The following is a 56,362-nucleotide window of genomic DNA, read 5'->3' on the forward strand; positions in this document are numbered from 1 at the left end:
GCCGAGCCGGAACATGGCGGCTACTACCAGGCGATCGCCGACGGAACCTACGCCGCCTGCGGCCTCGACGTCACCATCATGCAGGGCGGCCCGCAGGTCAGCGGCCGGCCGATGCTGCTGGCCGGCAAGATCGATTTCTACATGGGCGGCAACCTGCTCTCGGCCTTCGACGCCGTGCAGCAGGGGATTCCGATGCGCGTCGTCGCCGCCGACTTCCAGAAGGACCCGCAGGTCATCATGTCCCATCCGGGCGAAGGGCTGGACAAGTGGGAGGACCTGAAGAACGCCGACCAGTATATCCTCGGCGACGAGGGCGCACAGACCTTCTTCCAGTGGATGGTGACCGATCTCGGCTTCGATGCCGCCAAGCGCGTGCCATACACCTTCAATCCGGCGCCCTTCATCGCCAACAAGAAGTCGATCCAGCAGGGCTATGTCACGTCGGAGCCCTACGCGGTGCAGAAACAGGGCGGCTTCGTGCCGAACCAGTTCCTGCTCGCCGACAATGGCTGGGATACTTATGCCACGACCATCGAAGTGATGCAGGACACCATCGACAAGCGGCCGGAGGTGGTGCAGTGCTTCGTCGATGGCTCGGCCAAGGGCTGGTACAACTACCTCTACGGCGACAACAAGGCCGCCAACGAGATGATCAAGAAGGACAATCCGGACATGACGGATGAGCAGATCGCCTTCTCGATCGAACAGCTGAAGAAGTTCGGCATTGTCGATTCCGGCGATACGGAAAAGCTCGGTATCGGCGGCATGACCGAAGCGCGCATCCAGAGCTTCTACGACAAGATGGTCAAGGCCAAGGTCGCGCAGCCGGGCATCGACATCAAGAAGGCCTATACGCTCGCCTTCATCAACAAGGGGGTCGGGCGGGAGCTGAAGAAGTAAGGCGGCCTGCCTGAGATGATCCAGGAGAAAGTGGCGCAGGCAACGGCATCGGGTGAGAGCCCGATGCTGCTTTCCTTACGCAATGTCGGCAAGGTCTTTTCCAACGGCGTCACGGCGCTGAGCAAGGTCGACCTGGCGATCCGCGAAGGCGATTTCCTAAGCCTGCTCGGGCCCTCGGGCTGCGGCAAGTCGACGGCGCTCAGGTTGATCGCCGGTCTGTCGACGCCGACCTCCGGCCAGCTCGACTGGCGCGGCTCGATCGACCGCTCGAATATCGGCTTCGTCTTCCAGGAACCGACGCTGCTGCCATGGGCCAGCGTCTTCGACAATGTCTGGCTGCCGCTCAGGCTGCAAGGCGTGTCGCGCGCGGAGGCCAAGCCCGCGGTGATGGAAATGCTGTCGCGCGTGCACCTCACCGGTTTCGAGAATGCCGTGCCGCGTGAGCTTTCCGGCGGCATGAAGATGCGTGTCTCGATCGCGCGGGCTATGGTGACCAAGCCGCGCATTCTTCTGATGGACGAGCCCTTCGCGGCGCTTGACGAGATTACCCGCTTCAAGCTCAACAACGATCTTCTCGAGCTTTGGCAGGACGAGCGGTTTACCGTCGTCTTCGTCACCCATAGCGTCTTCGAAAGCGTGTTCCTGTCCAGTCGTGTCGTCGTCATGGCGGCACGACCGGGCCGCGTTCACGGCGAGCTTGCAATCGAAGCGCCTTATCCGCGCGACGAGGCATTCCGGACTTCGCCCGATTATGCGGCGCTCTGCCGGCAGGCCTCGGACGTGCTGGTCAATGCCATCAACTCAACCGCCGGACCTCATCATGACGGCCATTGAAGATAATGCCCTGAAGCTCGACGCGGAAGAGGCGCGCCGCGTCCGCCAGGAGCGGCTGGAGCGGATCGGCAAATGGGTTCTGCCTCTGGCGATCATGGTGCTTGCGATCTGGCTGTGGGATCGCATCTGCGTCTGGAACGAGATCCCGCAATACATCCTGCCGCGCCCGGGCGTGGTGCTGCAGACGCTGCATGACGATGCCTGGCTGTTGTTCTCTTCGCTGCTGGTGACGCTCAGGATCACCTTCCTCAGCCTGCTGCTTGCCGTCATCGGCGGCGTCGGGCTGGCGGTGCTGTTCGCGCAGTCTAAATGGGTCGAAATGTCGTTCTTCCCCTTCGCCATCGTGCTGCAGGTGACGCCGATCGTGGCGATCTTCCCCCTGATCAACATCTATATTAACAACCAGACGACCAAGCTCCTGCTCTGTGCCTGGATCGTCGCCTTCTTCCCGATCCTCTCCAACACCACGCTCGGGCTGAACTCGGTCGACCGCAACCTGCGCGATTTGTTCAAGCTCAACGGCGCGACCCGCTGGCAGCAATTGCGCTATCTGCGCCTGCCGGCGGCGATGCCCTATTTCCTCGGTGGGCTGAAGATCGCCGGCGGCCTGTCGCTGATCGGCGCCGTGGTGGCCGAGTTCGTCGCCGGCGCGCAGGGGCAATCGTCCGGGCTTGCCTCGCGCATCATCGAGGCGGGCTACCGGCTCAATGCTCCCAGGCTGTTCGCGGCGCTGATCCTGATCTCGCTCACCGGCATCCTGATCTTCCTCGTGCTGTCGCTGGTGTCGCATCTCATCCTGCGCCGCTGGCACGAGAGCGCGCTGAAGCAGGAGCGCTAGGGTGCCTGAATGTTGATCCCAGCCTCTGGTCGTTACCAGCTCGCCAACGTCCGCGTTCATCAATCGCTGACGCCGGGCCTTGCCGCAAGCTTCGATGCCGATGGTTTTGCGCTTGCCGACATTGCCGTCGCCGACGGCAAGATTGCTAGCATCATTGCGCACGGCAAAGCCGAGCAGCCATTCGACGCAATCGACCTTGGCGGCCGCATCGTGCTGCCCTGCTTCGTCGACTGCCATACGCATATCGACAAGGGCCATATCTGGCCGCGCAAGCCAAATCCCGACGGCACCTTCATACGCGCGCTCAACGCAACTGCCGCCGACCGCACCGCTCGCTGGAGCGCGGAGGACGTGGCGAGGCGCATGGATTTCTCGCTGCGCTCAGCTTACGCGCACGGTACCAGGGCCTTGCGCACGCATCTCGACAGCGTGGCGCCGCAGGAGGAAATTTCCTGGCCGGTGTTCGAGACGATGCGGGAAAAATGGCGAGGCCGGATCGAGCTGCAGGCCGCCTGTCTGCTTGGCATCGAAGGCGTGCGCGACAAGGCCTGGTTCGAGCGTTTGGCAAAACGCGTCGCCGCGGCCAAGGGCGTGCTCGGCGTTGTCACTTACATGGTGCCCGACCTCGAGGAACTGCTCGACAAGGTGTTCGCTGAAGCCATAAAGCATGGGCTCGACCTCGATTTCCATGCCGACGAGACCGACGATGTCGCGGCCGTCTCGCTGAAGAAGATCGCCGAGGCTTCGCTGTGGAACGGTTTTGAGGGCAATATCCTGATCGGGCATTGCTGCTCGCTGGCGCGCCAGCCCGACCTCGAAGTTCTCGACACGCTGGACAAGGTGGCGAAGGCCGGATTGGCCGTAGTGTCGCTGCCGATGTGCAACCTCTATCTGCAGGACCGTCGCAACAACCACACCACGCCGCGCTGGCGCGGCGTGACGCTGCTGCACGAGATGAAGGCACGCGGCATCAAGGTGGCTGTCGCTTCCGACAACACGCGCGACCCGTTCTACGCCTATGGCGACCTCGATATGCTGGAGGTCTACCGCATGGCGACACGCATCCTGCATTTCGATCACCCTGTCGGTGACTGGCCGAAAGCGATAGCGGCGACGCCGGCCGAGGTGATGCGGCTGGAAGGTGTCGGCACTCTCGCCGCCGGCGGTAGCGCCGACTTCATCGTCTTCAAGGGACGCAGCTGGACCGAATTGCTGTCGCGGCCCGAATCGGATCGCATCGTGGTGCGCGAGGGCAGGGCGATCGAGCGCCGGCTGCCCGACTATGCTGAACTCGACGAATTGATGGTGTGATGATGGATATCGCAGCGCTGAAGCGCGATCTCGAAGGCCTCAAGATCGACGACCATCCGGCCATCGTCCAGCAGAAGAGCCGCGACTTCTACTGGTACAGCCCCGTCCTCAAACAACAGCTCGACCACGTCACCGGCGACCTGATCGTTACGCCAAAGAACGAGGACGAGGTGATCCGCATTTTGGCCGCCTGCCACCGGCACGGCGTTCCAGTCACACCCCGCGGCAGCGGCACCGGCAATTACGGACAGGCGATGCCGCTGTCGGGCGGCGTGGTGCTCAACCTCGCCGAGATGAACGAAGTCAAGGCGATCGCGCCGGGCCGCGTGGTGACCGGGCCCGGAGCGGTTCTGGCCGACATCGATCGCGCCGCGCGGGCGCATTCCGCGCAGGAACTGCGCATGTCGCCCTCCACCTACAACACCGCCTCCATCGGCGGCTTCGTCGCAGGCGGCTCGGGCGGCGTCGGCTCGATCCGCTGGGGCGGATTGCGCGATCTCGGCAATGTCATCCGGCTGCGGACCGTGACGATGGAGGCGGAGCCGCGCGTCATGGACCTCTCGGGCGAGGACGTGCTCAAGGTGATGCATGCCTATGGCACCAACGGCATCATCACCGAGGTTGAGATGCCGCTGACGGCGTCCTACGATTGGGTCGATGTCATCGTCGGCTTCGACGATTTCATGGGTGCAGCGGGCTTCGGCAACGACCTCGCCGAGCAGGACGGCATATTGGCGAAGCTGATCACGCCGATCGCGGCACCCATTCCTTACGATTATTTCAAGCGACACCAGAAGTTCTTCCGGCGCGAGCAGAGCATCGTGGTGTGCATGATCGCGCCGCACGCGATGGATGGGTTCCTCGCGTTCGTCCGGGCCAGCAAAGGCGAAATCGTCTTCCGGGCCGACCAGGAGACCGACCTCAAGGGATTGCCGCCGGCCTACGAGCTGACCTGGAATCACACGACGCTGCGCGCCATAAGAGTCGATCCGACGATCACCTATCTGCAGGCGCGCTATCCGTCGCCGGACCATCTCGCGCACGTCAAGGCGATGGTCGACCGCTTCGGCGACGAGGTGCCGGCGCATCTCGAATTCATCCGCTTCGACGGCGCGATCGGCGCCGCCGGGCTGCCGCTGGTCCGTTTCACCACGGAAGAAAGGCTCGACGAGATCATCCGTATCCACGAGGACAATGGCTGCTGGATCTTCAACCCCCATCGCTACACGCTGGAAGAGGGCGGCATGAAGCAGACTGACGAGGTTCAGCTTGCCTTCAAGCGCGAGACCGACCCGCAAGGATTGCTCAACCCCGGCAAGATGATTGCCTGGGAGAATCCGGGCTATGACTATCGCTCCGGCAAGCCGTTCCTGTTCAAGGGGCTGCAAAGGGCGAGGTGATCGCGATGAGCGCCCGGCGCTGCACCCTCCTCTGGCCTGTCGCCTTTGGCGACATCTCCCGCACAAGGGAGGAGATGTGGCATGGGACAACAGGGGTTTGTCGAGCTGACCTGCGGGATCCACTCCCGTGAACATCCTCGTGCTCTACGCACATCCGGTGGAGACCAGCTTCAACGCCGGACTGCATCGGACGATCGTCGAGCGGCTCGGCGCGGCGGGCCACACGATCGACGACTGCGACCTCTATGCCGAGGATTTCGATCCGCGGATGACGCGCGCAGAGCGGCTCGGCTACCACGATCAGCGCGGGCCGAACGAGGCGGTCGCCGGTTACATCGCAAGGCTTCAGAAGGCGGAAGCGTTGGTGCTGTCGTTTCCGGTCTGGAATTACGGCTATCCAGCTATCCTGAAGGGCTTCTTCGACCGCGTCTTCCTGCCCGGCGTATCGTTCAAGCTGGTCGACGGCAAGGTTCGGCCGACGCTGCACAACATCCGCAAGCTCGCGGCCATCACCACCTACGGCGGCAGTCGTTTTCGCGCCATGCTGATGGGCGATCCGCCGCGCAAAATGGTGAAGCGCACGCTGCGGGCCACCATCAAGCCAGGCGCCTCCGTCTCTTACCTCGCACACTATTCGATGAACCTTTCGACGGATCAGACGCGCAAGGCCTTCATGGCGAAGGTAGCCGCCAGCATGGATCAATTCTGATGCGCGTGCTGGTGGTCTATTGCCATCCGGTGCCGGAGAGCTATTGCGCCGCGATCCGCGACATGGCGATAGAGGTGCTGACGCGACGAGGCTGGGACGTGCGGCTGCTCGATCTCTATGCCGAGAAGTTCAATCCGGTGATGAGCTGCGAAGAGCGGCGCTCCTACAACGAGCGCGCGCCTGAGGATCCCGAGCTCAGGCCGCATTTCGAGCATCTGCAATGGGCCGAGGCGATCCTCTTCATCTACCCCACCTGGTGGTACGGATTGCCGGCGATGCTGAAGGGCTGGTTCGATCGCGTGTGGGCGACCGACATCGCCTTCAAGCTGCCGCGCGGCAGAGGCCGGATCCAATCGCTGATGACCCATGTGACCAAGGTCGGCGTCATCACCACCTGTGGCGCGCCGACGTGGTGGAGCGTCGTTGTCGGCCAGCCCGGCCGCAAGACGATCCTGCGCGGCATGCGCGCCATCTGCGCCCCCCGCTGCAAGACATTCTTCCTGGCGCACTACCTGATGGATTCCTCAACGCCGAAGAGCCGGACGGCGTTTCTGGCGAAGGTAAGGGCGAGGCTGGAAAGCTTTTGAGGATAGCTCTCTTCTCCCTGTTAAATGAGGAGAAGACGGCGGCAGCAGATGAGGGGCGGCGTCGCAAAGGTGTGGCGCTGCCCCTCATCCGCCCTTCGGGCACCTTCTCCCCGTTGAACGGGGAGAAGGGAACACTGCGCTACATCCGCACCCGTTCAGCCTTCGGGTCGTACATTGGCCTCAACGATGCTTCCGCGGCGAAACGCTCGCCTGCGATCTCGACCTCGTAGGATGAGCCCAGCACATCAGCCTCGCTCTCGCCCTCGCAGGGCACATAGCCGAGCCCGATCGCGCCGCCGAGATGGTGGCCGTAATTGCCCGAGGTGATCGGACCGACGATCATGCCGTCGCGCAGGATTGCTTCGTTGTGGAATAACAGGGGCTGCGGGTCCTTGAGGCGGAACTGCACCAGCCTGCGGCTCAACCCGGCTTCCTTCTTCCTGAGCACCGCGTCACGACCGATGAAGTCGCTCTTGGCCGTCTTCACCGCGAAGCCAAGACCTGCCTCCAGCACATGGTCCTCGTCGGTGATGTCGTGGCCGAAATGGCGGAAGGCCTTTTCGATGCGGCAGGAATCCAGAGTATGCAGGCCGCAGAGCTTCAGCCCGACATCGGCGCCGGCTTCAATGATCGCCTCGAAGACATGGGCGGCCTGATCGGTCGAGACATAGAGTTCCCAGCCGAGCTCGCCGACATAGGTAACGCGATGGGCACGGGCCAACCCCATGCCGATCTCGATCTCCTGGAAGGTGCCGAACGGATTGGCCTGGTTGGAAAAATCGTTGGGGCTCACCTTCTGGATCAGCTTTCGCGAATCGGGGCCCATCAGGCAGATGACGGCTTCGGCAGCGGTTACGTCGGTAATGACGACGAATTCGTCGGCGACGTGCCGCCTCAGCCAGGCGAGGTCACGCTGCAAGGTGGCGCCCGGCACGACGAGGAAATAGGCGGTCTCGGACAGCCGCGTCACGGTGAGGTCGCTCTCGATGCCGCCTTTGGCGTTGAGCATCTGCGTGTAGACGATCTTGCCCGGTTCCACGTCCATGTCGTTGGCGCAGAGCCGCTGCAGGAAGGCACAAGCGTCGCGGCCTTCAACGCGGATCTTGCCGAACGAGGTCATGTCGAACAGGCCGACGCCGTTGCGCACGGCGAGGTGTTCCTCGCGCTGGTTGTCGAACCAGTTCTGCCGCTTCCAGGAATAGCGGTATTCGCGCTCCTGTCCTTCGCGGGCAAACCAGTTGGCGCGCTCCCAGCCGGCCACCTCGCCGAAGACGGCGCCACGAGCCTTCAGATGCTCGTGCAGAGGCGAGCGGCGCACGCCGCGCGAGGTAGCCATCTGGCGATAGGGGAAATGATCGGCGTAGAGCAGGCCGAGCGTTTCGGAGACGCGTTCCTTGAGGTAGCGACGGTTCTTCTGGAAGGGCTGGGCGCGGCGGATGTCGACCTCCCAGAGGTCGAAAGGCGCCTCGCCGTCATTGATCCACTGCGCCAGGGCCATGCCGGCGCCGCCGGAGGAAACGATGCCGATCGAATTGTAGCCGGTCGCCATCCAGTAGCCGGAGAGTTCCGGCGCCTCGCCGAGATAGTAGCGGTCGTCGGGAGTAAAACTCTCGGGGCCGTTGAAGAAGGTGTGGATGCCGGCCGTGCCCAGCATCGGCATACGGTTGACGCCCATTTCGAGGATCGGCTCGAAATGGTCCATGTCCTCGGGCAACTGGTCGAAGCAGAAATCCTCGCGGATGCCGTCCATGCCCCAGGGTTTCGCCACCGGCTCGAAGGCGCCGAGCATCATCTTGCCGGCGTCTTCCTTGTAGTAGGCGCACTCGTCCGGCACGCGCAGCACCGGCAGGCGGGTGAGGCCGGGGATGGGCTCGGTGACGAGGTAGAAATGCTCGCAGGCGTGCAGCGGGATGGTGACGCCGTTCTGCCGGCCGAGCTCGCGCGCCCACATACCGGCGCAGTTGACGACGATGTCGGTCTCGATCGTGCCCTGGTCCTCGCCCTGAGCCCAGGAGACACCGGAGACGCGGCCGTTCCTGGTGTGGACCTTGATGACCTTCACGTTTTCGATAACCGTCGCTCCGCGTTGCCGCGCGCCCTTGGCCAGCGCCATGGCGATATTGGCGGGGTCGCACTGGCCGTCGAGAGGCAAATGCACCGCGCCGACCACATCGGAGACGTTGAGATGCGGGTACATCTCCTTGACTTCGGTTGGCGAAATCTCGCGCACGTCGACATCGAAGGCGCGGGCTAGCGAGGCCTGCCTATAAATTTCATGCTTGCGTTCCTCGGTCAGCGCCACGGTGATCGAGCCGACCTGGCGCATGCCGGTGCCGACGTCGGTCTCCGCCTCGAGCTTGACGTAGAGGTCGGCCGAGTATTTCGCCAGCCGGGTCATGTTCTGCGAGGCGCGCAACTGGCCGATCAGGCCGGCGGCGTGCCAGGTCGTGCCGCAGGTGAGCTGCTTGCGCTCAAGCAGCACGATGTCGGTCCAGCCGAGCTTGGCCAGATGATAGGCGACCGAGCAGCCGGAGACGCCGCCGCCGATAATGACCGCGCGAGCTTTGGTTGGAATGGTTTTGGTCATGCGGCCTCGCGGCGGTAGTCGGAAGCGAAGCGGCGCACGCGAAGCGCTGCTTCCTGAAGGACAGGTTCAGGCTGGCAGAGGCTGATGCGGATGTGGCCGGCGGCGGCCTCGCCGAAGCTCGAGCCAGGCATGACGCCGATCTTCTCCTTGTCGAGCAGCGCCCAGGCGAATTTCTCGTCGTCGGGCTCGATGGCCGATATGTCGAGCATGACATACATGCCGCCTTCGGAGCCGCGCACGGTGACTTCATTTGCGCCGCGAATGGCGTCGAGGAACACGGCGCGGCGCCCGGCGTAACGCTCGGCTATTTCGTCCACGCCGTAGTGGTTTTCAAGCGCCTCGGCGCAAGCGATCGAGATGAAGGCCGGCAGGCCGTAGGTGGTCACCAGGTTGAGATCGGTCATCAGCGCGATCATCGCCTTCGGGCCGGTGAGCCAGCCCATGCGCCAGCCGGTCATGCCGTGGCTTTTCGACATGGAATTGATGACCAGCGTGCGCTCGGACATGCCGGGCAGCGAGCGCGGCGAGATGTGCTCGCCGCCGCCGAGCGTCCAGTAGACCTCGTCGGATAGCAGCCAGAGATCGTGCTCCTTGCAGATTTCGGCCAATTGCTCGAGCCGTTCGCGCGAATAGACTGCGCCTGTCGGGTTGTTCGGGGTGTTGATCAGGATGGCGCGCGTGTTGGGCCTGAGCGCCGCGCGGATCCTATCGGCGCGCGGCTGGAAGCCGTCCTCGGCCGGCGTCTCGACCACGGTGAAGCTGGCGCCGGCGGCGCTGAAGGTGTTGGGGTAGGTGGCATAATAAGGCGCGACGACGATCGCGTGATCGCCGGGGTCGAGCACGCCCTGCACGGCGGCGTAAAGTGCGCCCTGACCGCCGGCCGTGGCGATGACCTCGTCGGGATCCGTCAGGACGCCGGTGCAGGCGGTGGAGGCAGCTGCCATGGCCTTGCGCAGGCGCGGCAGCCCGGAAAGCGGCGTGTAGTGGTGGTTGCTGCCGCGGACGGCGTTGACGCAGGCCTCGATCGTTTGCGGCGGCGTGTCGAAATCATGGTCGCCGACCGAGAGCACGATGATGTCCTCGCCGGCTGCCCTGCGGGTCCAGGCGGCGAAGTGGACTTCCCAGCCATCCTTGCCCGATGGCACGATGCCGGTAATGCGCTTTGATGGTTTTGGCATCAGGCTACTCCCGAGATGTGATGGCCGGCCTCAATGAGCCGGTCGCGTAGCGCAGCGATGTGAGCCGGCCCGACTTCGCAACAGCCGCCTACAATGCTGGCGCCAGTCTCGACCCAGCCCATCGCCTGGTCGGCATAGGCGTGCGGATCGAGATCATGGCGCGCGTGCAGCACGTCGACCGTGCCGCCATGCTTGAGCGCCTCGACCGAGGTGAAGCCATTGGCATAGGCGCCAACCGGACCGCCGAGGGCCAGCAGTTCCGGCAATGCGGCGGCAATGGCTTCGGGCCGGCAGCAGTTGAGCAGCCGTGCCGCCACCGGCAGATCGCCGAGGGCGCTAGCCGCGGCGGCAATGCTCTCGCCGCTGCGCAGGCGGGGCGTGCCGTGGTCGGCGAGAGTCCAGGATACCCAGACCGGCTTGCCGCTCTCGCATGCCGCGGTGACCGCCGCGCGAGCCTCGTCGGCGGAAGCCATGGTCTCGCACAGGAACAAATCGACGCCTTCTGCCTGTTCGGCGACGATGCGGCGGTAAATGCCGAGCGTGTCCTCGAAGGAGATGGTCAGCGCCGGCGCGTAGCTGCCGAACAGAGGCGAGAGGCAGCCGGCGATGGCGGCTTCACCCGCTTCTTCGCGCGCCTGCCGGGCGAGCTCGATGCCGCGCTTCTGCAGAGGCTTAAACAGCTCTTCCGCGCCCTCGCGCGCCAGGCGCTCGGGCGTGGCCGAATAGGTGTTGATGGTGATGACGCGGGCGCCGGCACGGATGAATGCCGCATGCAGGTCGCGCACCAGTTCCGGTTCGTCGATCAGCACTCTGGCCGACCACAAAGGCGTCGGTTCGGACTGACTGCGACGGACCAGCTCCTGGCCCATGCCGCCATCGGTAAGAATGACGGATGTCATGCTCTCAACCTTTCGTTCTTCGGATCCCACAACGGCTCGTCCTTCTGCACCACCGCCTTGAAACGGTCGCCGAAGATTTCGACCTCGACCGCCGTGCCGGGCTCGGTCAGGTCGGAACGCAGCATGCCGAGCGCGATCGACTTATCGACGCGATGGCCCCAGCCGCCCGACGTCGTCTCGCCGACAATCTTGCCGTCATGCCAGAGCGTCGACATATAGGGCGCGTCGCAATCGCTGGGGTTTTCTAGGACCAGCGTGACGAAGCGCTTCTTCACGCCCTGCTGCCTTTCGTTGAGCAGCGCCGCCTTGCCGCGGAAGTCGGGCTTGTCCCATTTGACGAAGCGTTGGAGCCCGCCCTGCAGGATGGAATAGTCGGTCGAGAGGTCGCCTTTCCAGGTGCGGTAGCCTTTTTCCAGCCGAAGCGAATCCAGCGCGTACATGCCGAAGGGCTTTAGGCCATGCCTCTGGCCGGCGGCCCAAACGGCGTCGAAGACAGTGGCCGTGTCCGCGACCTTGGTGTGGATCTCCCAACCGAGCTCGCCGGCGAAGGAGACGCGCACCAGCTTCGCCCAGCGGCCGGCGATGGCCGTCTCCTGATGCGTCAGCCAAGGCAGGGAGAGATCGGCGTCGCAGACGTCAGCAAGGATAGCGCGCGAGTTCGGGCCGGCGAGAATCTGGGTTGAGTATTCCTCCGTGCGATCGGTCAGCCTGAAGGCCGCATCGGCCGGCATGCGCGACTTCAACCATTCGAAGTCGTGCCACTGCGCGACGGCCGCGGTGATTAGCGTCATCTGGTCCTCGCCATGGCGCACGACCGACATTTCGGTAACGATGCGGCCCTTATCGTCCGCGAAATAAACCAGGCCGATGCGGCCGGGCTTCGGCACGAGGCCGGTGACCTGCAGGGCCAGCCATTCGGCGGCGCCCGGACCTTCGAGGTTGAAACGCGAGAAGCCGGGCAGGTCGAGGATGCCGGCTGCATCGCGCACAGCCAGGCATTCCTCGCGAACGCGCTGCTGCCATGGCCCGTCGCGGCGGAAAGTCAGCGTTGATTCTTCCGAAATGTCGTCGCCCGGTTGCGCGTACCAGGTGGCGCGCTCCCAGCCGTTATAAGCGTCGAACTGGCCACCCCGCGCTTTGACGCGCTCATGCAGCGGCGAGTGCTTGCGGTCGCGGCCGGCCGGCCAGGCGTGGCGCGGGAACTGGATGGCGTATTCGTTGCCGTAGATCTCCATGCCCTTGGCAACGCAATAGTCGGGTGCCGAAGCAAAGGCGGTGAAGCGGCGCGGATCGCAGGACCACATGTCCCATTCGGTCTGGCCCTCGGTCACCCATTCGGCCAGCACCTTGCCGGCGCCGCCACCTTGCGCAATGCCGAAGGTGAAGACGCAGGCCTCGAAAGCATTCGGCACGCCGGGCATCGGACCGATCAGCGGATTGCCATCCGGCGCGTAAGGTATCGGCCCGTTGATCACCTTGGAAAGGCCTGCGGTGCCGAGGATCGGCACACGGGCAACGGCGTCGGCAAGGTAATGCTCGAGACGGTCGAGATCGTCCGGGAAAAGCTGGAAGGAAAAATCCTCCGGCATCGGATCGTTGTGGCCGACCCAATGCGCGCGGCAATTGCGCTCATAGGGACCGAGATTCATGCCGGTCTTTTCCTGGCGCAGGTAGTAGGAGGTGTCGACGTCGCGCAGCAACGGCAGTTTCTTGCCCTGTTCCTTGGTCCATGCGGCCAGCTCGGGGATTTCCTCGAACAGGATATATTGATGGCTCATCACCATCATCGGCACTTCGCGGCCGAACATTTTTCCAACTTCGGCGGCGCGATAGCCGGCGGCATTGATCACGATCTCGCAGCGGATCTCGCCCTGCGGCGTCGCCACCACCCATTCGCCGTTTTCGCGGCGAACGCCGGTGACCGGGCAGAAGCGGATGATTTTCGCGCCCATGTCGCGCGCACCCTTGGCAAGCGCCTGCGTCAATTGCGCGGGATCGATGTCGCCGTCGCTCGGGTCGTAGAGCGCGCCTTTCAGCTCATGCGTCTCGATGAAGGGGTAACGGCGCTTGATCTCGTCGAGGCCGACGAGGTCGATGTCCATGCCTTGATAGCGGCCCATGCCTTTGGCGCGCTGGAACTCCTGCATGCGCTCCTTGGTGTGGGCGAGCCGCAACGAGCCGGTGACATGGTAGTTCATCGGATAGTCGACCGCGTCGGCGAGGCCCCGGTAGAGCTCGGTAGAATAGCGCTGCATGTTCATCAGCGACCAGGACGACGAGAAGGTCGGCACGTTGCCGGCCGCGTGCCAAGTCGAGCCGGAGGTCAGCTCGTTCTTTTCCAAGAGCACGCAGTCGGTCCAGCCCGCCTTGCAAAGGTGGTAAAGTGAGGAGGCGCCAACGACACCGCCTCCGATGATCACCACGCGTGCCGTGGTCGGCAAACCGGCCATGTTCTCCTCCAACGTCCAAAGCGCGTCAGGACGCGCTTTTGATTCTTTGTTTCATGCAGGCCTTGTCCCAAAAACCGCGGCACAGTTTTGGGCGGCATGCATTGGTTCAGTACACCGGTGGCGAAACCACCCAGATGACGACCGCCGGGTCGGCGCCAGGATTGCGCCAGCGGAACGGCATGCCTTCGAAGCGGAACGAGTCGCCTTCGCTGAGCCGATGCCAGACGCCGCCGATCTCGAGCTCGAAAGTGCCCGACGCGACGTAGCCCGCTTCCTCGGTCGGGCGGCGCGCTTCGGTCTTCAATTCCGCGCCCGGCGCGAAGACCGAGCGCAGCATCTCGAAGCTACCGCCAAGATCGGGCGACAGAAGCTCCTCCACGAGGCCCGATTCGCTTGTGCCAAGCGAGCGGCGGCTGCCGGCGCGCACAACCACGCCGCGCTCCTCTTCGGCAGGCACGTCATGGCTGAAGAACAGGCTGAGCGGCACGCCGAAGAGTTCGGCGAAGGCCCGCAGGTCACCAAGCGAAGGGATCGACAAGCCGCGCTCGACCTGGCTGACCCAGCCTACCGAGCGGTCGAGCTTCAGAGCGATCTCGGCAAGCGTCAACCCGCGGGCCTTGCGCAGTGCACGGATGTCGCCGGCCAGCAGCCGCTCGCCATTGTCCTGCTCCGATCTGATGGCGGTCGAGGTCACCCGCTCCTCGTGAAAAAATCTGCTCAAATTTCATGAGAAAGCAAGTGCATGAAAAAATCAAGTGAATTTTCATGCTATGCAAGATTTGCTTGCGCCATTTTGGCGGTTGATGCAAAGCCTCGCCATCGAATGGCGAGTGGGGCGTCCGGTCGAGGACCAGTTAGTTATTTGTGTCTGCCTATGGTCGTTGCGGGAATCGGGTTGCCGGGTCCAGCCATGCGTGAAGGGACGGCCCATGCTGGAGAAGAATAACCGGAGCGCGCTCGACGCAGCGATCGTCGACGAGGCGATCATGTCGCGCCGGTCGGTACGCGCCTTTCTGCCCGACATGGTCGACGACAGCACAATTCGCGCCATCCTGACGGTCGCGGCAAGGGCACCGTCGGGGACCAACATGCAGCCCTGGCGCGTCTATGTGACCAAAGGCGAGGTGAAGCAGCGCATCAGCGACGCCATCCTCAATTCGGGCATCCGCGCCGAAAAGGCCGAATGGGACGAGTACCGTTACTATCCCGACCAGTTCTTCGAGCCCTATCTCAGCCGGCGTCGCGCCAACGGTTTCGGCCTCTACGGCGCGATCGGCATCGGCCGGCGCGAAGTCGACAGGATGCGGGCGCAGCACGACCGCAACTTCGTCTTCTTCGACGCGCCCGTCGGCCTGATCTTCACGGTCGACCGGCGGCTCAACAAGGGCTCGTGGATCGACTACGGCATGTTTCTGCAGAACATCATGGTCGCGGCACGGGGCAGGGGCCTGCATACCTGCCCGCAGGCGGCTTTCGCGCCCTATCACCGGCAGATCCGCCCGGTGCTCGACATACCAGACGAGGAGATCGTGGTCTGCGGTATGGCGCTTGGCTATGAGGACACGTCCAAGCCCGAGAACGAATTCCGCACCGACCGCGCGCCGCTCGAAGACTGGGTGACGTTCGCGAAGTAGCTCCGGCGCGGATCGCAGCCCGATGTGCTAATCCGTGCCGATATGCCCGCCATGGCCGCTGACATGGGCACCGTCCTGCGGGGTGAGCCTGAAATAGGCGAGCAGCGCGCAAAGCGTGATCAAGCCTTCGACAACGAACAGGAGCCGGTAGTCGTTGACGCTCGCCTGGCCGCCGCCGGCGAGCAGCGAGAGCATGGCAGCGGCCAGACCGACGCTGATTGCCACCGCCAGCTGCCAAAGGATGTAGTACAGGGCGCTGAAGCGCGAGAGCTGCTCGGGCGCGATGTCCGAGTAGGCGAGGTTGCCGGTCGAGGCCCACTGCACCGAACGGAAAAGGCCGAAGGCGAAGATGTAGGCAAGCACGATCCAGGTAGGCGTGCTTTCCTGCATCAAGGCAAAACCGGCGACCAGCAGGGCGGCGATCGGCGTGTTGACGATCAGAACCCGCTTGAAGCCGAAGCGGTTCAAGATGCGCGGCATGAAGAAGCGCATCAGCAGCGAGCCGATCGCCGCGACGAAGGTCAGCGATCCGGCCTGCACCGCGCTCATGCCGAAGCCGAGCTGGAACATCAGCGGCAGCAGGAAGACAACGGAGCTTAGCCCTATCGTGTCGAGCCCGCCGCCGGTCAGAAAGCTGATGCGGAAGGTGCGGATGCGCAGCAGATTGAGGTCGAGCAACGGATTGCGGGCCCCCAGACAATAGAAGGCCGCGACAGTGAGGATGGCGATTGCCAGGCCGAGCTCGACGCCGATGATGCTGGCGGCGACGTCCTTCGCGGCAAGCGAATCCATGCCGAAGACGAGCAGCGCCATGCCGCCGCCGACTAGCAGGAAGCCGGGAAAATCGAAGGGCGTGCGGACCGGCTTGGTGGTCGTGGGGAACAGCGAGGCCGCGAGCAACGCGGCCGTCAGCGCGATCGGTATGTTGATGTAGAAGATCCACCGCCACGAGACGTAAGTGGTCAGCGCGCCACCGACGAGGGGCCCGACCAGCGGGCCGGACTGGCCGGCGAGCGAAATATACATGTTGATCCTGAGCGTGCGGTCGCGCGGAAAGCTCGACAGGATTACGACCTGACCGAGGGTGCCCATCAGCGCACCGCCGAAGCCCTGCAGCGCGCGCGAGCCGACCAGCATCCAGATGTTTTCCGACAGGCCGCACAGGGCCGAGGCGCTGGCGAAGACCAGCAGCGCAAAGCAATAGACGTTGCGCAGGCCGAAGCGGTCGGCCAGCCAGCCGCCGAGCGGCATCGTGACGATGAGGCTCGCGACATAGACGGTGATCAAAAGCCCGAGCTGGCTCGGCGGGCGGCCCAGGCTTTCGCCGATGCCGGGCAGCGCGGTCACAATGACATTCTGGTCGAGGCTGGTCATGAACACACCGCAGGCGACGGTCGCCGGCAACAGCAGCGACGGGTCACCCGCCGGAGCAAAGCGGGTCGTGGCTGTCGCCGTAGTCTCTGCGGTCATGGAAGGATGTTGTCGAACCGGTTGCCTGAGGGCTCCGAGAGCCGCGTTCCTTATCTATCGTCTTCGCTGGCCCAAGGCTCAAGCGGCAGTTGTGGCCGTCGATAGTGCCACGCGCCGGCTGAACCAATCCCCGAGTGCTGCCTGCTTAGAGGCAAATTCGGCACGGAAAACCGCCGCGCAGTTTGCTGGAATTGCGCTTAGTGCACCTCGTAGCCGACTTCCTCGCTCGCGTGGCACAAGGCCTTCCAAAAGGAGCGCGCGAAGGAGCGGAACACATAGATGTCGAATTGGTCGCCACCGGTGCGCTGGATCTGTGCAAAGACATCGTGGTGGTTGGTCGAGCGGCCGGCGCCGAGCGGGAAGGCCGGCAAGGCGAAGTCGATAGCGAAGAATTTCGCCATCACCCACTCCGCTTTCGGCCCGGCGATGCGAATCGCGGTGCGGCCATGCGAGAGATCGGTAATCGTGCCGATGGACGGCGTGATCAGGCCGGTGAACGCGGAAGCCAGGCCCTCGGCCTCGTCAACCACGGTGAATTTGCCCGGCGCGAATCCGAACGCGGCTTTCGCGCCGTTGACGACGCCGCCGCCGGCTCCATCCGGCAGGGCAAGGCCTGTCACCTTGTATATGCCGGACATCAGCCGCTTCTCCTCGCCCGGCCATGCTGCGAGCTGCAGGATCGAGCCCGGCCGCGTTTCGGACAGGATAACGTCAACGCCATGCTCGAAATTACCGTGCGAGCCTGGATGATAGACCGGTTCAAGCGGCGACAGGCGCTCAGGCAATTGCCGCTCGGGAAGTTGTCGTTCAACCATGCATGCGGCTCCCGTCCGGATCGTAGAAATGGTTGGAGACGATCTCGACCGGCCCGAACCGGTTGCGCAGCGGATCGGAGACGAAGGCGCGCGTGCCGTGGCGCGCCTTGCCGCCTTTGACAAGCGCAAGCGCTATGTATTTGCCGAGCGCCGGCGAATAGCAGCAGGCGGTGATATGGCCGATCGAATCGTGCGGGTTCGCTTCGTCGAGTTCCTCGACGATATGTCCGCCACCGTTGAGCGCGCGGATGTCGAGAGCGATCAAGCCGACAAGTTCCAGCCGGTCCGGGGCGATCAGGCCTTCGCGATCCATCATGGCGGAACCGATGAAGGGCTTCTTCTTCGACAGCATCCAGTCGAGATGCAGGTCGCGCGCCGTGGTGCGGCCGTCGATCTCCGCGCCGGTGACGTGGCCCTTCTCGATGCGCATGGTGCCAAGCGCCTCGAGCCCGTAGGCGACCAGGCCGAAAGGCTTGCCGGCCTCGATGAGAGCCTCCCAAACGCGCGTTCCATAGCCGGCGCCGGAATAGACCTCGAAAGCCATCTCGCCGGAGAAGGAGAGGCGGCAGATCATCACCGGCACGCCGGCGATCTCACCGTGCACAATGCCCATGAAGGGAAGCGCGGCGTTGTCGACGGCCGTGCCCTTCACGCAGGCAGCGAGGATCGCCGTGGCTTTCGGTCCGCCGATCGCGGCCCCCGCCCACTCGTCGGTGACGGAGGTGACGGTGACCTTCAGTTCCGGCCAGATCACGTCGAGGAAATACTCCAGATGCTGCATCACCTTGCCGGCATTGGCGGTGGTGGTGGTCATCAGGAAATCCTGTTCGCCAAGCCGCCATGTGGTGCCGTCGTCGAAGGCAAGCCCATCCTCGCGCAGCATCAGACCGTAGCGGGCCTTGCCGACCGCGAGGGTGGAAAACATGTTCGTGTAAACGCGGTCGAGGAATTCCGCCGCATCCGGGCCCTGAACGGCGATCTTCCCAAGCGTCGAGACATCGACGATGCCGGCGCTCTCACGCGTTGCCGCGGCCTCGCGGACATAGGCCTGCTCGACCGTCTCGCCGGCGAGACCGTAGATCATCGGGCGGTACCAGAGACCGGCCGCATACATGGTCGCGCCGTTGTCGATGTGCCAGTCGTGCATCGGCGTCAGCCGCTCGGGCTTCAGGTCGCCGAAGCGCTCGGCCGCCAGCGAGCCGATCGACACGGCCGTGTAGGGCGGCCGGAACCGCGTCGTACCGACTTCGGGGATCGGCTTGCCCAGCGCCTCGGCCATGATGGCGAGGCCCGGCACGTTGGAGTTTTTGCCCTGGTCGGTCGCCATGCCGAGCGTGGTGTAGCGCTTCAGATGCTCGACCGAGACGAAGCCCTCGCGGTGCGCGAGCCGCACATCCTCGGCGGTCACGTCGTGCTGGAAATCGACGAAGCTTTTGCCCTTGGCCTTGATCTCGAAGACCGGTGCCGGATCCGGTTCGCCGGGGACGGCCTCCACGACGACTAGCGGAGCGGAGGACGCGCTTCCGCCGGCGGCCTGAAGGCCAGCCGCGCGGCCTTCGGCAATGGCTTCCGCGGTCGTGAAACTGCCGGTGAAGGCGCCGGCGCCGATCCAGCGCTGCGTCGGCTGCGGCGGCAGGAAGGCCTGCCTGGCAGGGTTCCATATGGCCCTGGCTCCAGCCTGGCTGGCGAGATGGATCGTCGGTGACCAGCCACCCGAGATCAACAGGCAGTCGGCATGGATGCTGCGCTCATCGCCGCTCAGCGCGCCGTTCATCAATTCGAAGCGCCGCACCTTGAGACCGGTGAGCGCCTTGCCGCCTTCGGTCGCAACCACGGCATGGCCGGCAAGCAGCTCTGCTTCGGCCTGGCTCGCCAGCCTGCTCATCTCGTTCGACACGTCGCTGCGGACATCGACGATGGCGACGACGGCGGCCCCGGCCTTCTTCAGTGCAACGGCGGAACGATAGGCGCTGTCATTGTTGGTGAACAGTGCGATGCGTTCACCGGGCAGCACGCCATATTCATTGGCGTAGCGTTCGGCCGCATGCGCCAGCATGACGCCCGGACGATCGTTGCCGGGGAATACCAGCGGACGCTCGAAGGAGCCGGTGGCGAGAACCACCGTTTTGGCGCGGATCGCCCAGTAGCGCTGGCGCGGCTCGCCCTTGGCCGGAACTTCCTTGTGGTCCGTCACCCGTTCGAGCGCGGCCAGCGTGTTGCCGTCGTAATAGCCCCACACCGTCGTGCGCGGCAGAAGGCGGACATTGTCATTGCCTTCGAGCTGGCCGACGATGCGCGCCGCCCAGTCGGCTGCCGACGCCCCGTCGATGGTTTCGCCCGACCAGTTGGCGGAGCCGCCGAACTTTGCCTCGAGCTCGGCCAGGATCACGCGGGCGCCCTGGTCGGCCGCGGCCTTCGCCGCCATCAGCCCGGCCGGGCCGGAACCGACGACCAGCACGTCGCAGAAGGCGTTCATGCGCTCGTAGCGCGAGGTATCGGGCGCGGTGCCGGCTCTGCCGAGGCCGGCGGCGCGGCGGATGAAATGCTCGCAGAACATCCAGAAGCGCGTGCCTTTCAACGGGCCGATCACCGGTCCCATGAAGGTCTTGTAATAGAAGCCGGCCGACAGGAGCTTGCCGCCGAGCTGGTTGAGCGCGCCGATATCCCAGGCGAGCGAGGGGGAGCGGTTCTGGCTGACCGCGACGAGCCCGTCATAGATCTCGACCATGGTGGCGGGAATGTTGGGCTCGCGCACCTCGCCGCGCAGCACCGTCACCAGAGCGTTCGGTTCCTCGACGCCGGCGGCGAGCAGGCCGCGCGGGCGATGGTATTTGAACGAACGGCCGAACAGCGTCACGCCGTTGGCGAGCAGCGCCGAAGCGAGCGTGTCGCCGGCGTGTCCGGTATAGAGCGCGCCGTCGAAGGTGAAGCGGATGGTGCGCAGCCGGTCGATGCGGCCGCCGGTTTCTGTGCGGCGAGGGCTCACTGGTGGCCTCCCGCTTTGTGGCCCGCGGACTTGTGTCCGCCACGGGCAAAGGCAGTGCTCAAGATTTCATGGGTTAAGGTGTTTCGCACCACCCGCAGATGCGCGCGGCAGCCGCCGGAATGCTGCCAGATCTCATTGTGGTCGCCGGCCGGGTTCAGCCGGTCGTAGACATAGGCATTCCAGGCGTCGAGATCCTGCGAGGCAGGCTGCGGCCGCTCGCGGTTGCCGTCGCCCTGGTAGGTGAACTCAATGACATCGCGCGGGCCGCAATAGGGACAAGTGATCAGCATATGATTCGAAACCTAATGCAGCCGCGGCGTCGCGCCCTGGCCTTTGTCGTCGATGATGAGGCCGCGATAGAAACGGTCGAGCGTGAAGGGCGCGTTGAACTCGTGCGGCTCGTCCTTGGCGATGGTCCAGGCAAAGCACCATCCTGAGGCTGGCGTTGCCTTGAAGCCGCCATAACACCAGCCGCAATTGAGATACATGCCGGGCAGCGGGCCGGTGGTGATGATCGGCGAACCGTCCATCGTCATGTCACAAAGCCCGCCCCAGGAGCGCAGCATGCGCACCCGCGCCAGGCCCGGGAAGAGTGCCAGCATCTCGCTCATCACCTCGTCGACGACGGGCAGGCTGCCGCGCTGGGCATAGCTGTTGTAGCCGTCGAGGTCCCCACCATAGACGAGGCCGCCCTTGTCGGATTGCGAGATGTAGAAGTGGCCCATGCCGAAGGTGAGAACGGTGCCGATGATCGGCTTCAGCGATTCCGAGACGAAGGCCTGCAGAACGTGGCTTTCGATCGGCATATGCGAAATGCCGGCAAGCTGCATGACTTGGCCGGTGCTGCCGGCCACCGCAAGCGCCACCTTCTTGGCGCGGATATCGCCGCGCGTCGTCGTCACACCGGTGATGCGGTCGCCGTCGCGCAGGAAGCCGGTTACCTCGCAATTCTCGATGATGTCGACGCCGCGCCGGTCGGCGCCGCGCGCATAGCCCCAGGCGACGGCGTCGTGGCGCGCGGTTCCGGCACGCGGCTGCATCAGCCCGCCAAGGATTGGAAATCGCGCCGAGCCCGAAACGTCCAGGGCCGGAACAAGGCGCTTGATCTCTTTGACGCTCATCAGTTCGGCGTCGACGCCGAGATGGCGCATGGCATTGCCGCGCCTTGCGTAGTCGTCGACCTGAGCCGGTGTGTGCGCGAGGTTAAGGCAGCCCCGCTGCGAAAACATGACGTTGTAGTTGAGGTCATGCGACAGGTTCTCCCACAGCTTCATCGAATGCTCGTAGAAGCGGGTGTTCTGCGGCAAAAGATAGTTGGAGCGCACTGCCGTGGTGTTGCGGCCGACATTGCCCGAGCCCAGCCAGCCTTTTTCCAGCACAGCGACATTGGTGATGCCGTGCTCCTTGGCGAGGTAATAGGCGGTCGAGAGCCCATGGCCGCCGCCGCCGATGACGATCACATCATAGGACGCCTTGGGGTCCGGCTTGCGCCAGGCCGGTTTCCAGTCCTGGTTGCCGTTGAGCGCGTTCTTGAGGAGCGAAAAGGCTGAGTATTCCGCCATTCTTCCTGTCGTCCTTTTGGTGCGAGCCGGCAGACTATAGAGCAGGCGAGAAGCGCAAAGCCAAGATTGCGCCATCGCTTTTCGACAGGCCGACTTCGATCCGCGCCGAGGCCCGCGGATGGAGACGTCTTGCCGCCTGATAGGCCGGTCTTTATCAAGGGCAGGATTTTCGAAGATTTTTCGGCCGTGAGTCGCCCGTCACGTCATGATTTTCCGACTGCTCCGCCTGATCCTGATCGCCATTGTCGCCGTCGCGGCGCAGCCCTCGCCCGCCGCGATGGCGCAGGCGATCGGCCAGGGCTCCACGCAGCTCATCGCCGACCAGACCAAGGCCATCCAGGATCTGACGGCCAAGACCGACGGACTGGAGAAGAAGTTAAGCGCCCCAGACCAGGACGACGCCGGCCTTGTCGATATCCGCTTGCAGCTCGAGGATATTTCACGGGCGGCGCTGAACAGCGCGCTCGCGTTCCGTTCACGCCTCAACGACATCAACGCGCGCATCGCGGTATTAGGGCCGCCGCCGGCCCAGGGGCAGCCGCCAGAGCCGGCGATCGTCGCCAACGAGCGCGCGGCGCTTACGGCCGAGAAGGCCGAGATCAATGCCGTGGTCGCCAGCGCGCAGAACCTGTCCATCCGCATCAGCGGGCTGGTCGACAGGATCGCCACGCTACGCAGTCAGCTTTTCCGCAGCGTTCTGACGAAACGCTACGAGTTGAGCGATGCGCTGAGCCCGCAGGCCTTTTCCGACGCGCACGACCAGTTCACCGGCCTCTATAAGGCGGTGGCGTCCTGGCTCACCTTCGCATTGAAGTTCAAGTTCCAGGCGATGCTTGCGGCGACGCTGATGGCGCTGGCGCTGGCGGCCGTGCTGCTGATCGGGGGCAGGCGTCTCTTCGGCCGCATCTTCGAGGCCGATCCTTCGGTCGAAGAGCCGTCGTACCTGAGCCGGCTTTCGGTGGCGTTCTGGTCGACGCTGCTGCCGACCGTGGCGCTCGGCGCGTTCCTCGCCTCGACCGTGTTCTTCTTCAACTATTACAACGTCCTGCGCGGCGACATCGGCGAATTCCTCAACGCGCTGCTCTCGGTCGTCGCGGTGGCGTTCTGCGTCAACCGGCTGACCAATGCCGCCCTAGAGCCGCGGCTGCCGAACTGGCGGCTTATTCCAGTCGCAACCGGACCAGCGCGTTGGCTGGTGCGGCTGGCCACCGCCATGGCCGTGGTCCTCGGCTTCAACTACTTCCTGTCCGTCGTCAACGAGAAGATGGGCTCGCCGCTGTCGCTGACGATCGCCAGGAGCTTCGTTGCCACCGTCATCGTGGGCGTCATCCTGATCCTGATGGGTGTGCTGAAGCCCTTCAGGGCGAAGGACGGCTCGTGGCGTCCGTGGCCGGCTTGGCTTCGCTTCATTGCCATCGGGCTCGGCGTCTCCACAATCGCCGCGGCACTGCTCGGCTATATCGGTCTTGCGCTTTTCGTCTCTATTCAGGTCGTCGTCACCGGCACCACGCTGATCACCGCCTATATCGGCTTTCTGTCGGCGCGGGCGATCGGCGAGGAGGGCGGCTTCGCCGACACTTCGGTCGGGCGCTGGCTGTCAGCCAATTCCAGCTATGAGGACACCGCGCTCGACCAGCTCGGCCTGGTGGTCAGCATCGCCATCAACCTGATGATCGTGCTGGTGTTCCTGCCGCTGATCCTCTTGATGTGGGGCTTCCAGCCCGGCGATATCGAAACCTGGGCCTTTAAGCTCGCAACGGGCGTGACCATCGGGTCGGTGACCATCTCGGTGCTCGGCATCCTCACCGGCATCGTCGTTTTCGCCATCGGCTATTTTCTCACGCGTTGGTTCCAGGGCTGGCTCGACGGCTCGGTCATGGCGCGCGGCAAGGTCGACACCGGCGTGCGCAATTCGATCCGGCTGGCGGTTGGCTATGCCGGCGTCGCGCTTGCAGCGCTGGTCGGCATATCGGCGGCGGGCATCGATCTTTCCAATCTGGCGCTGGTCGCCGGCGCACTTTCGCTGGGTATCGGCTTCGGCTTGCAGAACGTCGTCTCGAACTTCGTCTCCGGGCTGATCCTGCTTGCCGAGCGACCGTTCAAGGTCGGGGACTGGATCGTCGCCGGCGACATCAGCGGCACGGTCAGAAAGATAAGCGTGCGCGCCACCGAGATCGAGACGTTCCAGCGCCAGTCGGTGATCCTGCCGAACTCGAACCTCATCAACAATGCGGTCGGCAACTGGACGCACCGCAACAAGCTTGGCCGCGTCGACATCAAGGTGGGCGTCGCCTATGGCAGCGACGTCAAGCGCGTCCACGCCGTCCTGCTCGGCATTGCCCGCGCCCATCCGATGGTGCTCAAGAACCCCGAGCCCTTTGTGCTATTTGCCAATTTCGGCCCGGCTGCACTGGAATTCGAGATCCGCGTGTTCGTGGCCGACGTGTTGAACGGCAGCATCGTCCAGAACGACATCCGATTCGCGATCTTCGACATCTTCGAAGACGAGCACATCGAGATCCCGTCGGCGCCCCGCGCCGTGGTCGAGAGCAAGAAGCATGAGCCATGGCCGATCGACGACGACAAGATCGAGGCCGAATTCGCCGAACGCGAGCGGCTGGAAGCGGAGGCCGCGGCCGAGCAGGCGCGTCTGGCTAAAACCAAGAGAAGAGGCCGCAAGCCCGACCCCGACTAGCTTTGGCGGCCGCCGAAGCCGATTGTGGCATGAATGCGGCATTCAGTTGCGGTTCACGTTCCATCTCATATAAGCTCTCACGCAAAGTGCGAGAATGCCTTGCGAAATTGAACAGAGGCGGTGTGGAAACACCGGAATTGCAATGTGGAAGTCTGTCGTTGCCGCCGTCGCTTTCCTGGCCCTTAGCGGTTCGGCTTTTGCCGCCAGCGCGGTCAACAAGGACGCCCAGACGCGGACGTTGATCGTGACCGAAGGCGGCGGCAAGACCGAGCTGGCGCTGGCCGCCGGCGAGACGGTGGAGTTCTGCCCGAATGGCTGCTTCGTCACTCTGCCCAATGGTGATCTCGAAGCGCTGACCGGTTCGGAAACGGTCGAGATCTCCGGCGGCGTCGCGCGGATCAAGTAAGAACTCCTTGAATATGATCGGCAAGGCCGGGCGTTTGTCCGGCCTTTTATCGTTCCGGTAGCCGCTGCTTAACGGTAACGCCGGAAGTGTTCCCGTCGTGGTTAAGCTCAAGACTGCCAGCTGCCAGGTCGGCTTCCAGGCCGAGGACTTCGGGGCTTTCGCCTGAGCGAAATCGCATGTGGAGCCGAGCTGGCGCGCCGGGTCGCGCGGCATCCGCGACGTGTCGCAAACAGGCGGTAGCTCAATCCGCGTCCTCTGCATATTGTGGCGCAATTCGTACGGGCGCCGGCGCGCCCGCTTTAGCACTTTGGAGTCGCGGGCATGGCAGAGTTTCCGAAAAAGGCGAAGGTCGTCATCGTCGGTCTTGGCGGTATTGTCGGCGCGTCGGTCGCCCATCACCTAATCGAGCGCGGCTGGGACGACATCGTGGGCATCGACAAGTCCGGCATCCCAACCGATATCGGCTCAACCGCGCATGCCTCGGACTTCTGCTACACGACCAGCCACGATTTTCTCTCCTGCTGGACGACGCTCTATTCCATCGATTTCTACGAGAAGATGGGGCATTACGCGCGCATCGGCGGCCTCGAAGTCGCGCGCGTCGGCGACGACGGCCGCATGGACGAGATCAAGCGCAAGATTGCTTCCGCCAAGGCATTCGGCACCCGCGCGCGCCTGATCGAGCCGGCCGAGATCAAGCAGAAGTTCCCGCTGATCGAGGAGCATCTTGTGCAGGGCGGGTTGTGGGACCCCGACGCCGGTCTCGTCATCCCGCGCTCGCAGACGGTGGCCGGCAAGCTCGTCGACCAGGGTGTCGCTTCCGGCAAACTCCAGGCTTTCGCCAACACCTCGGCCAAGGACCTGATCGTCGAGAACGGCCGCATCAAGGGCGTCGCGACCGAGCGCGGCACGATCGAAGCCGATTATGTGTTCGTCTGCACCGGCATCTGGGGCCGGCTGACCGCGGCACTGGTCGGCGAAGACCTGCCGGTCATGCCGATCGACCACCCGCTGACCTTCTTCGGCCCGTATAACGAGTTCGCCGGCACCGGCAAGGAGATCGGCTGGCCGCTGCTGCGCGACCAGGGCAACTCGGCCTATATGCGCGACACCGGGGATTCCAAGACCGCGGAGGGCGGGCAGATCGAATGGGGCTATTACGAGGAGACCAATCCGCGCCTTTGCCATCCGCGCGACCTGCTGGAAAAAGACCAGGCGCGGCTCTCGCCCTCGCAGCGCGACCTCGACATGGAGCAGATCATGGCGCCGCTGGAGCGCGCCATGGAACTGACGCCGATCCTCGGCGAGCTCGGCTACAATGAAGGCCATTCCTTCAACGGGCTGCTGCAGGTGACGACCGATGGCGGGCCTTCGATGGGCGAAAGCCAGAAGGTCAGGGGCCTCTGGTACGCCGTCGCCATCTGGGTCAAGGACGGCCCGGGTATGGGCAAGCTGATCGCCGACTGGATGACCGACGGCCGCACCGCGATCGATCATCACGCCATCGACTATGCGCGCTTCTACCCGCACCAGACGAAGGAAGAGTTCATCTGGGATCGCTGCACCGAGACGGCGATGAAGGTCTACAATCCGGCGGTGCATCCGCGCGAGCCGTTCTCCAAGGGCCGCAACATCCGCCGCTCGCCGTTCTGGGAGCGCGAGAAGGAACTCGGCGGCTACTTCATGGAGCTGGGCGGCTGGGAGCGCGCCCATGGCTATGCCGGCAACGAGCATCTCCTGGAAAAATACGCCAACCGCGTGCCGGTGCGCGAGAATGAGTGGGACAACCGCCATTTCTGGCGCGTCTCCAATGCCGAGCATCTGGCGATGAGCGAGGATTGCGGCATCGTCAACCTCTCGCATTTTTCGATGTACGACGTGGAGGGGCCGGACCATGTCGCGCTGCTGGAATGGCTGTGCGCGGCCAAGATCGGCGGCGACAACAATATCGGCAAGGGCATCTACACCCACTTCCTCGACGAGGAGGGCATGGTGCGCGCCGACTTCACCGTGATCCGCATGGCCGATCGCTGCCGCGTCATCGACGGCGCCGACGCCGGGCCGCGCGACTTCCGCTACATGCAGCGCACCGCGCAGGACAAAGGTTTCGATGTCACTGTCACCGATGTCACCGAAAAATACGTCACCATCGGCATCTGGGGACCGAATGCGCGCACGACGCTGCAGAAGGTGGTCGAGGACCCGAACGGGCTGACGCCGGACAATTTCCCGTTCGCGGCGATCAAGCCGATCAGGATCGGCGGAAAGGACGTCACGGCCTTCCGCATCTCCTATGTCGGCGAGCAGGGCTGGGAACTGCATATGCGCTATGAGGACGGGCTCGCCGTCTGGGACGCGCTGCGCTCGACCGGTGTGATGCCGTTCGGCGTCGAGACCTACGCCAACACGCGCCGCATGGAGAAGAGCCTGCGGCTGCAGAACGCCGACCTCTTGACCGAATACAATCTGCTCGAGGCAGATCTTGCCCGCCCGAAGGTCAAGGAGAACGACTTCTGCGGCAAGGCCAAGCACCTGGAATATCGCGCCCGCGAGCATCAGCCGGCTATGCTCTGCACGCTGGTGATGACCGAGAACACCGATTCCAAGGGCGTCGCGCGCTATCCGGTCGGCATCATGCCGGTGCAGGATCCCGCGACCGGCGAGACGCTGGTCGACGAGCTCGGCCGGCGCTCCTTCACCACGTCGGTCGCCTACGGCCCGACCATCGGCAAGAACATCGCGCTCGCCTATCTGCCCTGGGCCTACTGCCAGGAAGGTCGCAAGCTGCAGGTGGAGTATTTCGGCGAGACCTATCCGGTCGAGGTGGCCGGCGTCGGCTACAAGCCGCTTTACGACCCGGAGAATCTCAAGCCGCGCAGCTAAGCGAGCGCGCGTTCGTCCGGATTGGTGGAAGGCCCGGTCGACGCCGGGCCTTTTTGCTTTGTTCATGCGCGATTATCGCTTACCGTTGCGTCATGTCCGCTTTGGGCCGAACAAGGCATTGGCTTTCCGGCGCCGCCGCGCTGGCGCTGCTCCTCGGCCCGCCCACGCGATCGAGTGCGATAGAGCCGGTGGATGTCGAGCTGGTGCTCGCAGTCGATGTTTCGCTCTCCATGTCGCCGGCCGAACTCGAGATCCAGCGCCGTGGCTATGCGGCGGCACTGACGGATGACAACGTGCTCAAGGCCATCGCCGACGGCGTCCACGGCAAGATCGCGGTCACCTATGTCGAGTGGGCCGGCACCAGATGGCAGCGGGTCGTCGTACCGTGGACAGCGATTGCCAATCGCGCCGACGCCGAACGGGTGGTTGCGCAGATGAACGCGCGTCCGCCGGACAGCGCGCGACGTACTTCGATCTCCGGCGCACTTGCCTTCGGCAGCGACCTTTTCGCCGAAAGCGGCTTTCAGGGGACCAAGCGCGTCATCGACGTTTCGGGCGACGGACCCAACAACCAGGGCGCGCCGGTCGACATCACGCGCGACGAGGTGGTGAGGCAGGGCATCACCATCAACGGACTGCCGCTGATGACAAGGGGCGGGTACGGCGGCGCCTTCGACGTCGCCAATCTCGACCGCTACTACAGCGACTGCGTGATCGGCGGGCCGGGCGCCTTCATGATCCCGGTCAACGACTGGACGCAATTCCCGGAAGCGATCCGCCGCAAGCTGGTGCTCGAGCTCGCCGGCCCGGCCTCGCGGCAATGGGCGGCAGAAGAGGCGGCTCACCCGCCGGTCGTGCTTGCCGACGACAGGCCGGCCGCCGATTGCCTGGCCGGTGAGAAGATGTGGCGCAACCGCGGCTGGATGATGGATAGCCGGTGACGGTCGGCAAGCTCCGCCGGAGCGGGGTTCGGACTTGCTTCCTCGTGTAGCACAATGGCAAAATGTGATCGGGCCCGCGCCATCGCGCAACGCGATGAAATGAGGAAATATTGCATGAAACGTTTGGTCATCCTGGCGGCGCTTGCGTCGACAATATTTGCCGGAAGCGCCAGCGCCCAATTTTACGGCGAGGCCGCCTGCGTGCTGTTCGAGAATGCGAACTTCCGCGGGCGCTCGCTTGCAATGGGTCCTGACGACGCCGTCAATTTCCGGGGCGGCTTCTGGAACGACCGCGTTTCCTCGGTGCTGGTGCGGCGGGGCTGCACGCTTGTCGCCTATGAGAATGCAGGAAGGCGCGGCCGCTCGATCGAGCTCAATCGCAGGGTCCGCGATTTCGGAGGTTCCGGCTGGAACGACCGCATCTCGTCCGCGGAGTGCTATTGCGACCGATATTGAGCTGGTCGAACCTGCCAGCGGTCATAACGCAACGCTGAAAAACAGCCCGGAATTCTCGGCGCTGAAGGCGCAGTTGACCGAAGACATCCGCATTGAGGCGATACGGACCGCGCACACGCAGTCCGCGCAGGTTTTCGTAGCCTTGTCGCTTAGGCGGCCAGCAACTGCTTGCGGTCGACGCGCTCCTGCTGCGGCGAGCGGGCATAGAGCTCGCGGTAGCATTTAGAGAAGTGCGAGGCCGACACGAAACCGCAGGCGACAGCCACTTCCACCACGGGCAGCGACGACTGGATGAGCAAATGCCTGGCGCGGTCGAGCCGGATCTCGAGATAATAGCGGGCAGGCGAGCGGCCCATCTCGGTGCGGAAGAGGCGCTCGATCTGCCGGCGCGACAGATCGACATGGTCGGCGATCTCGATCAGCGACAGCGGCTCGGAGAGGTTCGCCTCCATCAATTCAATGATGGTCAGCACCTTGGAATTCTGCACACCGAGACGGGCGCGCAGCGGCAGGCGCTGGCGATCCGTCGGGCTGCGCACGCGGTCGGTCAGCACCTGCTCGCAGACGCGGTTGACGAGGCTTTCGTCGAAGTCGTCGCCGATCAGCTTCAGCATCATGTCGAGCGCCGCGGTGCCGCCTGCGCAGGTGTAGACATTCTGGTCGATCTCGAAGAGGTCGGCGAAGACATTGGCCTTGGGAAAGGCCTCCGAGAAGCCCGGCAGGTTTTCCCAATGGATGGCGCAGCGCTTGTTGGAGAGCAGGCCCGCAGCCGCCAGGATGTGCGCGCCGGTGCACAGGCCGCCCACGGCGACGCCGCGGTTGTATTCCTCGCGCAGCCAGGCGAAGGCCGACTTGTTATGATAGCGCTCGACATTCATGCCGCTGCAAACGATCGCCATGTTCGGGCGGTCCGGCCCGGCCATCTTCCTGCGCTCTTCCTCGAGCGAGGTGTTGACGGCGCATTCGACGCCGTTCGAGGCGCGCACGGGCTTGCCGTCGATACTGGCCAGGCGCCAGCTATAGGCCTCGTAGCCGAGCATCCGGTTGGCCGAGCGGAGCGGGTCGAGCGCCGTTGCGAAGGCGATCATGGTGAAGTCGGGGATGAGGAAGAACACAAACGATCTCTTGATCGGGTGCTTGACGGCATTCACGGGAAACCTCACGCGGCCATGACGCGAACAGAATGTCGCTAATAGCATAGCGACATCAGGAAAAATCATTCCTGTCAATCGGCTAGACGGCTAAGCGACGATTAAATTTGCGACACGGGTCGCAAACGGGCAATCGTCGATGGCGCGAGACTGAAGGTTGCTACTTCAGGTTCCAACGAATGCGCCGTCAGAAGAAAAACGCCGCCACGGCGGAGCCGGGCGACGTTGAATTTCATTCAGCGCGACGGCAACCAGGTGCCGTTCGAAACTGCTGTGTCAGGCAACGAAGCCGAGGCGAGCGGCAGCCATGGCGCCGGTCTGGCCGGGCATGGTCTTAGCAAGACGCTGACGCTCAAGAGCGGTCGTCAGGTTCATTTTGCGACGGGGGAACAGGCGGGCAAACAGCTTCATCATCATCTCCATTTGGTTGCTCAGACGGGTCGCCTTCGCTTAATGGAGTGGGGCAGCTCGTTTTTGCTGGCGGTGATATAGGCCTGCTCCAGCCAAAACTAAATCGCAAAAACGAAGCGCTTGTTATGAAAAGCGACATCCCATGCGACTTTTTTGAGCTCTGCGCTCGAAATTTACTATTAGTTACAGCGCTTTAATTCGAAACGGACGTCGCTATGCGAGTGCTTCATATGCGTCATGCGACGGCCGCATGGCTGGAAAAGTCATTTGAGTACAAACAGAAGGGCCTGCCGGTCTGACACGCGGCAGGCCCTTAGCACGTGATGCACACTTATTTACTTGGCTCCGGCCCAGGTTCCCACGCCGTAGCGCAATCCAGTCTTGGCATCGGCGGCTTCCGGCCAGCCGATATCCTTCTGCAGTTCGATCGGCAGCGCATGGATTGCGCGTTCGGTCTGGTAGCGAGCGCGGGCGGCACTGAATTCGGTCGCGAGCCGACCGATAGACGACAGGATAGACATTTTCTTTCTCCTCGATTCGGGCAGGGAGGCGCCCGGCAATTGGTTACTTCAGGTCTGTTTCAGCTTCATTTCATGTCGAGTGCAGGCCTGTATCATGGTCGTTCGATGGCTGCTTTTGGCAGCATCCTGCATCGATCGAGTTGACTATGCGCTCGAAGTGATGTTCAATCAAACGAAATGGAATGATCATTTGCATCAGAAAAATTGAAGGCAAGCTCCGATGAACGCCCCACTCAACCATCCTTTGCCGCTGCTCGATCTCGACGTGCTGCGGACCTTCGTGGCGATCGCCGAGACCGGCAGCTTCACCACCGCCGCGAATGCGGTCCTCCGCACCCCCTCGGCCGTCTCCATGCAGATCAAGAAGCTCGAAGACATTCTCGGCCGTTCCGTCTTCGCGCGCGACGCGCGCTCGGTGACGCTGACCACGGACGGCGAGATGCTTCTCGGCTATGCCCGGCGGCTTTTGTCGATCAACCGCGAAGTGGTGTCGAAGTTCATCATTCCCGACATTGTCGGTGTGGTCAGGCTTGGCTCCCCAGACGACTATGGCGAGCGCGTGCTGCCCCACGTGTTGAAGCGCTTCGCGCAATCGCATCCGTCGATCGCCGTCGACGTCACTATCGACCAGAGCGTCAATCTGCGCCGCCGCATGGACGACCGTGCGCTCGACATCACGCTGCTCACCAATTCCTACAAGACCAGCGCGGTCGGCGCCGAGGTGCTGCTAACCGAGCCGATCGTCTGGGCCGGCGCCAAGGGCGGCTGCGCGCATCTGCGCGAACCGCTGCCGGTTTCGCTTTGGGAAGAAGGCTGCGCCTGGCGGGCCGGCGCCCTGGAAGCGCTCGGCCGGGAAGGCCGCAACTACCGCATCGCCTATATGAGCGCTCATACCGCCGGCCAGCGCGCCGCCATCATGGCCGACCTTGCCGTCGCGCCGCTGCCGAAGTCCTTCCTCGGCGACGAGATGGTTTCGCTGGGCGCGAAGGACGGCATGCCTGATATCGGCACCTACAATCTCGCCATGGTGGTGGCACCCGATGCCAGCGCGCCGGTGAAGGCGGTTGCCGACCACATCCGCGCGACCTTCGAACTGTTCCGGGAAACCGGCAAGTTCTGAGCTATTCGGCCGCCGGCGCAGGTCGCGCCGCATAAGTGGTTCGGCGTGATGCATGGGCTCGCTGCGGTAGGATCTCGGCTGTGAGGAAGTCGACGATGCTGTCACGTGCGCGCCGCGCTTCCGGCATATCGATCAGCGGCCAGACGTGGAACATGCCTTCCTCGTAGACGACCTCGACCTCGATTCCTGCGGCGCGCGCCCGTTCGGCGAAGATCAGATTGTCGGGGCTGAGCAGGTCGCGCGAGCCGGTGAGCAGCAGCGTCTTCGGCAGCACCGAGAGATCGCCGTAGAGCGGGCTGATGTGCCAGTCGGAGCGGTCGATGCCGGCGCTGTAGAGCCGGATCGCCTCGAGCCCGCCGGGGATGCCCAGCCAGGGGTCGTTGCGTTCGGCTTCGAACACTTCCGGATTGGACAAGGACATATCGAGGCCGGGCGAGATCAGCACGTGGCGCGCCGGCGAGGGCAGGCCTTCCTCGGCGGCCATCATGGTGAGCACGACTGCCATGTTGCCGCCGGCGGAATCGCCCATGAAGACGATGTTCTCGGCATCGGTCTCTTGCAGCATGCGCCGGTAGACGTCGCCGACCATGCCGAACATGTCATGGAAATTGTGCTCGGGCGCGATCGGATAGATCGGCACGGTGATGCCGAAGCCCAGCCGCTCCGCCATCTCGGCAATCAGCACCCAGTGATAGGACGTGATCTGAAAGACGAAGGCGCCGCCATGCAAATAGAGGATGCGCCGGCGCTCGCCCGATTTCGGTGCGATCTCATAGACGGGGAAACCATCGACGCTGGTCTCCGCGATATCCAGCCGCGCCTTCAGAAGGGCCGGCGGATGATAGTCTTCGGTCTTGCGGGCGTAGGCGATCCAGCGCTGCAGATTTTCGGGACTGGAAAAGGCCTTCTTGCGGCTGTGCCTGAGAATGAACGAAACGACGTGGCTTTTCAAACTGGGCATACGGAACACGGATCGGTCGAGCCGACTAAGAGAAATTCCCCCTGCTATGCGAAGATTGTAGCTCGGTTAAAAATGTCAAGGTTCGCAGCGGGCACATCGGCGTGATGCGACAGCGGTCGCGTCAACGGCGCCCTGGCAGCAGCGCGGCGCGCAACTTGTTGTCGCCGATCGCCGAGGCCGCTTGCCGGCCTCGGCGCTTGCCGAGCAGCTTACATTTGTCGGCGAAGGTCATCAGCGGGCGGTGCCCAGGAGCAGCGCGTGCAGGGCTGCCTGCGGGTCGCTGGGCGGCGAAGCCGGCCAGCCGATATCCTTCTGGACATGCACGGGCAGGTCGTTGAGCGCGCGGATCGCTTTGCTCCGGGCATGAGCCTGCCTGATGGTCACGCCGAAGCGGCCGAGGTTATCGAACATCGACATAGTGGGTTCCTCCGGAAGGTCGCGCCGGCTCGAAGACATTTCGCGCCAGCCCTTCGATGGCGGGCTAAATGCGCCCGGCATGTTTCCGGCGGATTTCACGAAAACAGCGTTCCGGTTTCCGGATCGATGGATCCGGAAACATTTGCATGCATACGAACCAAAGAGAGGCGTCGGGCGAAGGGGACCTATTCGCGCCCACGCCGCGCCGCCCGTTCTTCGCGCGAGCGCCGGCGCGGGGTGGCGTCGCCTGCGGCGCCGTCCTCGCCGACCGTCTTGCGCGGCGGCAGCTTCACTGCGGCCGCGAGCTTCGGGAAAGGGTCGACCTTGTTCGGCAGCGCCATGGCGTAGACGAAGTGCTCCTGGAATTTTGGCTCCAGCGCGGTTTCGATCTTTTCGATCCTGCTCACCGTCTCCTCGATCTCACGGCGGTAGCCGCGATTGAGGAGCGCCATGCGCGCGCCGGCGCCGGCGGCGTTGCCGACGGCCGAGACCTTGTCGAGATCGCAATCGGGAATGAGCCCCAGCACCATGGCGTATTTCGGGTCGATGAAAGAACCGAAGGCACCGGCGAAATGGATGCGGTCGACATGGTCGGTGTGCTGCTTTTCCATCAATAGCTTGGTGCCGGCGTAGAGCGCCGCCTTGGCGAGCTGGATGGCGCGCACGTCGTTCTGGGTGATGGTGATCTTCGGCTCGCCGTCCTTCAGCACATAGGAGAAGGTGCGGCCGTTGGCGACGATGCGCGGCGAGCGCGCGCCAAGCGATCCGTCGACGACGCCGTCCTCGGAGATTATACCGGCGAGATACATCTCGGCCACCACTTCGATGATGCCGGACCCGCAAATGCCAGTGACGCCGGTCGCCTGCACGCTTTCGGCAAAGCCCGGCTGATCCGACCAGAGTTCCGAACCGATGACGCGGTAGCGCGGCTCAAGCGTGTCGGGATCGATGCGCACGCGCTCGATGGCGCCGGGCGCCGCGCGCTGGCCGCCGGAAATCTCGGCGCCCTCGAAGGCCGGGCCGGTGGGAGAGGAGGCCGCAACGACGCGCGTGCTGTTGCCGAGCACGATCTCGGCATTGGTGCCGACGTCGACGATCAGCATCATCTCGTCCTGGCGGTGCGGACCCTCGGAGAGCGTGACCGCGGCTGCGTCGGCGCCGACATGGCCGGCGATACAAGGGAGCATATAAAGGCGCGCGCCCTGGTTCAGTTTCAAGCCGAGATCGGAGGCTTTGATGCGCACGGCGCCGGAAACGGCGAGCGCGAACGGCGCGCCACCGAGCTCGGTCGGATCGATGCCGAGAAACAGATGATGCATTATCGGATTGCCGACGAACACCGCGTCGAGGATGTCGTTGCGCTGGACATTGCCTTCCGCACAGACCTTGTCGACCAGGCCGGAAACGGCCTCGCGCACGGCGACCGTCATGCCCTCGCGGCCGTCCGGGTTCATCATCACGTAGGAGACGCGGCTCATCAGATCCTCGCCGAAGCGGATCTGCGGATTGGAGGTGCCGGAAGAGGCGGCGACGCGGCCCGACAGCAGCGACACGAGATGCATGGCAATGGTCGTCGAGCCGATGTCGCAGGCGAGCCCGTAGGCCTCGTTCTTCAGGCCCGGCCACAGCGCGATAACGCGCGCGATGTCGCTGTCCGCATCCTTGTGGATGGCGGCGGTGGCGGTCCAATTGCCCTTGCGCAGAATGCCCTGCACCTGCGGCATGAGATAGAAGTCGAACTCGACATTCTTGAACCCCCAGTCCTTCATCAAGGCGATCTTGAGTCGGTCGAGGTCGCCGAGCGGCTTGTGCATGTCGGGCTCTTCAATCTCGACATAGCACATGCGGATTGCCGTATCGCGAGCGATCACCCTGGTGTCGGCTGCCTTGCGGATGGTCTGGGCGTTGATGACCGTGTCCTGCGGCACGTCAATGACGAGGTCGCCGAGAATCTGCGCCGAGCAGGAGAGGCGGCGGCGCTCGGGCAGGCCGCGCACGCGCTCGTAGCGCTCTTCCTTGGCGCCCTTGGGCGAGATGTGGTCGTTGGCAGAGACGATCTTGTGCTTGGCGAAATTGCCTTCCTGCACCTCGATCTGGCAGCGCCCGCAAGTGGCGCGGCCGCCGCACACGCTCTCGACATAGACGCCGAGCTGGCGCGCGGCGTCCAGCACCGGCGTGCCAACGGGAAACCGCCCGCGCTTGCCTGACGGCATGAACAGCACAAGCGGATCGGTGATGTTGGGCGGGGGATTCATGCTGGCACGCGTCTCGATGGCAATTGCCGATACCGTTTAACGGATCGTTTTACTGTTGGGTGGAGTGTACGTTGGTCCAGGGGCCAAACATGTCGGATATTCTGCTGCCCGCCATCTTCACCGCTTTCACCGTGGTGCGCGTGCTCAAAGGCCCATGGCTGCGCAATCCGCAATATCTGGCCTCCGGAATTCTCGGCGCGATCGTCGGAGCGCTCCTGCTCCACGCATTCTGGCCCGCCTACGACGATGATGTCATCGTCGGCGGCGGCACAGGCATCTTCGGATCCTGGGCTGGAATGGCGTTGTTCGACGCCATATTGGGCGTCGCCTGACCGCAAAGCAGACTTCTCCGACCGCATCGACGATGCGACCGGATCAGGGCTGTTTGCAATGCGGCTCACGATTGCGCGCTTACCCCCTGGCCATGCGGGCTTCACGACCGCCGCGGCGACGCCCGCCGGCAGCGGCGGCGCCATCGCCGGGGGCGGTGACCGCGACCGGAGACGCGACCGCATGGCCGCCTTCGGCCGGCTTGTAGTCCTTGTAGGTGCGGATCCAGTTGGTGCAGTTCTCGTCGGTGCCGTTCAGCACGTTGGCGCCGCGCACGGCCTCCATCTCCTGCGGGCGGACCGGGTTCATGATGGCGCTCGTCATGCCGGCGCCGATCACCATCGGGATGAAGGCGGCGTTGATGCCGTGGCGATGCGGCAGGCCGAACGAGATGTTGGAAAGGCCGCAAGTGGTGTTGACCTTGAGTTCCTCGCGCAGACGGCGCAGCAGTGCGAACACCTGGCGGCCGGCATCGCCCAGCGCGCCGATCGGCATCACCAGCGGATCGACGACGACGTCATGCGCGGGAATGCCGTGATCGGCGCAGCGCTCGACGATCTTCTTGGCGACCGCGAAGCGGACGTCCGGATCCATCGAGATGCCGGTCTCGTCATTTGAGATGGCGACGACCGGAACGTTGTATTTCTTGACCAGCGGCAGGATGGCTTCAAGCTTCTCTTCCTCGCCGGTGACGGAGTTGACCAGCGGGCGCCCCTTGGCGACCTTCAGCGCCGCCTCGATCGCGGCGGTCACCGAAGAGTCGATCGACAGCGGCAGATCGACCAAGTTCTGCACGATCTCCAGCGTCTGCACCAAAAGCGCCGGCTCGGTCGCATTGGGGTCGACGGCGGTGACGCCGGCATTGACGTCGAGCATGGTCGCGCCGCAGGCGGCCTGTTCCAGCGCATCCTTGATGACGGTCTCGAAGTTGCCGGCCACCATCTCGGCGGCCAGCTTCTTGCGGCCGGTCGGGTTGATGCGCTCGCCGATCACGCAGAAGGGCTGATCGAAGCCGATGACGATTTCTCGGGTCGCCGAGGCGACGATGGTGCGGGTCATGCAATCTCTCCGTCGGGATATAAAGAGTTCTTTATATCGTTATCTGGTCTTGTTCAAGCGGACGGGTGCCGGCCGCGCCTTGGACTTTAAGTTCATGTATGTCGGTGTCCCAAAACCGGTTCCCACTTTTGGGCGACATACATCAATGCGCGGTCTTCACCATGTCGACCTGGGTTTCGGTAATCTCGTCGTGCAGTATGTGGTCGAGCCGCTCGGCGACGATCTGGTCGTCGCGGCGGATCTCCCGTTTCCAGGGTTGGCGGCCTTTCAGCACGCCGGATTCATCGACGATCTCGGCGACATACTCTTCCTGGCGGTAGGCCATCACATGGACGCCGGCGACGCCCGGAATTTCCTTCACCTCGTTGATGATGTCGATGCAGAGCTGCTTGCCTTCCTTCTTCTGGTCCTGCGCGCCCTCGAGCCGCTTGATCACCGCATCGGGGATATGGATGCCCGGCACGTTGGAGCGGATCCATTTGGCGGTCTTGGCAGAGGCGAGCGGCCCGACGCCGCACAGAATGAAGACTTTTTCGGCGTGGCCGAGGTCGCGCGCCTTTTGCATGAAGGTTCGGAACATCGGCACATCGAAGCAATATTGCGTCTGCACGAATTGCGCGCCGGCGGCGATCTTCTTGCCGAGATGGATGGGACGGAAATCGTAAGGCGGCGCGAAGGGGTTTACGGCAGCACCGAGGAAGACCTGCGGCGGCGTCGTCAGCTTGCGGCCGGACAGGAACTTGCCGTTGTCGCGCATGATGCGGATGGTTTCGAGCAGCGACATGGAATCGAGGTCGAAGACCGGCTTGGCGCCCGGCTGATCGCCGGCCTGCACGCCGTCGCCGGTGAGGCAGAGCATGTTGGCGACGCCCATTGCCGCCCCGCCCAGCACGTCGCCCTGAATGGCGATGCGGTTCTTGTCGCGGCACGCGATCTGCATGATCGGGGCGTAGCCCATGCGGGTCAAAAGCGCGCAGATGCCGACCGAAGACATGTGGCAGTTGGCGCCGGAGGCGTCGACCGCGTTGATGGCGTCGACCCAACCGTCGAAGATCTTGGCGCGGTTGTAGACGTCTTCCGGGTCGGCGCTGTCGGGCGGGTTGAGCTCGGTCGTCACCGCGAACTCGCCGCGGCGCAGCACGCGCTCCAACCGACCGCGCGACGAATGGCCGGGCAGGGGATCGAGCGGCAGGTGAACGCCGGCCGGGTTCTCGTCGCGCTGGTGGCGGATGCTCATGCTGAAGCTCCGGGGTTCTGCGGGTTCTGGGCGGCTTCACGCGCCGCGGCCGCCTGCGCGGTCACCCTGAGCCAGGCCGAGGTTTCGCGCAGCGACTGATCGACCGGCTTCTGCACGGTGAGGATCTTGTCGCCATGCTTCATGTTGCGGGAGCCTTCCCAGGCCTTGACCCAGACGCAGGGCATGTCCGGCTCGACCTCGCAATTGCCGTTGGCGCGCACGCCGCCGCACGGGCCGTTGCGCAGCTGCTTCGGGCAGTTCATCGGGCACGACATGCCAGTGGAGGAGAGCACGCACTGGCCGCACATGCGGCAGTCGAACATGAAGCCCTTGACGCGTTTCTCGACGAATTTCACCGGCGCTTCGACGCGGCCGTAGCCGATGCCCTTCCACAAAGGATGCAAGAGCAGGAAGACATCGGCGAACCTGCCATAAAACCATTCGAGCAGTCGCGAATGGCGGATGGACCACAACCTCACGGCAAAAGTGCGCTGAACGCGGCGTTGCGGCGACACGTCCGCAGGCTTGTAGTCGGACTTCGGCGCCGCCTTCTTGACCAGGGTGGCCTGGGTGACCGCCGGCTGCTTCTCAGACATTTTCTTTCCCGCCAGCCTTGACCAGAGCGACCAGCCGCTCGCGGTCATATTTCGTATCGAGTTCCTGGTAGGCCTTCTCGACCTCGGCTTCGATGTCGTCGCCGACCGGAACCGGATCGGCCTTACGCCATTCGGCGAGGTAATCGTCGGTGCCGCCGGCGCCCGTGCGCATGGCGCACATGTCGATCGCCTCGGTGAAGCGCAGCGGCAGCTCGCGCTTGGCGTTCTGCCGGCCTTTCTTGACGATGACCTGCGCAGGGATATCGCGCCAATAGACGACGATCAGATCGGCCATGAATTCTCAACTCCTCGATGTTGGGAGCATTGCCGCATGCGCCCTTGTGCCGCTTGTTATGGGACGACGCGCGCGCCTTCAAAAGCGACGCTGGCGATGACGCAAAGCGAGTGCTGAATTTCCGACGCCGGCAGATTACCAGACGCGCTTCGTCAGGCCGGTCCAGAGGTAGGACCAAATCGTCGGGTGAAACCACTGTTTCGAGGGCAGGCCGGGATCGATCGTCGTAAGTTTTCCCGCCAGCGCCTCGGCCACTGCCTGGACGCAGATGTCGCGGGAAAATGCCGCCTGCCGCAGCGCGTAGCTGGCGATGGTGTCGCCGCGTTTCGACTTGCCGCGCGCCTGCTTCAGCACTCCGCCGGTGTCGACGCCGGCATCGACCAGATGCACAGTGGTGCCGAAATTCCCTCGATCACCGGAGGCCAGCGCCCAGTAGCCGCCATTCATGCCACGATATTTCGGGGCAATGCCGGCGTGATAGTTGAGCACCGGGCAAGGCATCTTCGCGAGCATATTCCTCGACAGCAGCCGGCAGCCGGCGAGGAGCACGACGCCCGGCCCGATCTTCTCAATCGCCTGAAGGCATTCCGGACCGTTGGCGGAAGGCACATGGATGATCGTCTGGGTCGGGCGAGGTTCTGTCTCGAGCTTTTCCTCGGCAATCAGCCGTGCAGCATGGCCGGCAAAGAACCGCTTGCCAAGCTTGGTCAGCACCATCGTGCCGAGCTGGCCGATGGCCGAGATCCAGCCCTGGCGGCGGGCGCGGCCGAGCAGCAAACGCTTTTTTGATTCAGGGGTTTCGAGGATGACACTCACAGGGCCGACGCGATCGGCGATGGCGTTAACGATTGCCCAGATATGCGGACCGCCTTCGGTGACGACAACAGTCCGCCGCGGACCGGATTCCGACGTTGCCATGGCAAGCACCCGCTCTCAAAGTCGGGCGCATGCTAGGGAGAGCGGGTTAACCCTTGGTGAGCCAATGGTCGCGCATGATCCTGGTCCGAAAACTCTGCAACTTTTCGGGCTCAGTCAGCGCTTGAATTCCATGATGTCGAGCTTCGATTCATAATAGGGCGCGGGGAATTCGATGCGCCACTCGGTGGCACTGTTGCGGAAGGCATAGCCCACTTGGTCGCTTTCGGCGCCGCTGCCATAGGGCTTGGCCTTTTCGTCATTGACCGAAAACGAGCCGAGATAGATGGCGCGCTTCTCACCGTCGTCGAAGAAGCGACCGGTGGTGCGCTGCGAGCCGCTGATCTTCTGCAGCCGCCAACCCGAGCCGTCCCCGGTGACCTTACACTTGAACCAGCCATAGATAACTAGCGGGCTCAAGCCGCCGGCCTTGATGGTGCGACATTTCCAGTTGCCGGTCAGATCCTTGTCGGAGAAAGCGACCAGCGGCTTGGAGAGCAGCGCATCGAGTTGCTTGACCTCAGCCGGATCGCCGGCCTTTGCCTCTTCGAGAGCCGCCTTGCGCGTTTCGCCATATTTATCCAGTCGCGCCTTGTCTGCGGCGGTGATCAGCTTCTGCAACTCGCCGTCGGCATAGGCGGGCAGGGCGAAGCCGATAAGGCAAAGGGCGGCAAGCAGCAGGCGAGGGATCATGGGCGTTTCCCGAATCGGTGGCTGGAATAGCTGTTTGGTCTGCTTGGGGCACAACTTACCCGTTCGCAGGCCGCTGTCATCCGGCTTGCCAGCGGAGGCGAGGGGGCTTCGTCTGCAAGTCGATCGTCCGTTCCGCTGGCCGCCGTTGAAGCAGCCCTGCTCGAGCCTCAAGCGTTGGCTGCCGCCCGCGCCAGTTCGCTCGTCAGATCGCCATAGCCGGTCGAGCGGCGCTCGTAGGCGAGGCCGAGCATGGCGGCGGCTTTCTCGGCAATCTTGTCGAGATCCGGATCGTCGGTTTGCGCGAGATAGATCAGCTTCTCGTAATTGCCGAAATAGTCCTTGATAAGCTCGGGATGCCTGTCGAGCCCGAGCGGCTTGATGAAGAAGGCGTCGAATTGGCGACAGAGGAAGTCGGTCATGTAGAACGACATCATGTCGCCGTCGGCGACCTTCGCGTAGAGGTCCATGCCCTGGTAGAAGGCGAAGCAATGCGGGCCGGCCATGCGCTCCACGCCATGCTTCTCGATCTCGCGGTCGAGCATGCCGCCGGTGCCGCAATCGGCATAGCCGACGAAGATGTGTTTGTAGCCTTCCGCCTTGGCCTTTTCGATGGCCTTGTCCATGGCCGGCGCGATGCGGTCCGGATAGAAGTGGAACTCGGCCGGCAGGCAGGTCAACTCAAGGTGATCGAGCTTTAGCTGTTGCTTGACGGCCAAAACTTCGCGCGCAATCATCCCGCAGGCGATGACGAGCAGCCTGTCTGTTTGATTCGGTTTCGTTTTTTGCGTTTTGACCATGAACCAGTCGAGCCGGTTTTCGCTGCGGGGCTAATTATCTGTTGAGGGAGACACCCATGAAACTGCTACGCATCGCGCCGATTGCCATCCTTGCCTGCGCGCTTGCACTCACCGCCTGCGCCAACACCATTCGAGGCGTCGGCAAGGACGTCAAATCGACGGCGAGGGCGGTCAAAGACACTGTCGCCAACTGATCGTTCAGCCTCATCATCATCTGGGAACAAAAAAGCCGCGCTGCAAGGCGCGGCTTTTTTCGATCCATCCTGATGCCCTGGGATCAGGCGGAAGCGCGAACGTTGTGCTTGCGCTTCATGAAGTCCTTGGCGGTCTCGACCGCCACCGCGGCATCGCGGCAATAAGCGTCGGCGCCGACGGCCTTGCCGAATTCCTCGTTGAGCGGCGCACCGCCGACCAGCACGACGTAATCGTCGCGAATGCCCTTTTCCTTCATCGTGTCGATGACGACCTTCATATAGGGCATGGTCGTGGTGAGCAGCGCCGACATGCCGATGATGTCAGGCTGATGCTGCTCGATCGCTTCCAGATATTTCTCGACCGCATTGTTGATGCCGAGGTCGATGACATCGAAGCCGGCGCCTTCCATCATCATGCCGACGAGGTTCTTACCGATGTCGTGGATGTCGCCCTTGACGGTGCCGATCACCATCTTGCCCTGCTTGGGCGCGCCGGTGGCGGCAAGCAGCGGGCGCAGGATGGCCATGCCGGCCTTCATGGCATTGGCCGAGAGCAGCACTTCCGGCACGAACAGGATGCCGTCGCGGAAATCTTCGCCGACGATGCGCATGCCTTCGACCAGCGCCTCGGTCAGCACCGTGTAGGGCTGCCAGCCGCGCTCAAGAAGGATATGCGTGCCTTCCTCGATCTCTTCCTTCAGCCCGTCATAAAGGTCGTCATGCATCTGCTGCACGAGTTCCTCGTCGGAAAGCTCGGAAAGGATGATCTCGTCGTCGGACATTTTTTCCTCGGGCTCCTTGCTGCTCGGAATGCTTGCTGCAGCTCAAAAATCGATGCGCCAATACCTAACCCGCGAGGGCAAGGTAGCCATAGCTGATTTGCGACTTCCCGCAAAAGGAAAGCGACTGAAAAGTTGGCGGTTTTCTTGTCGATTTTGCGACAGGCGTTGGCGCTGGCGGGCCGTTTCCAATAGGGTGCATGGCTACGATCCGGAAAGAAGCGGCGGCGAACCGGCCGCCAGCCAATTCAGGCCCAAATCTAAAATCTATAGGAAGAACGATCATGAGCGATAACGCGGCAGTCGAGCAGGAAGCGTCGGGCGGACGACGCGGACGCGGCGCCAGCGGCGGCGCGGCGGCCAGGCGCGCGGCGCGCGCAGGCGGCGGTCCGGGCACCCAGCTCACCTATATCAAGCGCAAGATCAACGTCTACGAGGTCCTCGACGAGGAAGGCCTGGCGCTGATCGAGAAGAACACAGACACGGTGCTGGAAGAGATCGGCATCATCTTCCGCGACGACGCCGAGGCGCTCGCGCTGTGGAAAGAGGCCGGCGCCGATGTGAAAGGCGAGCGCGTGCATTTTCCCAAGGGGCTTTGCCGCTCGCTGCTCAAGACCGCGCCTTCGATCTACACCCAGCATGCGCGCAATCCGGAGCGTTCGGTGCAGATCGGGGGCAAGGGAACAGTGTTCGCGCCGGTCTACGGCCCGCCCTTCGTGCGCGACCTCGACGGCAACCGCCGCTACGCAACGCTTGAGGATTTCCAGAATTTCGTGAAGCTCGCCTATATGGCGCCGTCGATCCACCATTCGGGCGGCACGGTATGCGAGCCGGTCGACGTGCCGGTCAATAAGCGCCATCTGGACATGATCTATTCGCATATCCGCTATTCGGACAAACCGTTCATGGGCTCGGTGACGGCGCCGGAGCGGGCCGAGGACACGGTGGCGATGGCCAAGATCGTGTTCGGCGAGGATTTCGTCGAGAACAACACGGTGCTGACCAGCCTGATCAACGCCAACTCGCCGATGGTGTTCGACGAGACCATGCTCGGTGCGCTGAAAGTCTATTCGCGCCACAACCAGGCCTGCATTGTCACGCCGTTCATCCTGGCCGGCGCGATGAGCCCGGTGACGGTTGCCGGAACGCTGACGCAGATCCTGGCCGAGGTGCTTGCCGGCGCCTCGTTCACGCAGCTGATCAGGCCCGGCGCGCCGGTGCTGTTCGGCACTTTCGCTTCGTCGATCTCGATGCAGTCGGGCGCGCCGACTTTCGGCACGCCGGAACCGTCGCTGGTCTCCTATGGCGCAGCGCAGCTCGCTCGCCGGCTAGGCCTGCCGTTCCGCACCGGCGGCTCGCTCTGCGCCTCGAAGGTCCCGGATGCGCAGGCGGCCTATGAGAGCGCCAACACGCTGAACTCGACCATCCTTGCCGGCACCAACTTCGTGCTGCATTCGGCCGGCTGGCTCGAGGGCGGACTGGCATCCTGCTACGAGAAATTCATGATGGACATCGACCAGCTCGGCATGACTCAGAAATTCGCCGAGGGCGTCGACCTGTCGGAGAACGGCCAGGCGATGGACGCCATCCGCCAGGTCGGTCCGGGCAGCCACTATCTCGGCTGCGACCACACGCAGGCGAATTTCCAGACCGCCTTCTACCGCTCCAACATCGCCGACAACAATTCCTACGAGCAGTGGCTGGCCGAAGGCGAAAAGACAGCGCCGCAGCGCGCCAACGAGCTCGCCCGCCGCTGGCTGGAAAGCTACGAAGCACCGCATCTCGATCCGGCGATCGACGAGGCACTGAAGGATTTCATCGACAGGAAGAAGGCCTCGATGGCCGACGCCTTCACTTGAAAGGAGCCCGAGTCAGGCCGGGCTAAAGTCGCCAACATCATCCATAAGGAAGTCTGGCGGAGCGCGTTCTCCGACCCGGACAAGAAGGGATGATCTTTTCGCGCGGCACGATCGAAGGGACCGCGGCCGCGCTTGCCGCCCACGGCCTGATCCTTCGGGGCGGCTTTCGCTTCGCCAGTGATGAAACGGCGCCTGCGGGGCTTTCAGGCGCGCCTGCCAAGTCCGCCCTCCTGGTCGGGCAGGCCGGCGTCGCACTCTGGCCGCACTTCCAGCGCTGGCTTGGGCAGCGGGCCAGCGGGATCGTCAACCCGCTCGACACCTGGTCGCGGGAGGTGATCGGCGCGGTGGCGCAAGCGTTCGGCGCTCGCGCCGTGTCGCCCTCCGACAGGCCCTATCTGCCGTTCCAGCAATGGGCGATGCGGGCGGAAGGGTTGAAGCCGTCGCCGCTCGGCATCCTCATGCATCCGCAGTATGGGCTCTGGCATGCCTATCGCGGCGCGCTGCTGTTCGAGGAAGAGATTTTCCTCCCCGAACCTCAAGAACCGATTCATCTCTGCGACACATGCGTCGAAAAACCCTGCATGAAATCCTGCCCGATCGATGCCTATTCCGAACAGGGTTTTGCCCATGAAGCCTGTCTTGGGCATGTGCGCGGCCCCGGAGGCGGCCTGTGCCGCACGAGCGGCTGCCTCGACCGAAATGCATGTCCCTACGGGGCGGACTATCGCTATCCGCCAGAGGTGCAGGCCTTTCATATGGCGGCCTTTGTTCGGCTGTAAGATGAAGGCCAACCGCACGAAATCTTGAACGCCAGGCTCCGGGATTGTCTTGCCGGGCCGCTCCAGCCGGATATCTATCGCGCGGACAGACGACGGAGAGCAGCATGGCCAAGCAAGAGATCGAGATTGAAACCCGGGACGGGAAGGCCAAGGCCGGGCTGTTCCGACCGGCGGCGGCGGCCAGGGCCGGCGTCATCCTCTACATGGATATTTTTGGCCCGCGGCCGACGCTCGACCAGATGGCCGAACGCCTCGCAGGGCATGGCTACGCCGTGTTGGTGCCCGATCTGTTCTATCGCAGCGTGCCCTATGGACCGTTCGACCCGAAGACTGCGTTTGCTGAGGATAGGACCAGGGCTCAACTGACGGCGCTGAGCGGTGGCACCACGCAAGAGATGACCATCCGCGACAGCGCGGCCTTCCTCGATGCGCTCACTGCCGAAGGCCTGGACGGGCCGGTCGGCGTCGTCGGCTATTGCATGGGCGGCGCGCGGGCTCTCAATGCCGCCGCGGCCTATCCCGACCGCATTGCTGCCGCCGCCAGCTTCCACGGCGGCAATCTGGCAAGCGACGCGCCCGACAGCCCGCACCGGAAGGCGGCGTCGATCAAGGCACGCATCTACGTCGGGATCGCCGGCGTGGACCGTAGCTTTCCGCCGGAGCAATCAGCCCGGCTGGCAGAGGCGCTCAGGGTCGCCGAAGTCGACCACACGATCGAGAACTATGTCGGCGTCGGTCATGGCTGGTGCGTCAAGGACCACAGCGTCTATGACGAAGCGGGCGCCGAGCGCCATTGGAAGCGGCTGATCACGCTGTTCGCCGAAACCTTGGGGTAGGGTGCGGAGGCCGCCGCAAAAAAATCTTTCCATCGTCCCAAGGAATCGCCATTAGCCTTCGTCCAACAGGCAAATGACGGCGATGATGCTGGACGACAGCGAAGCCTCCGATGCCGAATTGATCGGGCGGGCGAGGGGTGGAGACAGGGGGGCTTTCGGCAAACTGCTCGAAAGGCACTATGGCTTCGTCTATCGCGCCGCCTATCGCTGGTGCGGCCGCAAGGCCGATGCCGAAGACATCGCCCAGGATGTCTGCGTGCGGCTCGGCCGGGCAATCCGCGACTATCAGGGCAATGGCGCGTTCACGACCTGGCTCTACGCCATGACACTGAACGCTTCGCGCGACATGATGCGCAAGCGCGCCCGCGACAGCGCCAAGACCGAGGCCTTCGGCACGTATGCGCTGATCGCGGGGGAGGGCTCGGCGGAAGCCCAGGACCCGGCCGAGGCGCTGTGGGCGGCGGTGCGCATGCTGCCGGACAAGCAGCGCGACGCGGTGCTGCTCGTCTATGGCGAAGGGTTGAGCCACGCGGCTGCGGCCGAGGTGATGGCGATCTCGGAGGCGACGGTTTCCTGGCACATCCATGAAGCGAAGAAACGGCTGAAGCTGCTCATGCGCTCAGCCGGGGAAGTGTGACCATGGTCGACGACAACGAACTCGAAAGGCTGCGCAATCTGGCAGTTCCGGCGCCGGACAGCGAAGCGCAAACGCGTGCGTTGGCCGCCGCGATGCACGCCTTCGACTTGAACGAAAAAATTTCGACCGTCCCCCAAGGATCGCCGGCAGGTCTTCGTCTCACGGAGCGAGCACAAAGGCTCTGGAGAGAGATCATGCAACGGAAACTCATTGCCACCCCGGCCCTGACCGCGCTGGTCGCGCTGCCTATCGCCGGCTATGCCGCTTTTGAGATGCTGAGGGAGCAGCCGCCCGTTATTTCAAACGGGAAGGTCACCGAAACGGTGGCCGACGAGCCGGTTGCGCAGAAGCCGATACCGAACCAGCCCGCGATCAGCGAGCCGCTGGCGGCCGCGCCTGCCAAGGAGAAGAAGACCGGCGCCGACAGCGAGAGGCGTGTCGAAGACGAGGCGCAGGTCGCACCGGCATCGCCGCCGAAAACTGAATTGAGCCGATCCGATGATCGGACCAGGCAGGAATACGGGGCGTTGAAGGACTTTGCCAAGCAAGTACCACAGGCGCTGCCTGCGCCGCCGCCTGCACCTGCGGAGGTTGACCAGCTGGCCGCCGGCGGACGCGCGAATGCCCAGGCGCCGGCAACCGCCATGCAGCCTGCAGAGATGCCGGCTGGCGCCGTCGCTGGTTTCGGGCCGATGGTTCAGCCGGCGCCCATGCCGGCCGATCAAATGCAGCCGCAAGAGCAAAACCGCGACCGCATCGAGACCTTCAAGACCAATTCGGTGCACCAAGCTGCCCAGGATCCGGTGTCGACCTTCTCGATCGATGTCGACACGGCGTCCTATTCCTTCGTCCGCCGCTCGCTGAAGGAAGGTATTCTGCCCGACCCAGGCACGGTCCGGGTCGAAGAGATGATCAACTACTTCCCTTATGACTGGAAGGGGCCAGACTCGGCCGCGACGCCGTTCAATTCGACTGTCACCGTCATGCCGACGCCCTGGAACGAGCGCACCAAGCTGATGCATGTTGCGATCAAGGGTTTTGACGTGAAGCCGGTCGAGGCGCCGAAGGCAAACCTGGTGTTCCTGATCGATGTTTCGGGTTCGATGGACGAGCCGGACAAGCTGCCGCTCTTGAAGTCGGCGTTCCGGTTGCTGGTCAGCAAGCTCAAGGCCGACGACACCGTCTCCATCGTCACCTATGCCGGCAATGCCGGCACGGTGCTGATGCCGACAAAGGCCGCGGAAAGGCAGAAGATTCTTGCAGCGATAGACAATCTGGAGCCAGGCGGTTCGACCGCCGGCGAGGCAGGCATCAAGGAAGCCTACAAACTTGCGCAGCAGTCTTTCGTCAAGGACGGCATCAACCGCGTGATGCTTGCCACCGACGGCGATTTCAACGTCGGCCAGACCGATGACGACGACCTCAAACGGTTGATCGAGAAGGAGCGCAAGACCGGCGTGTTTCTCTCGGTGTTCGGCTTCGGCCGCGGCAATCTCAACGACCAGATGATGCAGACCATCGCCCAGAACGGCAATGGCACGGCCGCCTATATCGACACGCTTGCCGAGGCCGAGAAGGTGTTGGTCGAGGACGCGTCCTCGACGCTGTTCACCATTGCCAAGGATGTGAAAATCCAAGTCGAGTTCAACCCGGCCAAGGTCTCGGAATACCGGCTGGTCGGCTATGAGACGCGGGCGCTCAAGCGCGAGGATTTCAACAATGACCGCGTCGACGCCGGCGATATCGGTTCCGGCCATTCGGTGACGGCGATCTACGAGGTCACGCCCAAGGGAAGCGGCGCCGAGCAGGTCGATCCGTTGCGCTATGGCGAGGCGAAGGTCGACAATGGCGGCGTTGCCAATGCGGGCGAATATGCCTTCGTAAAAATCCGCTACAAGCTGCCGAACGAGAATGTCTCGAAACTGATCACGACACCGGTGACCGCGGCCGACGAGGTGCCGTCCTTCGATGAAGCCGGCGTCGACCAGCGCTTTTCGGTCGCGGTCGCGGCTTTCGGGCAGAAGCTGCGCGACGCGGATCAGACGGCGAATTTCGGCTACGACCGGATCCTGGAGATCGCCAACGCCGCGCGCGGCGCTGATCCGTTCGGCTACAGGGCGGAATTCCTGTCGCTGGTGCGGCTAGCCTCGTCGCTGGGCACCAACAAATAGGGCGGGTGCCGGCCATGGAACAAAAAGCCGGTGGGAGGACCTGCCGGCTTTTGCCGATCGTTAAATTGCGCGGCTTTTCCGGAACTTCATCGCAATGCCCTCCTGTTAGTCAAAGCTGATAGAAGTGAGGGGCTGGAATTGCATATCACCGGGAACGTGACGCCGACTGCGGGCAATCTTCAGACGCGAGCACCGTCCGCTCCGTCGGCGGAATCCGCGCGGATCAGGAATAATGTCGATGCGGCCCGCGACACGGCGCTCTCTGCGCTCAACAACGACCGCTTTCGCGTGATGCTGGAGCAGATCAGCGACCCGCGCGCGTCCGGCGCGTTGATGACGATGGGCGGCGACGGCAAGAACAGCGCCGCCACCGATCTCGGTACGGCGCTGTCGCGCTACGCTGAAAACAGCGAATAGAGCAGGCCAACTTCAGGCGCGGCTGCGCCGGCGTTCGCGACGGCCTTCGCCTGCCTCGGCAGCGCTCGCTATCTTGTTGCGCATCGGCCCGATGCGCTCGACGATGGACTCGACCGTCGGACGCGCCGACTTGGTGTGCGCGTCGAGCGCCTTGCGCATCGCGGCAAGGTGAGCGAACGAGGTGCCGCAGCAGCCGCCGACGATCTTGGCGCCCGCATCGACTGCCAGCCGGACATAGTCGGCCATCAGTTCGGGCGTGCCGGAATAGTGGATCTCGCTGCCGCGGAATTCCGGAATGCCGCAATTGCCCTTGACGATCACGGTGGCTTCCGGCTTCGCGTCGGTCATGTCGAGCAGCGAGGCCAGGATGTCGGCTGCGCCGACGCCGCAATTGGCGCCCACCCCAAGCGGAGCCTGCGACAGTCCATCCGCAACGCCGTGGATATCCTTGGGCAACAGCCCCATCATGGTGCGGCCGGCCGTATCGAAGGAACCGGTATAGGTGTAGGGCAGGCCGACGCGGATCGCGGCTTCGGCCGCGGCGCGGATCTCATCCGGCGCCGACATGGTCTCGATCCATGCGACTTCGGCTCCGCCGGCCTTCAAGCCCTCGATCTGCTCGGCAAAGGCATCGACCGCTTCCTCATAGGACATAGCGCCGAGCGGCACCAAAAGCTCGCCGGTCGGGCCGACGGAGCCGGCAACGATCACCTTGCGGCCTGCCTTGTCGGACACCGAACGGGCAATTTCGGCGGCGCGCTTGTTCAAGTCATGCACGCGGTCCTGAGCGTGATGCAGCTTCAGCCGATGACGGGTGCCGCCGAACGAATTGGTCAGGATGATGTCGGCGCCGGCATCGACGAAATTCTGATGCAGCGCGGCGATGGTGTCGGGCGCCGTCTCGTTGAGCAGCTCGGGGGCTTCGCCGGCCTCAAGTCCCATCGCGAATAAATTGGTGCCGGTGGCGCCGTCGGCCAGCAGCACGCCTTTTTCGGCAAGCAATGCGTCGATCGGATTGGTGGCGGTCATGGCTCTGGCTTTCGTATCCTGAATTCAAATAACGATATAAAGAAGTCTTTATATCTAGTCAACGAATATGAGGCCCGCTCTTGCGTGAGTTTCCTAAAACGACGGTCGGCCAGGTTGGTCGCCGCATGCCAGCATTGCGATAGCGGCCGCGTTCAGACAAAGCCTGAGGTGAAGGAGATGCCGGCCAGTTTCTGCGTGAAGCTCGCAGCCTCATGCGCGTTGACATCGGCGGCTCGGATCAGATTGTCGAAGTGGCTGGTCAGGGTACGGACCGGCTGGGTGGCGTTCAACACCAGATACATATCGCCGACATAGATTGCGGCGCGGTACGGCCCGAAGATCGTATAAGGGATCGAATAGCGCATGCGGCCGTCATAGAGGAACAGGCGGAAGGTCGGGTAAAGGTCGTCGAGGAGCGTTGCCATGTGCAGCAATTGCCGGCGGCGCTCGGCTTCCGGGAACCGGTCCCAGACGCCGAGCCCGCGTGCGAAAATCTCCAGCGTATGGCGCGGCATGCAGACCTCCATGTCGGTCTCGGGCCGCCTGTTGTAGTCGATGCGGTATTGCGTTTCGCCGGCCTGCGCCTCGCGACTCTTGTTGGTAATGCCGGCCTCGTATTCGACAAGGGCCTCGGTGCGCAGGAGGTCCGGAATGCCCGCCGGCACGTAGCGGATCTTGGTGCCGACCGCCTCGGCGTGCCATTTGGCAAGTAGCGTGCGGTCAAAGCCGTCCGGCGCCTCCTCGATCTCGAGGCTTTCGCGAATCTCGCCGGTGACGCCTTCGTCCTGGCTAAGGCCCAGCAGCCAGTCGAGCGATACCTTGAACTCGGCGGCAATGTTGAGAAGCGTCTCGGCGCGGGGCAGGCGCGTCGAGGCGCCCGACAGGAGTTGCGACAGCGCCGAACGATCGATGCCGACGGCGCTCGCGAAGGCCGACTGGTTCAAGTCCGAGCGTGTCAAGAGCAATTTCAGGCGCTCTCGGAAGACCGTCGACAGATCACGCTTGTCCATCACGCCGCTCCTTTCCAGTGGAGGAAAAATTTGCGCCCAGGCCTGCTGGTTTGGTGCTCAGGCGCAAATGAATCCCCAAATCTGTTTACAATATATAACATCTGCAGCTAAAAATGCGCATTCGCAACAGATTGTTCACTTTGTCGCGTTGCGACAACGACAGGCTCCTGACACAATGCTGTCAGGAATCAAAGTGGTTCCGGCGACTGGAAGGCAGTGGTCGATAGCATGACTGGCATACGCAAGAGACATAGCAGCACACCGGCCGTGGAATGGCCGACAGTATTCCTCACACTGTTCTGTTATGGCGCCTGGCTTGCCACCGGCTTCCTGCTTTGGCCTTCCTATCCGCTGCTGGCCCTTGTCGCCTTGGCCTTGATACTGGCCCTGCAATCCTCGCTGATGCACGAAGTGCTGCATGGCCATCCGACCCGCAACGCCAACATCAACGAGGCCTTCGTCATCCTGCCGATCGGGCTGGTCTGGCCGTTCCGCCGTTTCAAGGCGATCCATCTTCGCCACCACGCCGACGAGCGGCTGACCGACCCGCTCGACGATCCGGAAAGCTATTACCAGGCGCTCTGGATGCATGCGGAAATGCCGCCAGCGATGAAGGTCCTGCTCAAGATCAACAACACAATGGTCGGCCGCTTCGTTCTCGGACCTTGGCTGTCGTCGATCGGCTTCTTCCTCGAAGACGCCAGACAGATGGCCGCCGGGGACAAGGCGATCCGCAAAGCCTGGCTGCTGCATGCGGTCGGACTTGCAGTGGTCGTGCCGATCGTGACCTTCGGCTTCGGCATCCCGCTCTGGCTCTACATACTGGGGCCGGTGTGGCTCGGCCAGTCCCTGATTTCGGTGCGCACCTATGCCGAGCATCAGTGGTCGGAACACCCGGAGGGCCGCACGATCATCGTCGAGCGGTCGCCGCTCTCCTTCCTGTTCCTCAACAACAACCTGCATTTCGTGCACCACAAGAGCCCGACCGTCGCCTGGTACAGACTGCCGAAGATGTTTCGCGATCGCCGCGAAGAATGGCTGCGGATGAACAACGGCTACGTCTATCCGAATTATTTCGCGCTGATCAAATCATTTGCCTTCAAGGCCAAGGAGCCGGTGGTGCATCCGGTGCTGCGCCGCGCGCCCGAACCCGGCCGTGCCTTCAAGCCGCGCATCAGAGCGCGTAATGTGAGTGGACTTGGCACGGCTCCGGTGCCGGCTGAGCCGCCGAAAGAGTAATTTCGAACTTTCGCGACTGCTTTATCGCCGCGGAATTCAGGCGCCGATGACCGCCTGTTTTGAAAGCTGTTCGTCATGAGCAAGTTGATTGCGGCTCTGCCGATGTATGACTGGCCGGAAGTTCGCGGCGAGATCGACGCGCAATGGGCGCAGCTCCGCGACGCTTTTCGACGGAGGGGTATCGACGCGCCGGAAAGAATGGCGCGCAGCAATCGCGACCTGCCGCCGGTGTCCGGCGGCATCCAAGACGGCGCCGGGAAGCTGATAGCTCCCGACCCCGCGACATTGCCCCCGGACGAGTTCGATTTTCACCAGCTCTGGCTGAGCCCGGCGCTGCTTTTCGGACAGACCTGCTGGGGGCCGATGGAGCTCGGCCTTGCCAGGCATGTGCAGGTGGTCGCTCAGCCAAGCTATGACGCCTTCGAGGGCGGGCAGGGCGAGCTCTATTCCAGCGCGCTGGTGATGCCGGCTGATGGCGGGACGTCGGTTGGCTCGCCCGAGGATGGCAAGGCCGTCATCCCGCTCGATCTCATCCGCGGCAAGCGCTTCATCTTCAACAATCCGGATTCGATGTCCGGGCTGCTCGGGCTGACGCGCGACCTGGAGGCGATCGGCGAAAGTCTGGGCGTCTTCGCCTCGTGCGGCGAAAGCGGCGGCCACCGGTCGTCGATCGTCGCCATCGCCGAGGGCAGGGCCGATATCGCCGCCATCGACTGCCAGAGCTGGGCATTGGCGCAGCGATTCGAGCCGGCGGCGCGGCGCGTGAAAGTGGTCGGCTGGACGACCAGGCGGAAGGGATTGCCGTTCATCTCGGCCAGGGCCACATCGGCGGACGTCGTTGCGTCCATGCGCGAGGCCATCGCCGAGCTTGGCTTGGACGGGTCAGTTGCCAAGCAGCTTTTCGTCGAGCGGGTAGGCTGAGAGTTTTTCGTTGCCGGTCTCGGTGATGAGGATCTGCTCCTCGATCTTGACGCCCTCGCGGCCGCCGAGCCTGCCGATATAGCTTTCCACGCACAGCACCATACCGGGTTCCAGGACGCCATCCGGCGTGTCGTCCGTCCAGTCGCTGGCATGCGGCAGGGTCGGATATTCGTCCGCCAGACCGACGCCGTGGTAGAGCACGCCGTAGCGCGCCGGGAAGCAGTCTCCCGGCGGCACGGCGGAGCGTTCGACGAGATCGCGAAAGGAAATGCCCGGCCGCATCAATACCGTGTTGTGGGCGATCTGGTCGGCGGCGATGCGGAACAGGTCATGCTGCTCGTCGGACGGCCGGCCATCGCCGCAGAGCCAGGTGCGCGAGAGGTCGGCGCAAAATCCATAGGGACCGATGAGGTCGGTGTCGAAGGCGACGAGATCGCCGTCCTCGACGATGCGCGACGAGCATTCCTGGAACCAGGGGTTGGTGCGCGGCCCGGACGACAGAAGCCGGGTCTCGATCCATTCGCCCCCGCGCGCGATGTTGCCGCGATGCAGTTCCGCCCAGAGCTCGTTCTCGGAAATGCCAGGCTTCAGCGCCCCTTCCATCTCGCCCATCGCCGCCTCGCAGGCGACAATGGCGCGGCGCATGGCGAGGATCTCGTCGGGCGACTTTATCAGGCGCGCATTCTCCATCACCGCCTCGCCATTGCCGACCGTGATGCCGCGGCGGGCAAGCTCTTCGACACCTTCCGGATTAATGTGGTCGACGGCGATCCGCCTACTGCCGCCGCCGTGCTCGGCAAGGAGCTCGGCGATGCCGGCTGCCCAGCGACGGACCTTCTTGTCGGTCAGCTCGCCGCTATAAAGATACATCCACGACACCGCCGGTCGCACCTCGTCGACGACGCCGGCGTGATCCGACAAATGCTCGCAGGAGAAATAGTCGAACAGCACCACAGGGCCTTCTGTGGCGACGAAACAGTGGCGGGTCGGGTTGTGCGCGACCCAGAGCTGCATGTTGGTCGAATCCGTCGCGTAGCGGATGTTGACCGGGTCGTAGAGCAGGGCGCCGGCATAGTCGCGGCGCCTGAGCTCGGCGCGGATGCGCTCGAGCCGATAGCTTCGCATGGCAGGCAGGTCTGGAGCGGCGATGCCTGCCGCCCGCCATTCGGCTTCGGCTACCGCGCCATAGCCCAGAGCGTGCTGGTTGAGCGCGGCAGCCTTCTCGCGGGAGGCGGCGCGCAGCGCCTCGACGGAGCCGGGTTCGAACGGCATGATCTTGCGGTGGCGGCCGAAACGTTGTGTGTCCATGCGGTCCCCCTGGCTGTCTATTGCGGCGTCATCTTGTGCAGCCTGGTGATCGTGACCTGGCGCGGGGCGTTCCCCAACTGCGGCACCGCGATGCGCCGATGGACGGTGTCCATCACATAGCCGGCCTCGGTGATCCTCTTGAAGATGACGGAAGCCGGTTCCTCGTCATCCGCGAGCACAAGCACCGCGGGCTCGCGGATCGATTTGGCGAAATCGGGTATCTCGTCGTCGAGCACGATGAGATCGGGATCGACGAGGCGGAGATTGCCGATCCAGAACCAACTCGAGACCACAGTGCCGACCGGTCCGTCGGCTGTCAGCTGACGATGGAGCGAAGCGTAGTCCATGCGCACGATGCTGCCGCGGTTATCGCCGCCGTGGACCTGCATGTACCAGCTTACCGGAAGCACCAGGATGGCCATCACGGCGCCGACGAAGACGATTGTAGCCTGCGTCTTCCTGCCCCTTTCCCCCATCGCGTCCAGCCGCATGGCAATGGCGACCGGCAACAGCACGAATACGGGCAGCATCCAGCGATCGCGAAACTGTGTGATGCCTCCCGCCAGCACCACCACGAGCGTGATCAGCAAGGCGAAGCCTATCGCTCGCCAGACCAGCGTCTCTGGCCACGGTGCGGCCTCGGGCGGTGGTGCGGATTGCTTGCGCGCCAGGAAAAACGCGACGGCAAAGATCGTGGCCGGCAGCCCGGCGAAATTGAGTATCGCATTGCCCAAGCCGCGGATGCCGCGAGACAGGGTCTTTGCCGCGCTGCCCCCCTCGGCGACGCCCAGGCCACCGCTGTGCGCCAGCAGGTCTCCCAGATGCGTGAGGCTCCAGTAGAATGTGGGCAGGCAGGCGAGGATCGCCACAACCACACTGATCAG

Annotated in this window: 52 protein-coding genes (2 of these 52 cut by a window edge); 25 read left to right on the forward strand and 27 right to left on the reverse strand. The window is 63.7% G+C overall.

What is annotated here, in order from left to right; translation table 11 throughout:
- The 7 genes from A9K66_RS25900 to A9K66_RS25930 all read left to right on the forward strand — a co-directional run.
- A protein-coding gene (locus A9K66_RS25900; RefSeq protein ID WP_067329238.1) for an ABC transporter substrate-binding protein crosses the window boundary here: on the forward strand, positions 1-900 show its 3' portion. It extends 105 nt beyond the left edge of the window; 900 of the gene's 1,005 nt are visible here — the last part of the coding sequence; the start codon falls outside the window, past its left edge; the stop codon is at positions 898-900.
- Between the two features lie 15 nt (positions 901-915).
- Positions 916-1,734 carry an ABC transporter ATP-binding protein gene (locus A9K66_RS25905; protein ID WP_067329240.1) on the forward strand — a complete coding sequence of 273 codons (819 nt, stop codon included), beginning with the start codon at positions 916-918 and terminating at the stop codon, positions 1,732-1,734.
- Positions 1,721-2,572: an ABC transporter permease gene (locus tag A9K66_RS25910; protein WP_067329242.1), complete on the forward strand. Its 852-nt coding sequence runs from the start codon at positions 1,721-1,723 to the stop codon at positions 2,570-2,572. The genes A9K66_RS25905 and A9K66_RS25910 overlap by 14 nt, the downstream gene beginning before the upstream one ends.
- A 12-nt stretch (positions 2,573-2,584) precedes the next feature.
- Entirely contained in the window at positions 2,585-3,883 is a 1,299-nt protein-coding gene (locus A9K66_RS25915) for a cytosine deaminase (protein ID WP_067329614.1), read from the forward strand.
- A 2-nt stretch (positions 3,884-3,885) separates the two neighbouring features.
- Entirely contained in the window at positions 3,886-5,283 is a 1,398-nt protein-coding gene (locus tag A9K66_RS25920) for an FAD-binding oxidoreductase (RefSeq protein WP_082954089.1), read from the forward strand.
- Positions 5,284-5,410: 127 nt separating this feature from the next.
- Positions 5,411-5,992: an NAD(P)H-dependent oxidoreductase gene (locus tag A9K66_RS25925; protein ID WP_067329247.1), complete on the forward strand. Its 582-nt coding sequence runs from the start codon at positions 5,411-5,413 to the stop codon at positions 5,990-5,992.
- A complete protein-coding gene (locus tag A9K66_RS25930; protein WP_067329249.1) occupies positions 5,992-6,579 on the forward strand; it encodes an NAD(P)H-dependent oxidoreductase in 588 nt (195 codons plus the stop codon). Before A9K66_RS25925 ends, A9K66_RS25930 begins: the two co-directional genes overlap by 1 nt.
- A 139-nt stretch (positions 6,580-6,718) precedes the next feature.
- On the opposite strand, the gene A9K66_RS25935 is transcribed toward A9K66_RS25930, so the two are convergent.
- The 5 genes from A9K66_RS25935 to A9K66_RS25955 form a co-directional block, all read right to left on the reverse strand.
- Positions 6,719-9,166, reverse strand: a complete 2,448-nt coding sequence (locus tag A9K66_RS25935) for an FAD-dependent oxidoreductase (RefSeq protein ID WP_067329251.1) — start codon at positions 9,164-9,166, stop codon at positions 6,719-6,721.
- Complete coding sequence (locus tag A9K66_RS25940) at positions 9,163-10,344, reverse strand: pyridoxal phosphate-dependent aminotransferase (protein WP_067329255.1); 1,182 nt, start codon at positions 10,342-10,344, stop codon at positions 9,163-9,165. The genes A9K66_RS25935 and A9K66_RS25940 overlap by 4 nt, the downstream gene beginning before the upstream one ends.
- Entirely contained in the window at positions 10,344-11,243 is a 900-nt protein-coding gene (locus A9K66_RS25945) for a homocysteine S-methyltransferase family protein (protein WP_067329258.1), read from the reverse strand. Before A9K66_RS25945 ends, A9K66_RS25940 begins: the two co-directional genes overlap by 1 nt.
- A complete protein-coding gene (locus A9K66_RS25950; RefSeq protein ID WP_067329261.1) occupies positions 11,240-13,693 on the reverse strand; it encodes an FAD-dependent oxidoreductase in 2,454 nt (817 codons plus the stop codon). The genes A9K66_RS25945 and A9K66_RS25950 overlap by 4 nt, the downstream gene beginning before the upstream one ends.
- A gap of 106 nt (positions 13,694-13,799) precedes the next feature.
- Entirely contained in the window at positions 13,800-14,387 is a 588-nt protein-coding gene (locus A9K66_RS25955; protein ID WP_197507521.1) for an XRE family transcriptional regulator, read from the reverse strand.
- Positions 14,388-14,622: 235 nt separating this feature from the next.
- On the opposite strand from A9K66_RS25955, the gene A9K66_RS25960 reads away from it, so the two are divergent.
- A complete protein-coding gene (locus A9K66_RS25960; protein ID WP_067329264.1) occupies positions 14,623-15,327 on the forward strand; it encodes a nitroreductase in 705 nt (234 codons plus the stop codon).
- 27 nt (positions 15,328-15,354) lie between these two features.
- Here the strand turns inward: A9K66_RS25960 and A9K66_RS25965 are convergent, their stop codons facing one another.
- The 5 genes from A9K66_RS25965 to A9K66_RS25985 form a co-directional block, all read right to left on the reverse strand.
- Positions 15,355-16,797, reverse strand: coding sequence for an MFS transporter (locus tag A9K66_RS25965; protein WP_067329266.1), 1,443 nt, complete (start codon positions 16,795-16,797; stop codon positions 15,355-15,357).
- A gap of 197 nt (positions 16,798-16,994) precedes the next feature.
- Positions 16,995-17,582 (reverse strand): sarcosine oxidase subunit gamma, encoded by a 588-nt coding sequence (locus A9K66_RS25970; RefSeq protein ID WP_067329620.1) that lies wholly within the window; start codon positions 17,580-17,582, stop codon positions 16,995-16,997.
- 22 nt (positions 17,583-17,604) lie between these two features.
- The gene (locus A9K66_RS25975) at positions 17,605-20,598 is read right to left on the reverse strand and encodes a sarcosine oxidase subunit alpha (protein WP_067329269.1); all 2,994 of its coding nucleotides are present in this window, start codon (positions 20,596-20,598) and stop codon (positions 17,605-17,607) included.
- Positions 20,595-20,888 carry a sarcosine oxidase subunit delta gene (locus A9K66_RS25980; RefSeq protein WP_067329272.1) on the reverse strand — a complete coding sequence of 98 codons (294 nt, stop codon included), beginning with the start codon at positions 20,886-20,888 and terminating at the stop codon, positions 20,595-20,597. Before A9K66_RS25980 ends, A9K66_RS25975 begins: the two co-directional genes overlap by 4 nt.
- 12 nt (positions 20,889-20,900) lie before the next feature.
- Positions 20,901-22,160: a sarcosine oxidase subunit beta gene (locus A9K66_RS25985; protein WP_067329275.1), complete on the reverse strand. Its 1,260-nt coding sequence runs from the start codon at positions 22,158-22,160 to the stop codon at positions 20,901-20,903.
- A gap of 205 nt (positions 22,161-22,365) precedes the next feature.
- Here A9K66_RS25985 and A9K66_RS25990 point away from each other — a divergent pair, with 205 nt between their 5' ends.
- The 5 genes from A9K66_RS25990 to A9K66_RS26010 all read left to right on the forward strand — a co-directional run bounded on the left by A9K66_RS25990 (position 22,366) and on the right by A9K66_RS26010 (position 29,541).
- A complete protein-coding gene (locus A9K66_RS25990; protein ID WP_067329278.1) occupies positions 22,366-24,855 on the forward strand; it encodes a mechanosensitive ion channel family protein in 2,490 nt (829 codons plus the stop codon).
- A 142-nt stretch (positions 24,856-24,997) separates the two neighbouring features.
- A complete protein-coding gene (locus tag A9K66_RS25995) occupies positions 24,998-25,261 on the forward strand; it encodes a hypothetical protein (protein WP_066999629.1) in 264 nt (87 codons plus the stop codon).
- A 321-nt stretch (positions 25,262-25,582) separates the two neighbouring features.
- On the forward strand, positions 25,583-28,144 hold the full coding sequence (locus A9K66_RS26000) for an FAD-dependent oxidoreductase (RefSeq protein ID WP_067329281.1): 2,562 nt from the start codon (positions 25,583-25,585) through the stop codon (positions 28,142-28,144).
- A 92-nt stretch (positions 28,145-28,236) separates the two neighbouring features.
- Entirely contained in the window at positions 28,237-29,085 is an 849-nt protein-coding gene (locus A9K66_RS26005) for a DUF1194 domain-containing protein (RefSeq protein WP_067329284.1), read from the forward strand.
- Positions 29,086-29,199: 114 nt separating this feature from the next.
- The gene (locus A9K66_RS26010) at positions 29,200-29,541 is read left to right on the forward strand and encodes a peptidase inhibitor family I36 protein (RefSeq protein ID WP_067000849.1); all 342 of its coding nucleotides are present in this window, start codon (positions 29,200-29,202) and stop codon (positions 29,539-29,541) included.
- 149 nt (positions 29,542-29,690) lie between these two features.
- Here A9K66_RS26010 and A9K66_RS26015 read toward each other — a convergent pair whose 3' ends face one another.
- Positions 29,691-30,629: a GlxA family transcriptional regulator gene (locus A9K66_RS26015; RefSeq protein ID WP_348626470.1), complete on the reverse strand. Its 939-nt coding sequence runs from the start codon at positions 30,627-30,629 to the stop codon at positions 29,691-29,693.
- 288 nt (positions 30,630-30,917) lie between these two features.
- On the opposite strand from A9K66_RS26015, the gene A9K66_RS30870 reads away from it, so the two are divergent.
- The gene (locus tag A9K66_RS30870) at positions 30,918-31,184 is read left to right on the forward strand and encodes a hypothetical protein (protein ID WP_197507522.1); all 267 of its coding nucleotides are present in this window, start codon (positions 30,918-30,920) and stop codon (positions 31,182-31,184) included.
- 254 nt (positions 31,185-31,438) lie between these two features.
- Here A9K66_RS30870 and A9K66_RS26020 read toward each other — a convergent pair whose 3' ends face one another.
- Positions 31,439-31,624, reverse strand: coding sequence for a hypothetical protein (locus A9K66_RS26020; protein WP_066999640.1), 186 nt, complete (start codon positions 31,622-31,624; stop codon positions 31,439-31,441).
- 220 nt (positions 31,625-31,844) lie between these two features.
- On the opposite strand from A9K66_RS26020, the gene A9K66_RS26025 reads away from it, so the two are divergent.
- On the forward strand, positions 31,845-32,744 hold the full coding sequence (locus A9K66_RS26025) for a LysR substrate-binding domain-containing protein (protein WP_067329288.1): 900 nt from the start codon (positions 31,845-31,847) through the stop codon (positions 32,742-32,744).
- 1 nt (position 32,745) lies between these two features.
- On the opposite strand, the gene A9K66_RS26030 is transcribed toward A9K66_RS26025, so the two are convergent.
- From A9K66_RS26030 to A9K66_RS26040, 3 genes are all read right to left on the reverse strand, one after another.
- Complete coding sequence (locus A9K66_RS26030; RefSeq protein ID WP_067329292.1) at positions 32,746-33,705, reverse strand: alpha/beta hydrolase; 960 nt, start codon at positions 33,703-33,705, stop codon at positions 32,746-32,748.
- Positions 33,706-33,936: 231 nt separating this feature from the next.
- Positions 33,937-34,122, reverse strand: a complete 186-nt coding sequence (locus A9K66_RS26035) for a hypothetical protein (RefSeq protein WP_067329623.1) — start codon at positions 34,120-34,122, stop codon at positions 33,937-33,939.
- 185 nt (positions 34,123-34,307) lie between these two features.
- A complete protein-coding gene (locus A9K66_RS26040; protein ID WP_067329295.1) occupies positions 34,308-36,377 on the reverse strand; it encodes an ASKHA domain-containing protein in 2,070 nt (689 codons plus the stop codon).
- A gap of 89 nt (positions 36,378-36,466) precedes the next feature.
- On the opposite strand from A9K66_RS26040, the gene A9K66_RS26045 reads away from it, so the two are divergent.
- Positions 36,467-36,709, forward strand: coding sequence for a hypothetical protein (locus tag A9K66_RS26045; protein WP_245307688.1), 243 nt, complete (start codon positions 36,467-36,469; stop codon positions 36,707-36,709).
- Between the two features lie 79 nt (positions 36,710-36,788).
- Here the strand turns inward: A9K66_RS26045 and A9K66_RS26050 are convergent, their stop codons facing one another.
- The 7 genes from A9K66_RS26050 to A9K66_RS26080 form a co-directional block, all read right to left on the reverse strand.
- On the reverse strand, positions 36,789-37,766 hold the full coding sequence (locus tag A9K66_RS26050) for a methyltetrahydrofolate cobalamin methyltransferase (protein WP_067329301.1): 978 nt from the start codon (positions 37,764-37,766) through the stop codon (positions 36,789-36,791).
- 142 nt (positions 37,767-37,908) lie between these two features.
- Complete coding sequence (locus tag A9K66_RS26055; RefSeq protein ID WP_067329305.1) at positions 37,909-39,003, reverse strand: methylenetetrahydrofolate reductase; 1,095 nt, start codon at positions 39,001-39,003, stop codon at positions 37,909-37,911.
- The gene (locus A9K66_RS26060; RefSeq protein WP_066999668.1) at positions 39,000-39,599 is read right to left on the reverse strand and encodes a methylenetetrahydrofolate reductase C-terminal domain-containing protein; all 600 of its coding nucleotides are present in this window, start codon (positions 39,597-39,599) and stop codon (positions 39,000-39,002) included. Before A9K66_RS26060 ends, A9K66_RS26055 begins: the two co-directional genes overlap by 4 nt.
- On the reverse strand, positions 39,592-39,894 hold the full coding sequence (locus A9K66_RS26065) for a virulence factor (RefSeq protein ID WP_066999671.1): 303 nt from the start codon (positions 39,892-39,894) through the stop codon (positions 39,592-39,594). The genes A9K66_RS26060 and A9K66_RS26065 overlap by 8 nt, the downstream gene beginning before the upstream one ends.
- Before the next feature lie 135 nt (positions 39,895-40,029).
- Positions 40,030-40,812: a formyl transferase gene (locus A9K66_RS26070; RefSeq protein ID WP_067329308.1), complete on the reverse strand. Its 783-nt coding sequence runs from the start codon at positions 40,810-40,812 to the stop codon at positions 40,030-40,032.
- A 114-nt stretch (positions 40,813-40,926) separates the two neighbouring features.
- Positions 40,927-41,502 carry a DUF4893 domain-containing protein gene (locus A9K66_RS26075; RefSeq protein WP_067329311.1) on the reverse strand — a complete coding sequence of 192 codons (576 nt, stop codon included), beginning with the start codon at positions 41,500-41,502 and terminating at the stop codon, positions 40,927-40,929.
- 167 nt (positions 41,503-41,669) lie between these two features.
- Positions 41,670-42,299, reverse strand: a complete 630-nt coding sequence (locus A9K66_RS26080; RefSeq protein WP_067329314.1) for a DUF1638 domain-containing protein — start codon at positions 42,297-42,299, stop codon at positions 41,670-41,672.
- Positions 42,300-42,355: 56 nt separating this feature from the next.
- Between A9K66_RS26080 and A9K66_RS26085 the strand changes: the two genes are divergently transcribed.
- The gene (locus tag A9K66_RS26085) at positions 42,356-42,493 is read left to right on the forward strand and encodes an entericidin A/B family lipoprotein (protein WP_019858698.1); all 138 of its coding nucleotides are present in this window, start codon (positions 42,356-42,358) and stop codon (positions 42,491-42,493) included.
- Positions 42,494-42,576: 83 nt separating this feature from the next.
- On the opposite strand, the gene A9K66_RS26090 is transcribed toward A9K66_RS26085, so the two are convergent.
- Entirely contained in the window at positions 42,577-43,275 is a 699-nt protein-coding gene (locus A9K66_RS26090) for a B12-binding domain-containing protein (protein ID WP_066999684.1), read from the reverse strand.
- Positions 43,276-43,556: 281 nt separating this feature from the next.
- Between A9K66_RS26090 and A9K66_RS26095 the strand changes: the two genes are divergently transcribed.
- The 6 genes from A9K66_RS26095 (at position 43,557) to A9K66_RS26120 (ending at position 49,971) form a co-directional block, all read left to right on the forward strand.
- Positions 43,557-45,131 carry a trimethylamine methyltransferase family protein gene (locus A9K66_RS26095; RefSeq protein WP_067329317.1) on the forward strand — a complete coding sequence of 525 codons (1,575 nt, stop codon included), beginning with the start codon at positions 43,557-43,559 and terminating at the stop codon, positions 45,129-45,131.
- An 89-nt stretch (positions 45,132-45,220) separates the two neighbouring features.
- Positions 45,221-45,910 carry a hypothetical protein gene (locus A9K66_RS26100; protein WP_067329320.1) on the forward strand — a complete coding sequence of 230 codons (690 nt, stop codon included), beginning with the start codon at positions 45,221-45,223 and terminating at the stop codon, positions 45,908-45,910.
- Between the two features lie 104 nt (positions 45,911-46,014).
- Positions 46,015-46,746, forward strand: coding sequence for a dienelactone hydrolase family protein (locus tag A9K66_RS26105; RefSeq protein ID WP_067329323.1), 732 nt, complete (start codon positions 46,015-46,017; stop codon positions 46,744-46,746).
- A gap of 73 nt (positions 46,747-46,819) precedes the next feature.
- Complete coding sequence (locus A9K66_RS26110; RefSeq protein WP_067329326.1) at positions 46,820-47,383, forward strand: RNA polymerase sigma factor; 564 nt, start codon at positions 46,820-46,822, stop codon at positions 47,381-47,383.
- A 2-nt stretch (positions 47,384-47,385) separates the two neighbouring features.
- On the forward strand, positions 47,386-49,554 hold the full coding sequence (locus tag A9K66_RS26115; protein ID WP_067329329.1) for a VWA domain-containing protein: 2,169 nt from the start codon (positions 47,386-47,388) through the stop codon (positions 49,552-49,554).
- A 30-nt stretch (positions 49,555-49,584) separates the two neighbouring features.
- Entirely contained in the window at positions 49,585-49,971 is a 387-nt protein-coding gene (locus A9K66_RS26120; protein WP_245307690.1) for a hypothetical protein, read from the forward strand.
- Positions 49,972-49,983: 12 nt separating this feature from the next.
- On the opposite strand, the gene bmt is transcribed toward A9K66_RS26120, so the two are convergent.
- Together bmt and A9K66_RS26130 are read right to left on the reverse strand one after the other, a co-directional pair.
- Positions 49,984-51,000 (reverse strand): betaine--homocysteine S-methyltransferase, encoded by a 1,017-nt coding sequence (bmt, locus tag A9K66_RS26125; RefSeq protein ID WP_066999705.1) that lies wholly within the window; start codon positions 50,998-51,000, stop codon positions 49,984-49,986.
- Between the two features lie 152 nt (positions 51,001-51,152).
- Positions 51,153-52,010: a helix-turn-helix transcriptional regulator gene (locus A9K66_RS26130; protein WP_067329332.1), complete on the reverse strand. Its 858-nt coding sequence runs from the start codon at positions 52,008-52,010 to the stop codon at positions 51,153-51,155.
- A gap of 228 nt (positions 52,011-52,238) precedes the next feature.
- Between A9K66_RS26130 and A9K66_RS26135 the strand changes: the two genes are divergently transcribed.
- Together A9K66_RS26135 and A9K66_RS26140 are read left to right on the forward strand one after the other, a co-directional pair.
- Positions 52,239-53,249 (forward strand): fatty acid desaturase, encoded by a 1,011-nt coding sequence (locus A9K66_RS26135; RefSeq protein WP_067329335.1) that lies wholly within the window; start codon positions 52,239-52,241, stop codon positions 53,247-53,249.
- 75 nt (positions 53,250-53,324) lie between these two features.
- Complete coding sequence (locus A9K66_RS26140) at positions 53,325-54,170, forward strand: PhnD/SsuA/transferrin family substrate-binding protein (protein WP_067329338.1); 846 nt, start codon at positions 53,325-53,327, stop codon at positions 54,168-54,170.
- On the opposite strand, the gene A9K66_RS26145 is transcribed toward A9K66_RS26140, so the two are convergent.
- Positions 54,132-55,478, reverse strand: a complete 1,347-nt coding sequence (locus tag A9K66_RS26145) for a Xaa-Pro peptidase family protein (protein ID WP_067329342.1) — start codon at positions 55,476-55,478, stop codon at positions 54,132-54,134. The genes A9K66_RS26140 and A9K66_RS26145 overlap by 39 nt on opposite strands.
- Positions 55,479-55,495: 17 nt before the next feature.
- Positions 55,496-56,362: the 3' portion of a glycosyltransferase family 39 protein gene (locus A9K66_RS26150; RefSeq protein ID WP_197507523.1), read on the reverse strand. The gene runs 642 nt beyond the window's last position; only the last 867 of its 1,509 coding nucleotides appear in the window; the start codon falls outside the window, past its right edge; the stop codon is at positions 55,496-55,498.

Source organism: Mesorhizobium sp. AA23 (assembly GCF_001672435.1).
Lineage (GTDB): Bacteria > Pseudomonadota > Alphaproteobacteria > Rhizobiales > Rhizobiaceae > Mesorhizobium.

What these genes read in the sequence shown, in the direction of transcription:
- A9K66_RS25905 (WP_067329240.1), top strand. Translation starts at nt 916, where the DNA reads ATGATCCAGGAGAAAGTGGCGCAGGCAACGGCATCGGGTGAGAGCCCG.
- A9K66_RS25910 (WP_067329242.1), top strand. Translation starts at nt 1,721, where the DNA reads ATGACGGCCATTGAAGATAATGCCCTGAAGCTCGACGCGGAAGAGGCG.
- A9K66_RS25920 (WP_082954089.1), top strand. Translation starts at nt 3,886, where the DNA reads ATGGATATCGCAGCGCTGAAGCGCGATCTCGAAGGCCTCAAGATCGAC.
- A9K66_RS25930 (WP_067329249.1), top strand. Translation starts at nt 5,992, where the DNA reads ATGCGCGTGCTGGTGGTCTATTGCCATCCGGTGCCGGAGAGCTATTGC.
- A9K66_RS25935 (WP_067329251.1), bottom strand. Translation starts at nt 9,166, where the DNA reads ATGACCAAAACCATTCCAACCAAAGCTCGCGCGGTCATTATCGGCGGC.
- A9K66_RS25940 (WP_067329255.1), bottom strand. Translation starts at nt 10,344, where the DNA reads ATGCCAAAACCATCAAAGCGCATTACCGGCATCGTGCCATCGGGCAAG.
- A9K66_RS25945 (WP_067329258.1), bottom strand. Translation starts at nt 11,243, where the DNA reads ATGACATCCGTCATTCTTACCGATGGCGGCATGGGCCAGGAGCTGGTC.
- A9K66_RS25950 (WP_067329261.1), bottom strand. Translation starts at nt 13,693, where the DNA reads ATGGCCGGTTTGCCGACCACGGCACGCGTGGTGATCATCGGAGGCGGT.
- A9K66_RS25960 (WP_067329264.1), top strand. Translation starts at nt 14,623, where the DNA reads ATGCTGGAGAAGAATAACCGGAGCGCGCTCGACGCAGCGATCGTCGAC.
- A9K66_RS25965 (WP_067329266.1), bottom strand. Translation starts at nt 16,797, where the DNA reads ATGACCGCAGAGACTACGGCGACAGCCACGACCCGCTTTGCTCCGGCG.
- A9K66_RS25980 (WP_067329272.1), bottom strand. Translation starts at nt 20,888, where the DNA reads ATGCTGATCACTTGTCCCTATTGCGGCCCGCGCGATGTCATTGAGTTC.
- A9K66_RS25985 (WP_067329275.1), bottom strand. Translation starts at nt 22,160, where the DNA reads ATGGCGGAATACTCAGCCTTTTCGCTCCTCAAGAACGCGCTCAACGGC.
- A9K66_RS25990 (WP_067329278.1), top strand. Translation starts at nt 22,366, where the DNA reads ATGATTTTCCGACTGCTCCGCCTGATCCTGATCGCCATTGTCGCCGTC.
- A9K66_RS25995 (WP_066999629.1), top strand. Translation starts at nt 24,998, where the DNA reads ATGTGGAAGTCTGTCGTTGCCGCCGTCGCTTTCCTGGCCCTTAGCGGT.
- A9K66_RS26000 (WP_067329281.1), top strand. Translation starts at nt 25,583, where the DNA reads ATGGCAGAGTTTCCGAAAAAGGCGAAGGTCGTCATCGTCGGTCTTGGC.
- A9K66_RS26005 (WP_067329284.1), top strand. Translation starts at nt 28,237, where the DNA reads ATGTCCGCTTTGGGCCGAACAAGGCATTGGCTTTCCGGCGCCGCCGCG.
- A9K66_RS26010 (WP_067000849.1), top strand. Translation starts at nt 29,200, where the DNA reads ATGAAACGTTTGGTCATCCTGGCGGCGCTTGCGTCGACAATATTTGCC.
- A9K66_RS26015 (WP_348626470.1), bottom strand. Translation starts at nt 30,629, where the DNA reads ATGATCGCCTTCGCAACGGCGCTCGACCCGCTCCGCTCGGCCAACCGG.
- A9K66_RS26020 (WP_066999640.1), bottom strand. Translation starts at nt 31,624, where the DNA reads ATGTCTATCCTGTCGTCTATCGGTCGGCTCGCGACCGAATTCAGTGCC.
- A9K66_RS26025 (WP_067329288.1), top strand. Translation starts at nt 31,845, where the DNA reads ATGAACGCCCCACTCAACCATCCTTTGCCGCTGCTCGATCTCGACGTG.
- A9K66_RS26030 (WP_067329292.1), bottom strand. Translation starts at nt 33,705, where the DNA reads ATGCCCAGTTTGAAAAGCCACGTCGTTTCGTTCATTCTCAGGCACAGC.
- A9K66_RS26035 (WP_067329623.1), bottom strand. Translation starts at nt 34,122, where the DNA reads ATGTCGATGTTCGATAACCTCGGCCGCTTCGGCGTGACCATCAGGCAG.
- A9K66_RS26040 (WP_067329295.1), bottom strand. Translation starts at nt 36,377, where the DNA reads ATGAATCCCCCGCCCAACATCACCGATCCGCTTGTGCTGTTCATGCCG.
- A9K66_RS26045 (WP_245307688.1), top strand. Translation starts at nt 36,467, where the DNA reads ATGTCGGATATTCTGCTGCCCGCCATCTTCACCGCTTTCACCGTGGTG.
- A9K66_RS26050 (WP_067329301.1), bottom strand. Translation starts at nt 37,766, where the DNA reads ATGACCCGCACCATCGTCGCCTCGGCGACCCGAGAAATCGTCATCGGC.
- A9K66_RS26055 (WP_067329305.1), bottom strand. Translation starts at nt 39,003, where the DNA reads ATGAGCATCCGCCACCAGCGCGACGAGAACCCGGCCGGCGTTCACCTG.
- A9K66_RS26060 (WP_066999668.1), bottom strand. Translation starts at nt 39,599, where the DNA reads ATGTCTGAGAAGCAGCCGGCGGTCACCCAGGCCACCCTGGTCAAGAAG.
- A9K66_RS26065 (WP_066999671.1), bottom strand. Translation starts at nt 39,894, where the DNA reads ATGGCCGATCTGATCGTCGTCTATTGGCGCGATATCCCTGCGCAGGTC.
- A9K66_RS26070 (WP_067329308.1), bottom strand. Translation starts at nt 40,812, where the DNA reads ATGGCAACGTCGGAATCCGGTCCGCGGCGGACTGTTGTCGTCACCGAA.
- A9K66_RS26075 (WP_067329311.1), bottom strand. Translation starts at nt 41,502, where the DNA reads ATGATCCCTCGCCTGCTGCTTGCCGCCCTTTGCCTTATCGGCTTCGCC.
- A9K66_RS26080 (WP_067329314.1), bottom strand. Translation starts at nt 42,299, where the DNA reads ATGGTCAAAACGCAAAAAACGAAACCGAATCAAACAGACAGGCTGCTC.
- A9K66_RS26085 (WP_019858698.1), top strand. Translation starts at nt 42,356, where the DNA reads ATGAAACTGCTACGCATCGCGCCGATTGCCATCCTTGCCTGCGCGCTT.
- A9K66_RS26090 (WP_066999684.1), bottom strand. Translation starts at nt 43,275, where the DNA reads ATGTCCGACGACGAGATCATCCTTTCCGAGCTTTCCGACGAGGAACTC.
- A9K66_RS26095 (WP_067329317.1), top strand. Translation starts at nt 43,557, where the DNA reads ATGAGCGATAACGCGGCAGTCGAGCAGGAAGCGTCGGGCGGACGACGC.
- A9K66_RS26100 (WP_067329320.1), top strand. Translation starts at nt 45,221, where the DNA reads ATGATCTTTTCGCGCGGCACGATCGAAGGGACCGCGGCCGCGCTTGCC.
- A9K66_RS26105 (WP_067329323.1), top strand. Translation starts at nt 46,015, where the DNA reads ATGGCCAAGCAAGAGATCGAGATTGAAACCCGGGACGGGAAGGCCAAG.
- A9K66_RS26110 (WP_067329326.1), top strand. Translation starts at nt 46,820, where the DNA reads ATGACGGCGATGATGCTGGACGACAGCGAAGCCTCCGATGCCGAATTG.
- A9K66_RS26115 (WP_067329329.1), top strand. Translation starts at nt 47,386, where the DNA reads ATGGTCGACGACAACGAACTCGAAAGGCTGCGCAATCTGGCAGTTCCG.
- bmt (WP_066999705.1), bottom strand. Translation starts at nt 51,000, where the DNA reads ATGACCGCCACCAATCCGATCGACGCATTGCTTGCCGAAAAAGGCGTG.
- A9K66_RS26130 (WP_067329332.1), bottom strand. Translation starts at nt 52,010, where the DNA reads ATGGACAAGCGTGATCTGTCGACGGTCTTCCGAGAGCGCCTGAAATTG.
- A9K66_RS26135 (WP_067329335.1), top strand. Translation starts at nt 52,239, where the DNA reads ATGACTGGCATACGCAAGAGACATAGCAGCACACCGGCCGTGGAATGG.
- A9K66_RS26140 (WP_067329338.1), top strand. Translation starts at nt 53,325, where the DNA reads ATGAGCAAGTTGATTGCGGCTCTGCCGATGTATGACTGGCCGGAAGTT.
- A9K66_RS26145 (WP_067329342.1), bottom strand. Translation starts at nt 55,478, where the DNA reads ATGGACACACAACGTTTCGGCCGCCACCGCAAGATCATGCCGTTCGAA.